This is a genomic window from Microcoleus sp. POL10_C6 (assembly GCF_036701585.1).
GTDB lineage: Bacteria > Cyanobacteriota > Cyanobacteriia > Cyanobacteriales > Microcoleaceae > Microcoleus.
This window is the reverse complement of sequence record NZ_JAUBRB010000022.1, coordinates 1-57,671: the sequence shown is the minus strand read 5'-3', so window position 1 is coordinate 57,671 and position 57,671 is coordinate 1. Positions and strand designations below refer to the sequence as shown.

52 protein-coding genes, 3 pseudogenes and 1 riboswitch are annotated in these 57,671 nt (G+C 46.1%); of the genes and pseudogenes, 30 read left to right on the top strand and 25 right to left on the bottom strand.

What is annotated here, in order from left to right; translation table 11 throughout:
- Positions 1 to 13: 13 nt before the first annotated feature.
- Positions 14 to 730: a GDYXXLXY domain-containing protein gene (locus QUA34_RS14580; RefSeq protein ID WP_445242821.1), complete on the bottom strand. Its 717-nt coding sequence runs from the start codon at positions 728 to 730 to the stop codon at positions 14 to 16.
- 102 nt (positions 731 to 832) lie between these two features.
- The gene (locus tag QUA34_RS14575) at positions 833 to 2,233 is read right to left on the bottom strand and encodes a DUF2157 domain-containing protein (protein ID WP_333387631.1); all 1,401 of its coding nucleotides are present in this window, start codon (positions 2,231 to 2,233) and stop codon (positions 833 to 835) included.
- Between the two features lie 188 nt (positions 2,234 to 2,421).
- On the opposite strand from QUA34_RS14575, the gene QUA34_RS14570 reads away from it, so the two are divergent.
- Both QUA34_RS14570 and QUA34_RS14565 read left to right on the top strand, forming a co-directional pair.
- Positions 2,422 to 3,036: a Uma2 family endonuclease gene (locus tag QUA34_RS14570; protein ID WP_333387628.1), complete on the top strand. Its 615-nt coding sequence runs from the start codon at positions 2,422 to 2,424 to the stop codon at positions 3,034 to 3,036.
- Positions 3,037 to 3,396: 360 nt separating this feature from the next.
- Complete coding sequence (locus QUA34_RS14565) at positions 3,397 to 4,320, top strand: DUF4145 domain-containing protein (protein WP_333387625.1); 924 nt, start codon at positions 3,397 to 3,399, stop codon at positions 4,318 to 4,320.
- 168 nt (positions 4,321 to 4,488) lie between these two features.
- Here QUA34_RS14565 and QUA34_RS14560 read toward each other — a convergent pair whose 3' ends face one another.
- Entirely contained in the window at positions 4,489 to 4,725 is a 237-nt protein-coding gene (locus QUA34_RS14560; RefSeq protein WP_333387622.1) for a hypothetical protein, read from the bottom strand.
- A 433-nt stretch (positions 4,726 to 5,158) separates the two neighbouring features.
- The gene (locus QUA34_RS14555; protein WP_333387619.1) at positions 5,159 to 5,362 is read right to left on the bottom strand and encodes a hypothetical protein; all 204 of its coding nucleotides are present in this window, start codon (positions 5,360 to 5,362) and stop codon (positions 5,159 to 5,161) included.
- Between the two features lie 284 nt (positions 5,363 to 5,646).
- Between QUA34_RS14555 and QUA34_RS14550 the strand changes: the two genes are divergently transcribed.
- Positions 5,647 to 5,769, top strand: a complete 123-nt coding sequence (locus tag QUA34_RS14550) for a hypothetical protein (protein ID WP_333387616.1) — start codon at positions 5,647 to 5,649, stop codon at positions 5,767 to 5,769.
- A 55-nt stretch (positions 5,770 to 5,824) separates the two neighbouring features.
- Here QUA34_RS14550 and QUA34_RS14545 read toward each other — a convergent pair whose 3' ends face one another.
- From QUA34_RS14545 to QUA34_RS30195, 3 genes and pseudogenes are all read right to left on the bottom strand, one after another.
- The gene (locus QUA34_RS14545; protein ID WP_333387613.1) at positions 5,825 to 6,535 is read right to left on the bottom strand and encodes a DUF547 domain-containing protein; all 711 of its coding nucleotides are present in this window, start codon (positions 6,533 to 6,535) and stop codon (positions 5,825 to 5,827) included.
- A gap of 47 nt (positions 6,536 to 6,582) precedes the next feature.
- Positions 6,583 to 6,693 (bottom strand): annotated as a pseudogene (locus tag QUA34_RS30200) (pentapeptide repeat-containing protein); the annotation flags it as partial.
- 15 nt (positions 6,694 to 6,708) lie between these two features.
- Positions 6,709 to 6,831, bottom strand: a complete 123-nt coding sequence (locus QUA34_RS30195; protein WP_445242820.1) for a pentapeptide repeat-containing protein — start codon at positions 6,829 to 6,831, stop codon at positions 6,709 to 6,711.
- A 255-nt stretch (positions 6,832 to 7,086) separates the two neighbouring features.
- Between QUA34_RS30195 and QUA34_RS14540 the strand changes: the two genes are divergently transcribed.
- The gene (locus tag QUA34_RS14540) at positions 7,087 to 8,565 is read left to right on the top strand and encodes a bifunctional orotidine-5'-phosphate decarboxylase/orotate phosphoribosyltransferase (protein WP_333387610.1); all 1,479 of its coding nucleotides are present in this window, start codon (positions 7,087 to 7,089) and stop codon (positions 8,563 to 8,565) included.
- A gap of 154 nt (positions 8,566 to 8,719) precedes the next feature.
- Here QUA34_RS14540 and leuB read toward each other — a convergent pair whose 3' ends face one another.
- Complete coding sequence (leuB, locus tag QUA34_RS14535; RefSeq protein ID WP_333145250.1) at positions 8,720 to 9,805, bottom strand: 3-isopropylmalate dehydrogenase; 1,086 nt, start codon at positions 9,803 to 9,805, stop codon at positions 8,720 to 8,722.
- A 213-nt stretch (positions 9,806 to 10,018) separates the two neighbouring features.
- Here leuB and QUA34_RS14530 point away from each other — a divergent pair, with 213 nt between their 5' ends.
- Positions 10,019 to 11,224: a DUF4336 domain-containing protein gene (locus QUA34_RS14530; RefSeq protein WP_333330985.1), complete on the top strand. Its 1,206-nt coding sequence runs from the start codon at positions 10,019 to 10,021 to the stop codon at positions 11,222 to 11,224.
- A 166-nt stretch (positions 11,225 to 11,390) separates the two neighbouring features.
- On the opposite strand, the gene QUA34_RS14525 is transcribed toward QUA34_RS14530, so the two are convergent.
- The gene (locus QUA34_RS14525; protein ID WP_333387607.1) at positions 11,391 to 13,184 is read right to left on the bottom strand and encodes a metallophosphoesterase; all 1,794 of its coding nucleotides are present in this window, start codon (positions 13,182 to 13,184) and stop codon (positions 11,391 to 11,393) included.
- Between the two features lie 302 nt (positions 13,185 to 13,486).
- Between QUA34_RS14525 and QUA34_RS14520 the strand changes: the two genes are divergently transcribed.
- A complete protein-coding gene (locus QUA34_RS14520; RefSeq protein ID WP_333330980.1) occupies positions 13,487 to 14,464 on the top strand; it encodes an acetamidase/formamidase family protein in 978 nt (325 codons plus the stop codon).
- Between the two features lie 155 nt (positions 14,465 to 14,619).
- Positions 14,620 to 14,904, top strand: coding sequence for a hypothetical protein (locus QUA34_RS14515; protein ID WP_333081651.1), 285 nt, complete (start codon positions 14,620 to 14,622; stop codon positions 14,902 to 14,904).
- Between the two features lie 254 nt (positions 14,905 to 15,158).
- On the opposite strand, the gene galT is transcribed toward QUA34_RS14515, so the two are convergent.
- The 3 genes from galT to QUA34_RS14500 all read right to left on the bottom strand — a co-directional run bounded on the left by galT (position 15,159) and on the right by QUA34_RS14500 (position 21,326).
- Positions 15,159 to 16,181: a galactose-1-phosphate uridylyltransferase gene (galT, locus tag QUA34_RS14510; RefSeq protein WP_333387604.1), complete on the bottom strand. Its 1,023-nt coding sequence runs from the start codon at positions 16,179 to 16,181 to the stop codon at positions 15,159 to 15,161.
- 246 nt (positions 16,182 to 16,427) lie between these two features.
- Positions 16,428 to 20,000: a WD40 domain-containing protein gene (locus QUA34_RS14505; protein WP_333387601.1), complete on the bottom strand. Its 3,573-nt coding sequence runs from the start codon at positions 19,998 to 20,000 to the stop codon at positions 16,428 to 16,430.
- A 12-nt stretch (positions 20,001 to 20,012) separates the two neighbouring features.
- Positions 20,013 to 21,326 carry an AAA-like domain-containing protein gene (locus QUA34_RS14500; protein ID WP_333387598.1) on the bottom strand — a complete coding sequence of 438 codons (1,314 nt, stop codon included), beginning with the start codon at positions 21,324 to 21,326 and terminating at the stop codon, positions 20,013 to 20,015.
- 265 nt (positions 21,327 to 21,591) lie between these two features.
- Between QUA34_RS14500 and QUA34_RS14495 the strand changes: the two genes are divergently transcribed.
- Positions 21,592 to 21,813: a hypothetical protein gene (locus tag QUA34_RS14495; protein ID WP_333387595.1), complete on the top strand. Its 222-nt coding sequence runs from the start codon at positions 21,592 to 21,594 to the stop codon at positions 21,811 to 21,813.
- A 21-nt stretch (positions 21,814 to 21,834) separates the two neighbouring features.
- Here QUA34_RS14495 and QUA34_RS14490 read toward each other — a convergent pair whose 3' ends face one another.
- On the bottom strand, positions 21,835 to 22,494 hold the full coding sequence (locus tag QUA34_RS14490; RefSeq protein WP_333387592.1) for a restriction endonuclease subunit R: 660 nt from the start codon (positions 22,492 to 22,494) through the stop codon (positions 21,835 to 21,837).
- 241 nt (positions 22,495 to 22,735) lie between these two features.
- On the opposite strand from QUA34_RS14490, the gene QUA34_RS14485 reads away from it, so the two are divergent.
- The 6 genes from QUA34_RS14485 to QUA34_RS14460 all read left to right on the top strand — a co-directional run bounded on the left by QUA34_RS14485 (position 22,736) and on the right by QUA34_RS14460 (position 28,273).
- Complete coding sequence (locus QUA34_RS14485) at positions 22,736 to 23,086, top strand: DUF433 domain-containing protein (protein ID WP_333387590.1); 351 nt, start codon at positions 22,736 to 22,738, stop codon at positions 23,084 to 23,086.
- The gene (locus QUA34_RS14480; protein ID WP_333145263.1) at positions 23,064 to 23,426 is read left to right on the top strand and encodes a DUF5615 family PIN-like protein; all 363 of its coding nucleotides are present in this window, start codon (positions 23,064 to 23,066) and stop codon (positions 23,424 to 23,426) included. Before QUA34_RS14485 ends, QUA34_RS14480 begins: the two co-directional genes overlap by 23 nt.
- Positions 23,427 to 23,547: 121 nt before the next feature.
- Positions 23,548 to 25,518, top strand: a complete 1,971-nt coding sequence (gene acs / locus QUA34_RS14475) for an acetate--CoA ligase (RefSeq protein WP_333387587.1) — start codon at positions 23,548 to 23,550, stop codon at positions 25,516 to 25,518.
- Positions 25,519 to 25,568: 50 nt separating this feature from the next.
- A complete protein-coding gene (locus tag QUA34_RS14470) occupies positions 25,569 to 26,198 on the top strand; it encodes an ACP phosphodiesterase (protein WP_333330968.1) in 630 nt (209 codons plus the stop codon).
- A gap of 96 nt (positions 26,199 to 26,294) precedes the next feature.
- Positions 26,295 to 27,191 carry a thermonuclease family protein gene (locus QUA34_RS14465; RefSeq protein ID WP_333387584.1) on the top strand — a complete coding sequence of 299 codons (897 nt, stop codon included), beginning with the start codon at positions 26,295 to 26,297 and terminating at the stop codon, positions 27,189 to 27,191.
- A gap of 293 nt (positions 27,192 to 27,484) precedes the next feature.
- Positions 27,485 to 28,273, top strand: a complete 789-nt coding sequence (locus QUA34_RS14460; protein ID WP_333330962.1) for a class II glutamine amidotransferase — start codon at positions 27,485 to 27,487, stop codon at positions 28,271 to 28,273.
- Between the two features lie 173 nt (positions 28,274 to 28,446).
- Here QUA34_RS14460 and QUA34_RS30190 read toward each other — a convergent pair.
- From QUA34_RS30190 to QUA34_RS14430, 7 genes and pseudogenes are all read right to left on the bottom strand, one after another.
- A pseudogene (locus QUA34_RS30190) lies at positions 28,447 to 28,533 on the bottom strand (WG repeat-containing protein); the annotation flags it as partial.
- Between the two features lie 252 nt (positions 28,534 to 28,785).
- Positions 28,786 to 32,403 (bottom strand): urea carboxylase, encoded by a 3,618-nt coding sequence (uca, locus tag QUA34_RS14455; protein WP_333387581.1) that lies wholly within the window; start codon positions 32,401 to 32,403, stop codon positions 28,786 to 28,788.
- Between the two features lie 151 nt (positions 32,404 to 32,554).
- Positions 32,555 to 33,196 (bottom strand): urea amidolyase associated protein UAAP2, encoded by a 642-nt coding sequence (locus QUA34_RS14450; protein ID WP_333061019.1) that lies wholly within the window; start codon positions 33,194 to 33,196, stop codon positions 32,555 to 32,557.
- Between the two features lie 79 nt (positions 33,197 to 33,275).
- On the bottom strand, positions 33,276 to 34,007 hold the full coding sequence (locus QUA34_RS14445; RefSeq protein ID WP_333387579.1) for an urea amidolyase associated protein UAAP1: 732 nt from the start codon (positions 34,005 to 34,007) through the stop codon (positions 33,276 to 33,278).
- A 293-nt stretch (positions 34,008 to 34,300) separates the two neighbouring features.
- Positions 34,301 to 35,077, bottom strand: coding sequence for an ABC transporter ATP-binding protein (locus QUA34_RS14440; RefSeq protein ID WP_333387577.1), 777 nt, complete (start codon positions 35,075 to 35,077; stop codon positions 34,301 to 34,303).
- Between the two features lie 59 nt (positions 35,078 to 35,136).
- Complete coding sequence (locus QUA34_RS14435) at positions 35,137 to 35,988, bottom strand: ABC transporter permease (protein ID WP_333330948.1); 852 nt, start codon at positions 35,986 to 35,988, stop codon at positions 35,137 to 35,139.
- Positions 35,989 to 36,096: 108 nt separating this feature from the next.
- Positions 36,097 to 37,164 (bottom strand): ABC transporter substrate-binding protein, encoded by a 1,068-nt coding sequence (locus tag QUA34_RS14430; RefSeq protein WP_333387575.1) that lies wholly within the window; start codon positions 37,162 to 37,164, stop codon positions 36,097 to 36,099.
- Positions 37,165 to 37,308: 144 nt separating this feature from the next.
- A riboswitch (guanidine-I (ykkC/yxkD leader) is annotated at positions 37,309 to 37,460 on the bottom strand.
- A 581-nt stretch (positions 37,461 to 38,041) separates the two neighbouring features.
- On the opposite strand from QUA34_RS14430, the gene atzF reads away from it, so the two are divergent.
- The 6 genes from atzF (at position 38,042) to QUA34_RS14400 (ending at position 44,748) form a co-directional block, all read left to right on the top strand.
- Complete coding sequence (gene atzF / locus QUA34_RS14425; RefSeq protein WP_333387573.1) at positions 38,042 to 39,856, top strand: allophanate hydrolase; 1,815 nt, start codon at positions 38,042 to 38,044, stop codon at positions 39,854 to 39,856.
- A gap of 40 nt (positions 39,857 to 39,896) precedes the next feature.
- Positions 39,897 to 40,643 (top strand): calcium-binding protein, encoded by a 747-nt coding sequence (locus QUA34_RS14420; RefSeq protein WP_333387571.1) that lies wholly within the window; start codon positions 39,897 to 39,899, stop codon positions 40,641 to 40,643.
- Between the two features lie 248 nt (positions 40,644 to 40,891).
- A complete protein-coding gene (gene truB / locus QUA34_RS14415) occupies positions 40,892 to 41,833 on the top strand; it encodes a tRNA pseudouridine(55) synthase TruB (RefSeq protein WP_333387568.1) in 942 nt (313 codons plus the stop codon).
- A 149-nt stretch (positions 41,834 to 41,982) separates the two neighbouring features.
- Positions 41,983 to 42,213 carry a membrane protein insertion efficiency factor YidD gene (yidD, locus tag QUA34_RS14410; RefSeq protein ID WP_333387565.1) on the top strand — a complete coding sequence of 77 codons (231 nt, stop codon included), beginning with the start codon at positions 41,983 to 41,985 and terminating at the stop codon, positions 42,211 to 42,213.
- A 216-nt stretch (positions 42,214 to 42,429) separates the two neighbouring features.
- On the top strand, positions 42,430 to 43,644 hold the full coding sequence (locus QUA34_RS14405; protein ID WP_333214213.1) for a response regulator: 1,215 nt from the start codon (positions 42,430 to 42,432) through the stop codon (positions 43,642 to 43,644).
- Positions 43,645 to 43,749: 105 nt separating this feature from the next.
- Entirely contained in the window at positions 43,750 to 44,748 is a 999-nt protein-coding gene (locus QUA34_RS14400; RefSeq protein WP_333387563.1) for a glycosyltransferase, read from the top strand.
- A gap of 136 nt (positions 44,749 to 44,884) precedes the next feature.
- On the opposite strand, the gene QUA34_RS14395 is transcribed toward QUA34_RS14400, so the two are convergent.
- The 4 genes from QUA34_RS14395 to QUA34_RS14380 form a co-directional block, all read right to left on the bottom strand.
- Entirely contained in the window at positions 44,885 to 45,457 is a 573-nt protein-coding gene (locus tag QUA34_RS14395) for a Uma2 family endonuclease (RefSeq protein ID WP_333387709.1), read from the bottom strand.
- Positions 45,458 to 45,641: 184 nt separating this feature from the next.
- Positions 45,642 to 45,971, bottom strand: a complete 330-nt coding sequence (locus tag QUA34_RS14390; RefSeq protein WP_006630924.1) for a HesB/IscA family protein — start codon at positions 45,969 to 45,971, stop codon at positions 45,642 to 45,644.
- Between the two features lie 146 nt (positions 45,972 to 46,117).
- Positions 46,118 to 46,537, bottom strand: a complete 420-nt coding sequence (locus QUA34_RS14385) for a phosphomannose isomerase type II C-terminal cupin domain (protein ID WP_333055108.1) — start codon at positions 46,535 to 46,537, stop codon at positions 46,118 to 46,120.
- A 324-nt stretch (positions 46,538 to 46,861) separates the two neighbouring features.
- Positions 46,862 to 47,122: a hypothetical protein gene (locus QUA34_RS14380; RefSeq protein ID WP_333387560.1), complete on the bottom strand. Its 261-nt coding sequence runs from the start codon at positions 47,120 to 47,122 to the stop codon at positions 46,862 to 46,864.
- Positions 47,123 to 47,554: 432 nt separating this feature from the next.
- On the opposite strand from QUA34_RS14380, the gene gltB reads away from it, so the two are divergent.
- The 10 genes from gltB (at position 47,555) to QUA34_RS14330 (ending at position 57,319) form a co-directional block, all read left to right on the top strand.
- Positions 47,555 to 52,141 (top strand): glutamate synthase large subunit, encoded by a 4,587-nt coding sequence (gltB, locus tag QUA34_RS14375; protein ID WP_333387558.1) that lies wholly within the window; start codon positions 47,555 to 47,557, stop codon positions 52,139 to 52,141.
- A 95-nt stretch (positions 52,142 to 52,236) separates the two neighbouring features.
- Complete coding sequence (locus QUA34_RS14370; protein ID WP_333154509.1) at positions 52,237 to 52,761, top strand: hypothetical protein; 525 nt, start codon at positions 52,237 to 52,239, stop codon at positions 52,759 to 52,761.
- 271 nt (positions 52,762 to 53,032) lie between these two features.
- The gene (locus QUA34_RS14365) at positions 53,033 to 54,241 is read left to right on the top strand and encodes a Swt1 family HEPN domain-containing protein (protein WP_333154508.1); all 1,209 of its coding nucleotides are present in this window, start codon (positions 53,033 to 53,035) and stop codon (positions 54,239 to 54,241) included.
- A gap of 110 nt (positions 54,242 to 54,351) precedes the next feature.
- Complete coding sequence (locus QUA34_RS14360) at positions 54,352 to 54,597, top strand: type II toxin-antitoxin system RelN family antitoxin (RefSeq protein WP_333154507.1); 246 nt, start codon at positions 54,352 to 54,354, stop codon at positions 54,595 to 54,597.
- Complete coding sequence (locus QUA34_RS14355) at positions 54,587 to 54,961, top strand: type II toxin-antitoxin system RelE/ParE family toxin (protein WP_333387556.1); 375 nt, start codon at positions 54,587 to 54,589, stop codon at positions 54,959 to 54,961. The genes QUA34_RS14360 and QUA34_RS14355 overlap by 11 nt, the downstream gene beginning before the upstream one ends.
- Positions 54,958 to 55,206, top strand: a complete 249-nt coding sequence (locus QUA34_RS14350; RefSeq protein ID WP_333146878.1) for a DUF4926 domain-containing protein — start codon at positions 54,958 to 54,960, stop codon at positions 55,204 to 55,206. The genes QUA34_RS14355 and QUA34_RS14350 overlap by 4 nt, the downstream gene beginning before the upstream one ends.
- A 134-nt stretch (positions 55,207 to 55,340) precedes the next feature.
- The gene (locus tag QUA34_RS14345; protein WP_333387554.1) at positions 55,341 to 55,910 is read left to right on the top strand and encodes a hypothetical protein; all 570 of its coding nucleotides are present in this window, start codon (positions 55,341 to 55,343) and stop codon (positions 55,908 to 55,910) included.
- Positions 55,907 to 56,296, top strand: a complete 390-nt coding sequence (locus QUA34_RS14340) for a hypothetical protein (RefSeq protein ID WP_333154503.1) — start codon at positions 55,907 to 55,909, stop codon at positions 56,294 to 56,296. Before QUA34_RS14345 ends, QUA34_RS14340 begins: the two co-directional genes overlap by 4 nt.
- Positions 56,297 to 56,343: 47 nt before the next feature.
- A complete protein-coding gene (locus QUA34_RS14335; protein WP_333387552.1) occupies positions 56,344 to 56,472 on the top strand; it encodes a hypothetical protein in 129 nt (42 codons plus the stop codon).
- A 292-nt stretch (positions 56,473 to 56,764) separates the two neighbouring features.
- Complete coding sequence (locus QUA34_RS14330) at positions 56,765 to 57,319, top strand: GNAT family N-acetyltransferase (RefSeq protein WP_333387550.1); 555 nt, start codon at positions 56,765 to 56,767, stop codon at positions 57,317 to 57,319.
- A 226-nt stretch (positions 57,320 to 57,545) separates the two neighbouring features.
- Here the strand turns inward: QUA34_RS14330 and QUA34_RS14325 are convergent.
- Positions 57,546 to 57,671 (bottom strand): annotated as a pseudogene (locus QUA34_RS14325) (photosystem II q(b) protein); the annotation flags it as partial.

Sequence of the window (57,671 nt, the reverse complement as noted above, 5' to 3'; positions counted from 1 at the left end):
TTGCCCTTTTTGGCTAAAATCGATAATTGCGATCGCGCACCCACAAACTCACAGGCACAGCATGGCCTGTTTTGTCAACCTTTACTTCTACCAAAAAAGATTGTCGCTGCTTCCTTTGAGCTTCGCTAATCTCCTGATTGACTTTTTCCCTTTCATCCTCTGGCATATAATAAGTTTCTAAGCCGTATTCCATCTGCCAACCGTTATATTTGCCCTTAATTGCGATTTGATTGGCGGGCAAATTGCCGGGATTTTCCAGACTGACGCGGACGGGTTTCCAAGCTTGGGGGCGGCCGGGCTTAGTGGGGGCTTGTGGCGCTTCTAAGATTACATAAAAACTGGTTTCTGGTTTGAGATTGTGCGTATTTTTTGGACAAACAGTTCCGGGCGGACAAGGTTTTTTTTCGGTAGGTAAATCTTTCCAGTCGGGGAGTTTTTGGAGATTTGTGAGATCGGAAATATCATATCTCAAAACTTGGTAATATCCGCGCAAAAAGTCGTAAGGGTCTACTGGTGCTGTTTGCAGGACAACTGTTTTGCCAGTAATAAAAGTGTAAACGGTGGTGGCGGGTACGGCGGCAATTAGTCCGATTTGCAGCAGCAAAGGAGCCCACAGCCGCCACGCAGGAAGGCGTTTTGCTTCCGGGGGAAGGGTGAATGATGGGGGATTAGTGCTGGTATCTGCTATTTCGGAACTTGGATGTGTTAAATCTGGATTTTCGGTGTTCATATTGGGAATTGGTTTGCAGAATAATATCGTTGAGCTTTGAATGGGCATAATCATCTTCCGAGTGCAGTGTGAGCGGGACGATCGCACTATAGTAGAATGCTGCTATTCATCGGGGATTTTTGCGAAGTGGCGCTCGAACCACAAACCCGCAGCAATTACGCCAATTCCGCACAAAACAAAGACAAAAGATTTGAGCAACAATCCTGTGTTATATTCAAATACTCGGCTGATAATTTGCAGGGTAATTAATACCATGCCTACCCAAAAACTCTTGCGGTTTCCTAATGCTAAACCTTCTCGAATTAAGCCGACAGCGAGCAGAAATGATAAAACATTGAACAGAAAAGTCGCTAATTGAGGAATGGGAGTAAAACTGAGGTGAAAAAGCGGTATAAAGGCGCTGGCGAGGATGAAAATGCCGATCGCACTTGTAGTCAAATCCACTGCTTTTTGTTTTGGTCGCCGCAGTTCCAAACGTCCCAATCGCAGCCACTCCAACACTGTGAAACCGCCCAAAACAGCCACATTTGCCAGCAAAACCCAATCGGGCTCTGTTTGGCCAGGATTCGGCGAATCTTGCCACAACCAGTGGAAAGAAAGAAAATAAAATAAACTGGCGAGAAACAGCAGTGCTAAACTGCGGGCGGTAGGTTGAAACAGCTTGCTGCGTACCTTGGGCCAGATTGCATCGTCGTATCCCCACAGCAAAGCGGGCGGTAAAGCACAAAAAATTGCTGTACCCCAGGTTTGATTTAACCCTTGGACGATAGAAACTTGTAGGGAAAAAATTATCGCGATCGCACCTATGGCAAAAATAGCACGCGATCGACACCAATAAGCCAGTGGCACAAACATTATACTGGCTGCGATCGGCATTTGCCGCACCAAAACTTCCAGCCAAGAAAACTCGACTTTGGAAGACCAATCTAACACGGCAAACCAATAGCCCCAACCGATTAAAAGTGCGGACAAAACGCCCAAGGAAGTCAACCGCAAACTGTAAGCCATTCCGAGCACGCCGATTCCCCAAGCAAGGAAAAGTCCGTAGGAAGAACCGCCAATGTGGAACATTTGCGCCATCAATGCCATATTTGCTCCTAAAATCAGAGCTCCTAACAGCAACAATCCTTCACCTAGGAGTTTGTTTCGCCCTTTTGTTGCGGGCATATTTGGATGGGAGTTGTTGCTTCGGGATGGGGGAATTCGCCACAGATAGAAACCTGCTGCATTGACTGCTACGAAAAGACTTAGCAGCAGTGCAACTCTCACTTCGCGCGACCAAACTTGCCAGTTGGCGGCTACAAAGGTGATGACTCCTATACCGAGGAGAATGCCGCCGAGACTGATGAGAATGCTGAGGAATCGGTTGCGGGAGGCGGTTTCGAGTGTGTTGAATTGGTAGCGATCGGAAAGTTGTTGGTAGAATGAAGTGTCGATGAGTCCTTCTGCTTGCCAGAGTTTGGCTTGTTCTCGCAACTCGCGCCGAAATTTATCTGAAATCATTGTTTATATTCCAGAGGATTTGAACTGTGATAGTTTTTAATATGTCACTTGTGGGTTGATTGTCGGTGGAGGCTGGGACACCTGCTGAACTTGCACAGCAGTTTTGATTGATATCCTTCCGCTGTTGAAACCGTTTCTATATAAATAAACTCCCAGAAAGGAACGAGTAAATCAAGGAATGTAATATTATGGTACAAGCTCAATCTAAAAAATTAACTTTTGACGAGTACCTTAATTACTCAAATGATACGGGTCAACGCTATGAGTTAATTGATGGGGAGTTAATAGCTTTGCCACCAGAATCTGAACCTAATAATTTCATTGCTAACTATCTATTTTTCTATTTTGCTAGCAGCGGGGTAGTGCCACTCAGGCTGATTAAAACGCATAATTGCGAGGTTCAAGTTCCCGTTTTGCGATCGGGAGATGCCGCCAACCGCTACCCCGATTTGATAATTCTGGAACCTGAACATATTCCGCTGACAGCAACCAGGCTAACTATCACTTTCGATATGCTGCCTCCTCGGTTTGTTGTGGAGGTAGTCAGTCGGGGTAGGGTGGGCAGGGATCGGGATTACGATCCTCTTCGAGGGCTTCGCCAACGCAAACGAGCTCAGTACGCAGCGCGGGGCATCGCAGAGTATTGGGTTATCGATCCAATTGAACAAGTGGTGACGGTTTTGCGGCTTGAGGAGGGGCAATATGTTGAGGTTGGGGTGTTTCGGGATGGAGAGGCGATCGTATCTCCGATGTTTCCACAGCTAAGTTTGACGGTTCAACAGATTTTGAGTGGAGAGGTTTAAGGGCGGATCGATAGCTAATTGGTCAGCATTCTTCTAACCACCTACCGATTAGTGAAAATCTCCACCCTCAACCTGATTGAAACATGGCCTCAATCCCTGATAGGGATTTAGGTTGATTGCAACCTGTAAGTTTCGCTAACAGTCACACCATTTTTAGATAGTGACGTGAGAATATCATCAACCTTACTTTGCTAAATAAATCTAGGCGGGGAAATGTGAGTATCCCCGCCTAAGCCCTGTAACCCTTGTAAAATCTATAGTATGGTATGTAAACACTTTATGTGTTATGTTAAAAGTGGCGTACAAAAGTATACGTTATCAAAACTATACTTATTAGTAGTTAAATATTGGAGTTACAAGATGAATAATAAATTTGAAGTTGAATTTGAAAAAGAATTTTATATGGATTATTATGATCGTCAACAGTTTAGGTTAATAGATGTGATACCAAAACCAATATGCCTTAATTGTCCACACTGCCAGGTTTACTCAGTAATGAATGTTGACAGTAAAGTTGAGCGTTTTGAGAAAGACATAGAAAACGGTATATCTTTTCAAGATAAAAATTTGTTATTCGATTTTATTTGTAGCTGTTTACAATGCAACAAGACTGTGTTTGTCCAGGCACAAGCCCACGGCAATGCAGTTGATCCAGACTATCAAGTTACAGATGAACCTTTTTATCCAGGATATCAAGCTACAGATGAACCTTTAAAAGATGAACCTTTACAAGAAGTATCGAGCGGCAAAATACTGTCAATCTATCCTTATAGGGAAAATATTACGGTTGCTTCTGAAGTGCCTGATGAATATGCAAGTGATTTTCGTGAAGCTGTGTTAGTAATGCCTCTAAGTTCTACAGCTAGTGTTATGCTTAGTAGACGTATCCTTCAAAATATTATTAAGAAGGAATTTAATATTGATAAATATCAGTTAGAGGAAGCAGTTAAGGAGTTTATAAAGATACCTGGTATCCCGTCTGAAATAACAGATACTATAGACTGTATCAGAAAAATTGGAAATTTTGCTGCTCATCCCAAGACAGACAACAGCGGTAAAGTCTTGGCTGTTGAGCCTGATGAGGCGAAATGGTTAATAGAGTTGTTGGAGCGTCTGTTTGATTTTAAGTTTATAGCACCTAAAAGAAATAAAGAGCGGGAAAATAAACTTAAGGCAAAACTTACACCCCCAAATCAACCACAAGCCCCAAGTAAACTACAAGCCCCAAGTAAACTACAAGCCCCAAATAAACCACAAGCCCCAAATAAACCACCTACGAAATAGTTTGTTTAGTGCCAGTGGGCTAACAATTTACCACCGCGCTCTCACAGCTCCGACCGGGGAAAAAGCTAGGCGAAGAAACGGGTATATCCCAGCCTAGCGCTAGAGACTGTTACGACAAGGTGGCAGGGTAAGGTTTACTCTGCATAACAGGTTTTTAAAATAGCACTATTACTGAGATTCTGATTGCTGGCGGGCAATCTCTAATCCTTTGTAAACACCAAAAGTTATTAACCCTGTTACTGCCACAATACCAGCTATAGGCAAAGCTACTGTTGTAGTTGTGGTAAACCCGAGAACTCCAAGAATCCCAGGAGCCGAAGAAGTAAGTGTAGCAATTGTCACAGAACCTGTTCCAGTAGCTGCCGCTGCACTGGTAATAGCACCAACAACTTTGAAATCATCCATAGCTCTTCCCTTCCGCAAAGAATCAATAAATCAAGTATACTTTATAACAATTGGATTAGCACCAACTGTAATAACCCCAAAAATAAAATTATGTCAACCTATATAAAACCCGCTACTCTCCGACAGTGACGGGTTTTCTGTGTCTCACAGCACTCACCACGCTCTCTCAGTGCCACCGATCTCACCTCTACCAGTTTTTAAAAAAGTGTGCTGTTGTAACGTGCAAGTCTAAAGCAAAAAAAAAACTAGACCGTCACCGCTCCGACACGCTCCGACAGTGCGATCCGCTAGACCGTGGCAAGCTTGCAATCGATCATAACAACCAATAAAAATGCCCCTCCAATAATGAGAGGCATTCACTTACTTAGATATTAGATTATGGTTTTTTACTTTGAAAATAAACTTGAAATCATCAAAGTTTATAGTCGTAGTTCTAACACTCTCCTCTTAAAGAAAGTGCAGCGCCAGCAATAGCTTTAGCAAGCTTAGAAGATTTTTTACTTGATAATATTTTGCTAGCTAGCCCAGCAATTCTATAAGAAGTTCTTTTACACTTTTTAAGCCTTTTACACTTTTTCTCTAGCATCTTTATTCGAGCTATTCCTAGTAGGTCTTTATCTGAAAGTTTTATTTTCATAAGTTCATATTTTTATTTTACACCTTAATTTTAACTCGTTTTCACAGGTATAAAACACATTATTCTTATTTAGAATAACTGAAAAATATCTATTCGATATGTTAACGATACGAATCATGCAACCGCTCCGACTGACTGCTGCGAGCCGTAGCAGCGAGACGATCGCCAAACTTACCAACCTTGCAACCCCTACCAACAGCGCTAGACCTTGCCTTTGGTGCGATTTAAGCAGCTTTGACCATTCAGGCCATCCAATCACCCCAAAACCCTATAGACCGCACTAGATGCTGCATTTTGAACCCTTGCCACCTTGCCAGCGGTGCGAGTGCGAGTGTCAGCCGTCCGATCGCCCCGTTGCCTCGGAGTCATCCGATCGCCCTGTTGAATCTGGCAATTTGAAGGGGTAACGACAGCCGAAAAAAATTACTCCCTCAAAAAAACACCTACCCCTAGGCGCAAATTTTATCCATCAACCCGATTCAAATTCCAGTCGTAAGGCAAAAAAACGATCGCCCATCCATCACTCACAGCAGCCTCTGGCCCCAAATAACCGCCCACATACTCAGCCACCGAACCCGCCGCTTTTACAAAATCCTCGCCGTACCACTTAAAAATCTTGCTCAAATAAAGCGTCTTTTTCTCGGCATCATATCGCACCTTATCAGAATTGTGAATAAAACGCCTCGCATCCGCTTCTAGTTGAGTCCGTACCGACTCGGGGAAATAAGCCCCCCGGCGCAGCAGCGGGCACCCGACAGAAGCGCAAACTAATGCAAAATGGATGCGCGGTTCGGCAAATTCCGGCCGCAATATTGCGTGTTCGATTTGATTGAGACTGTACTTTTTGCCGCCAATAATCGAACTTGAACGAGTGAAAAAATCCAAAAAACTCAGCCAGTTGGGAATTCCCAAAACTTTGGGACGGATGGACGCGATCGGATATACTTCCAGAACTTGAGAAATTGCGATCGCATTATACGCATTCAGCCACAACGCCAGCCGCGCATCCGCATCACTACCATCCGCCAAATCGACATCGGCCAAACTTTCCAGCCACGCCCTCAAAACATCAGCCCCCTCAGCTTTCCAGCCCCGATAATTGACGCGGCCGAAATCGTCAACGTAGCGTTGCAGCAACTCGTCCCAAATCGTAAAGTCGATCGTACCGATCATTTATTACTATCCCTAATATAAGGCGGGCATTGCTTTAGCTTCTGCATCTATTTAATACTACCGTCAACCCAAATAACACCTGCAACGGTAGCATTTTTTAGATTAGCCCCCTCAAACGGGCTCTGGATTAAATTAGCTTGAGTAAAATTAGTACCTTGTAAATTAGCTTGCCGCTAAGAAGCCTCGCTCAAATTTGCCCCGGATAAATTTGCTTGCCTAAAATTTGCTGATCTCAAATCTGCCCCTTGCAAATTCGCATTTGCTAAACTCGCGTACCGCAGGCGAAGGCCGATCAAATCGCCGCCCGGACACTGGTTAGTTTACCGCAACTAATTGATTTGCTGCAGGTTAGGTGCAATCACCGGTGTAGCCAACCCGAAAATCATTCCTCATAAAACTGCTCCCAAAGTTACAGATTTCCTGCTCTTTACATTCTACAATCTTAAAAGATTCTTACTTTCAATTTCAACGGGGATCGGTTTCTTCCGGCACAACACCCCTCTCACTTTGAGCTGCATTTTTTTTAATTTCCCTTACCTTCCTAACAAATTATGACGGATCGAACCAACTTTTTCGATAAACTGTTAGCCGCTGTTGAAACCAATCAAAGTTTGCTGTATTTAGCCCTCGACCCCGACCCGGAAACCTTGCCCCCGCAGGTTTCCATGACTGGGGAAGAGACTCAAGTTTATGTAACTGATTTGTTGTCAAAGCTAAAAAGTGCGATCGACCAAACAGCCGATTTAATCTGTGCCTGCAAAATCACCCTCGGTTTTTACCAATCTCTCGGTATTCCCGGTTGGGCATTGCTGCAAGAAATTTTAACAATTATTCCCCCTCACCTGCCAGTAATTTTAGATGCCAAACACTGCGATTTAAACACCAGCACAGTCTTTGCCAAAATAGTATTTCAAGACTGGCGAGTTGACGCTATTACCTTAAGTCCCTATGCCGGATTCGACCAAGTAGCGCCTTTTTTGTTATACGCAGGAAAAACTGTTTTTGTCCTCTGTGCCACCGCCAACCCGTCAGGGGCTGCTTTGCAAGAATATCCGACGCCAAACAACCCTTTTTACTTGCAATTAGTCCGACTCTCTCAAACTTGGGGAACTCCCGAAAAACTCGGTTTAGAAGTAGGAGTAATGCCGGATATGTTAGCCCGCATCCGCAAAGAGGCTCCTGAACGCCTAATTTTAGTCGAAGGAGACATCGCCGCAGAAAATGACCTCACAGAAGAAAACGACCTCGCACAACTGCTGGCGGCCGGTTTAAGCAAGAATGGTGAAGATTTATTGCTGCCAGTCCCCCCAAGTTTATTAGCGGGGAAAGAGCCGCGCCAAGAAATTGAGAAATTGCGGGATAGTATTAATAAACAGAGGCTGCGGGCGATCGAAGGTAGTCCCACTTGCGAATTGTGGCTGCCCGATGTTTGCTTTTTGCAACCGGAACCTCACCGCGATTTAATCTTGCAACTTTATGACATCGGCTGCGTAGTTTTTGGCGACCACGTACAAGCATCGGGGGCCGTATTTCCATATTACATCGACTTGCGGAAAATAATTTCTATTCCGCAGATTTTCCACCAAATTGTCAGCGCTTATGCAGACATTCTCAAGGATTTAAAATTCGATCGCATTGCGGGAATTCCCTACGGTTCTTTACCCACAGCAACGGGTTTAGCATTGCGGATGGAACGCCCGATGATTTTCCCGCGCAAGGAGGTGAAAACTTACGGGGCGGGCAAATTGATTGAGGGGCATTTTCAGGCAGGAGAAACGATTGTCGTAGTCGATGATATTTTGATTAGCGGCAAAAGCGTGATGGAAGGCGCGGCTAAGTTAAAATCGGCTGGATTGAATGTGGAAGATATCGTGGTATTAATCGACCACGAACAGGGAGTCAAAGATAAGATGCAGGCCAACGGTTATCGCGCACATTCTGTGTTAGCGCTTTCGGAAATAGCTGAAGTTTTGTATCGAGCAAATCGCATTGATACCGAGCAATTCAATCTTTTGACAGCGGCACATTAAATTATAAAATTTCTAGTTACCAGGCTCTGCCTGGTAATTAATACCCGGAGGCTCTGCCTCCAACTTTATGTCTCGTTTGCTTTGTTTTAATGGAGGCAGAGCCTCCTCAAATGCGTTACCAGGCAGAGCCTGGGAACGAGTAAAGGTAAATAAATCAACCTTGCAAAACTTCAATTAAAGCATCGCCCATTGCCCGACAGCCGACGAGTTTCATACCTTCCGACATGATATCACCAGTGCGATAACCTCGATCCAAAACTTCGACAACTGCTTGCTCAATTTTATTAGCAGCTTCCGGCTGATTTAAGGCGTAGCGCAGCATCATTGCCGCGCTTAAAACTTGGGCGATGGGATTTGCTTTATCTTGTCCGGCGATGTCGGGTGCGGAACCGTGCACGGGTTCAAAAACTCCCGGCCCGCTTGCTCCCAAACTCGCAGAAGGCAGCATCCCAATACTACCAGTTAGCATCGCTGCCGCATCGGAAAGAATGTCGCCGAATAAATTGCCGGTGACAATTGTATCGAACTGTTTGGGCCAGCGAATTAACTGCATGGCTGCGTTGTCAACGTAGAGGTGAGAAAGTTCAACATCAGGGTATTCTGAAGAAAGGGCAATAATACGATCGCGCCACAGTTGCGAAACATCCAAAACATTCGCTTTATCCACGGAACACAGCCTTTTCCCGCGCTTCCTGGCCGTCTCAAAAGCGACTCGCCCGATTCTGTCAATTTCCGACTCGGTGTAAGCCATCGTATTGACACCGCGTTTTTCGCCTGTTTCCGTCTCAAAAATACCTTTCGGTTTGCCGAAATAAATGCCGCCTGTGAGTTCGCGGATGACCATAATATCCACGCCTTCGACAACTTCCCGTTTCAAACTAGAAGCATCAACCAACTGCGGTAAAATAGTCGCCGGACGCAAATTTGCAAACAATCCCAATCCGGCGCGCAGTCCTAATAATCCCGTTTCCGGCCGCTGTTCGCGGGGCAAATTATCCCACTTGTAACCGCCAATTGCTGCCAACAATACGGCATCGCAGTTCCGGCATTTTTCCAGTGTTTCTTCGGGTAGCGGATTGCCTGTTGCATCAATAGCAGCACCGCCCATTAAAGCTTCTTGAAATTCAAAGCCGATGTCCAATTGTTGGCCGACAAGTTTCAGGACATCTACCGCCACAGCGATAATTTCAGGGCCGATGCCGTCTCCTGGTAAAAGAGTGATGCGGTAGTTTTGAGTCATATCTACTAAGTTGAGAAATTTTTGCGAGCTTATCATTGTATCAGGACAAGTCAGCTAAAAATTCATTCTCGATCTCTTAGTCCGCAGAGACAGACTTCGTTTGACTCGATGCAGCGGTTTCAACAGCCGATTGATAAAGACGATAACTTAATCTATAACTAACAATAGTTCGATCGCACGCACGTACAAAAAAATCGGCAAGGAGTCGCACCAGTGGCAGAGGGCGAAGGCATACCAACATCAGCACAGATTGATTCTAGGGACTATTCTTGGGCCTTCTGGCCAGTCGTCCCCCTCTATCCCTACAGCAAGCGGCGCACCATCCGCAAGGAAATAGTTAAAGATACAATCTGGACTTTTGACCAACTACAAGGCATTTTTTACGTTGTCGTTCCGATTAGGATGACAGTAATTAAACTAGAACCCGAAGGCCTTCTCGTCTACGCCCCCGTGGCACCGACTCCTGAGTGCATCCGCTTGGTAAAAGAGTTAGTAGCAGAGCACGGCGAGGTGAAGTACATCCTGCTGACAACGGTTTCCGGCATCGAGCACAAAGTTTTTGTCGGCCCCTTTGCGAGGTGTTTTCCCGAAGCGCAGGTGTTTGTCGCCCCGCAGCAGTGGAGTTTTCCCGTGAATTTGCCGCTGAGTTGGCTGGGTTTGCCCGCCAAACGCACCTCTGTACTCCCCTTTGACAGCAGCAACACGCCGTTAGCCGATCAATTTGACTGGGCAATTCTCGGCCCCCTCGACCTCGGTTTGGGCAGATTTGCTGAAGTTGCGTTATTTCACAGGCGATCGCGCACGCTGATGCTAACAGATTCCGTGGTTTCCATTCCCGAAAATCCGCCCGCGATCGTCCAACTCGACTCGTACCCGCTGCTGTTTCACGCCAAAGACAGCGCCTCGGACACGGTGGCAGACACCCACGAAAATCGGCGCAAAGGGTGGCAGAGAATCGCCTTATTTGCCATGTATTTTAGCCCCAGCGTGCTGGAAGTGCCGCCGTGGTCGGAGGTATTTGCCAGCGCGCGCCAAGCGCCAGAACGCTCTAGGAAAGCTTATTTCGGGTTGTATCCGTTCAAGTGGAAAACTGATTGGGTGCGATCGTTTGAGGCTTTGCGGGGAGGAGGGCGGTTGTTTGTGGCGCCGATTTTGCAGACTTTGATTCTCAACCGCGCGCCGAGGGAAACTCTCGATTGGGTGGATAAAGTGGCGAGTTGGGACTTTCAAAGGATTGTACCCTGTCACTTCGATAGTGCGATCGACTCTCGGCCGCGTGAATTTCGCCAAGCATTCTCGTTTCTGGAAAAACACTCGCCTGTTAATTCCTTACCCGAAGACGATTTTAAATTGCTCAGGCAGATTGATGCAGGTTTGAATAAAACTGGTTTGGTTCCACCGGCTAAAGACAAGGTTTAATCTTACATCTTGCACCATGGTTAAGAACAGGCAAGATGCCTGTTCCACAATAAAATTGAGTTTTGTGGAACGGGCATCTTGCCCGTTGCTAATAAACAGGTAATTGAGAATAGTGTAACATCTCAGTTGACTCCGATATCTGTAGGGACACGGCAATGCCGTGCCCTTACCTTTCGCACTTAAACTCATCAAACTTCACCACCTCCGACTCCGGTTTCCGCGTATCAAAATAGTAGCTGCTAACCGTACCCTCCCCCGTATCAAAAATAGTAAAAGCCGTAATATCATTACTATCAATATACGGCAGTGGCCGCCCATCTTTCCCCAACAAAGGCGCAACAGTCGGCACCACAGGTTCCAATCCGTTCGGGTCTCCAATAGCGCTGTAATCTTCCCGATATGCCGGCGGCACAAATCGGCGCTTTTCCCCCACAAAAGCACCGTAGCTGTTGCCAACATTAGAAGTCTCCAAAAAGTGCATTCCGCTGGAACTGACAAATCGATTCCACAAGTGCGAATGTCCGTAAAATACCAATTGCACCCCGGCTGTTTCTAGCAGCGACACTACATCCCGAATCAGATAATCTTGCTGTTTCGGATACTCGTAACGCACCATTTTAATCTCGCCATCGAGAGCGCGATCGACTATTTGCACTGGGTCAGTATAAGCAGGTACAATATTGTCACCCAGGGAATGCGGCGGGTAGTGAAACATCACAATTTTATATTTTGCCTGCTGGAATTCCGCACTCTTTAACTCTTGTTGCAGCCAAGTATATTGAGCGCTACCCTTGACAATCGGCTCAAAAATATGCTGTCCGTATCCCCATTTTTCGGGATTATTAAAATCTTCGTCTCGTTCCCGATACCTGCCTCTCGCACCCGGATCTAAATTCGGAGTCCGCCAGATATTCGCAACGTATAAAGTCACTAACCGCACGTCCCCAAAAGTCACAGCATAGTAATTTTTGCCTCCCGGTAAATTGAAAATTTCGTTATAGGTATCGCTATTAAAACTATTGTTTTTTAGCCATATTTCCCGCACAGAAGAGTCATTACTAGGATTCAAAGATGCAGCACGTTGAGCGTATATTTTATCAGCAGCCGCGCGGGGAAAAGGATCATTAAATTGGTCATTGAGTTTGCTGTTGGTTGCAAAGCGACCCATGATTTCGTGATTGCCAAGGGCGGGAAATAAAGGCGCGTGTTGGATCAGTTCGCCGCCGCTGTAAACGGTTTTGATGCCGTTTTTGTCGAGTTCGGAAAATGCGCGCCCTTGCATAGCGGGAAAGAAGGCGCGGCCTCGGTCGTCGTCAAACCATTCGGAAGCGCGATCGGGTATATTAATTAAATCCCCAGCCATGAAAACCGCGTCAACTCTCCCAATTGTTTCGGCTACTTTCTGGAGATTTGCTGCTGTCATCGGCATCAATTGATGGTCGGAAGTGAGGAGGATTTTGAGCGGACTTCCTGGTGCTGGTTTCGGAGAAAGAGTGAAAACTTTGCTGCTGACAGATGCGCCGTCTTTCCTTTCGCTAGTGACTCGATAAGGAATGGGAACACCGGGCATTAAATTGGGGACTTCTGCTTCGTGGCGCCAGATGTCGCGGACAATTGGATTACTGTCAATTATGCTTTGTTTCATTTCATCGGAGATGCGCGAGTCTTTGTCTTCGCGAGTGCGGCTTAGCTTAGTAGTATTTGCCGTCACAACTTGATTCAAATTTTCGCCGTAAGTAACAGTGTTGCGAGTACCGCCAAACTCGGTAAACCAGACAACTCGCACCGAGTTTACTGTTGGGAGTTGCAGAAACGGATCGGTTAAAAGCTGAGGTTCGTTGAGGTAAGATGGCATCATAAAACCTAGCAGTAGGACAATCAAAATCAAAACAGCAAAAAACCAGGGATTGCGGGGCAAATCTCTAGAATTTTTTAATTGAGCGGGCAATGGTGTCAACATTAGTCATTAGTTATTAGTTATTAGTCTGAAGAAAAAACAGCAATCGATTTTAGATTCTCGACTGGGAATTTTAAACTACCAAGGTTATCAAAAAGTTAAAAACTTTGTAAAATATCTCACATCTAACAAAGTTCAACCATTTTTTCACATCTTCTGAACTCTCCATTCTCTTTCTCTGCGCCCTCTGCGCCCTCTGCGGTTCATTAAAAAAAATCTTTCTCAAAAATGCTTGAGACTTGCGATATAACATTCTTAACACCCTTACTTCAATCTAAAATCTAAAATCTAAAATCTAAAATCCCATGACTCGCCACCTTCTCAAGGCTAACTGCAAAACCGTACACTTGGGCGGTTTCTCTCCGAATATCGAACCTGCTTTAAGGGTGGATTCGGGCGATCGCATCGACATCGAAACCTATTCAGGATATTATGTTGCTGACAAAGCGCCGCCGGAATTTCTCACCCCCGAATTTTTAGATATTTGTCATAATTTGCCTCCCAACCGCAAAGTTGGCCCTGGGCCCCACTTGCTGACAGGCCCGATTTATGTTAACAATGCCGAACCGGGAGACGTTTTAGAAATTCACATTGAGGATGTTTACCCAAGTTTGCCAGTAGGATTTAATGCAATTCGCGCCGGATGGGGAGCATTACCTGATTATTTTCCCGAACCTAAATTGCGGTTTATTCCGCTAGATTTACAGCAAAAAACTGCTGAATTTCCCCCAGGTAGCCGCCTTGCGATTCCCTTGCATCCTTTTTTTGGAATTATCGGCGTTGCAAATTCAGAAATCAACCGTTCTTCTATTCCTCCAGAGCGCTACGGCGGCAATCTGGACAATCAGGAACTCCAAGCAGGAACGCGGTTATTTTTACCTGTTTTTCTGCGGGGCGGTTTACTGTCCATCGGCGACGGACATTCGGCACAAGGAGATGGTGAAGTTGACGGTACTGCTATAGAAACTTCGATGAACGGGACTATTAAAATTATCTTACGCAAGGATTTTTTTCGGATATTTCCGTTTGCAGAAACGCCCACTCATATTGTGATTATGGGATTTGGTAGAACATTAGATGAAGCGTTTGAGATGGCGCTAAAACAGACGGTTTATTGGCTGCAAAAGTTTGCAGGTTTCCAAGAGGAAGATGCTTATGTTTTGTGTTCCATCGCGGTAAATTTTCGGATTACGCAGGCTGTCAACAATCCTCAAAAAGGAGTTCACGGAATGATGCCCAAGTGTATTTTGCCGGAGGTGAAAATTATTGGTCACGGAGTGTGATATAAAATGATAACACGCGAGGGACCAAAAAATTAGGATCGCGATCGCACAAACTACACAAATTTGTCACTGCTGTGGTCGATCAGGATCGCGTTCCTGTGGACAATTAAGCTTAAAATGGATAAGTTACCAGTTCTACCTAAATCGAACTCAACATGAAAAACCAGACTGACGATGTTGCCAAAAAAGATTTAGTCGATCGAGCTTTTGGGAGTGCAGCAATACCAGATCCCACAGCGTGGGTACACGAACATTATTTTCTGGCTAATTTCGCCGATACTCTGGCCAACATTCAAGAACATTTGTCTGATGAGAGTTGCGAAATCGGCGAAAATGGCGACTCTGGCGAGGGACTCTTATCGATCGATGCCAAAATTAGAGATATGTTGAGAGCTACTTTTAGCGACGACGGCTGGCAGTATGTCGAAAGTTTATTGTGAGGTTGGTAACATCCATAAGTATTTGTACGTTCATAAATTTAGAGCGTAAGTTATACCAGTTTAAAAAAAGAATCCAACTTTAGGCCGATGATCTAAACCCTTAGATCATGCGTTATTCCTACTTCTTTAATCTCAAATATCAAATCTCCAATAATATCAGTTTCCTCCCCCAACGCAGACTCGCAACTGGGAGTAGCTGCGTGCATTTTCACCCCAATTTGAAGTAAATTTGACCTATTGTGATCTAGAATACTTTAGATGTGGGGAAAATTACTGTCGCTAGGAATTTCGATCGATCGCAAAAACGCCGCACTTTCTTCGGGCAAAGCAGTATTGATAAACATCCCGCTGCCCAGCTCAAATCCAGCTTGCTTGGTGACTCTGGGAATAATTGCGATATACCAGTGAAAGTATTTTGTTCCCCCTTCGGCGATCGGTGCCGATCGAATATTATAGTTGTAATCAGGATTGTTCAATCCGTAATAAAGCTTAGCTAGTACAGTTTTCAAAGTATCAGCAAGAGCCGTAACTTCCGCATCAGTAATTTCATCAAAGGAAGAGGAATGCCGACGCGGAAAAATCCAAGTGTGAAACGGTGAAAGTGCAGCGTAAGGGATAAAAGCCACAAAATGTTCACTCTCACAAATCACTCTTTCTCTCGCCGCTAATTCATCTTCCAAAGTCCGGCAAAACAGACATTCTCCCGTGTCATCAAAATATCTAATAGCTTCGTCGATGCGGCTGCGAAATTGGCTGGGTACAACCGGCGTCGCTGCTATCTGCGAGTGCGGGTGTTCGAGAGAAGTTCCGGCAGTTTCTCCGTGATTTTTGAAGATAATAATTGTTTCAATGTGGGGATTTTTTCTAATTTCTACATAGCGCTGGCGGTATACTAAAAGTATATTTGCAACTTCTTCAACACTCAACAAAGCTGTCGTCAAATCGTGTCGCGGGTGTTCGACAATTACTTCGTGAACGCCGATTCCCGCCATCGTGCGGTGAATTCCCGATGATATCCTCATCCATTTTGCTGTCGGGGAGAGGGCGGGATATTTGTTATAAATTGCCCTTACTTTCCAGTCAGCGCGATCGCCCAAACGGCAAGTTTCTAAGGTTCCGTCTTCCTCATTTCCCACACAAAACGGGCAATCGGCGCGGTGCGGTGGCACTGCTGCTGTCCACTTTTTTTTGTTGGCGAATTGATCCGGTCTTGTCGCCCGTTCGGTGGCGATGATTACCCAATCTCTGGTAATTAGATTTTGTCTAAGTTCAGACATTTTCTTACCTTCAGTTTCCGGGTCAAATTGTCTCTTATTTTAGATACATGATTTGTGATTTGTCATCGCTTTTTTGTAAAATCTTAATAAATCTTGACTTTTAAATTTCCGGCTTGTAGTCTGCTAGATACCAGAATAATTCAATAATTCTGGTGTCTAAAGTGGGTAAAGCTAATAGCAGTTTGAACAAGTGAAAAAGAATCGTAAAATCGTTGCTAAATTCAAATCATCCGCGTGCATCAGCGGTTAAATTTTCTCACCAAGCCATTCCCTCCCACTCGCCAACAACTCATCCAAACTTTCCACCGGCCACAACCGCACGTTTCCATCCCGCGAACCCGTTATCAAAAACTTCCCGTCCCGACTAAAACAAATACTATAAATCGGACTTTTCACCTCCACAAAATCAGCCTCACCTTTGAATAAATTGCCTTTATATCCGCTAAAGTCAGCCAGTAAATTCCCCTGCAAGTCCCACAATTTGGCAGTGCCGTCAATTGAGGCAGTGGCGATCGCATCTCCTGTGGGGCTAAAACTGACAGTATTTACCGAGCCATGATGTCCGGTGAATGTTACCAAGCAGTTGCCCTGCAAGTCCCACAATTTCGCGGTGTTGTCATATGAGGCAGTAGCGAGCGCATTTCCAGTCGGGCTAAAACTGACACTTGTTACCGAGTTATTATGTCCGGTGAATGTTACCAAGCAGTTGCCCTGCAAGTCCCACAATTTGGCTGTGCCGTCATCTGAGGCAGTAGCGAGCGCATTTCCAGTCGGGCTAAAACTGACACTTGTTACCGAGTTATTATGTCCGGTGAATGTTACCAAGCAGTTGCCCTGCAAGTCCCACAATTTGACTGTGCCGTCATCTGAGGCAGTAGCGAGCGCATTTCCAGTCGGGCTAAAACTGACACTTGTTACCGAGTTATTATGTCCGGTGAATGTTACCAAGCAGTTACCCTGCAAGTCCCACAATTTGGCTGTTTTGTCATCTGAGGCGATGGCAATCGCATTATCAATGGGGCTAAAACATACACTATTTACCGAGTAATTATGTCCCGAAAAAGTCGCCAAACAGTTGCCTTGCAAGTCCCACAATTTTGTCGTACCGTCTCTGGAGGCAGTAGCCAGTAAATCTTTAGTGTGACTAAAACAGACACAATTTATCGAGTAATTATTTCCGGGTAAAGTCACCCAAGGCTCGCCTTGCAAGTCCGAGATTTTAGCGGTTTTGTCGCTTGAGGCGGTGCCAAATGTATCTTGACTGCGACTAAAATTAACACCATTCATCCTATAATTATCTCCAGCGAAAGTAATCCAGCAGTTGCCCTGCAAATGCCATAATTTGGCTGTATTGTCATTGGAGGCAGTAGCGATCGCATCCCCATTTGGGCTAAAACTAACGCTTGTTACCGAGTCATTATGTCCGGTGAAAGTGACCGAGCAGTTGCCCTGCAAGTTCCACAATTTGGCAGTGTCGTCAGATGAAGCGGTGGCGATCGCATCTCCGTTTGGGCTAAAACTGACACTATTTACTGAGTTATTATGTCCGGTGAATGTTACCAAGCAGTTGCCCTGCAAGTTCCACAATTTGGCAGTGTCGTCAGATGAAGCGGTGGCGATCGCATCTCCATTCGGACTAAAACTGACACTATTTACTAAACGATTATGTCCGGTAAATGTTACCAAGCAGTTGCCTTGCAAATCCCATAATTTCGCGGTATTATCTCTTGATGTAGTGGCGAGTGCATTTCCTATCGGGCTAAAACTAACACTTGTTACCGAGTCATAATGTCCGATAAAAGTCACCAAGCAATTGCCCTCGAAATCCCATAATTTCGCGGTGTTATCTCTTGAAGTAGTGGCAAGTGCATCTCCTATCGGGCTAAAACTAACACTTGTTACCCAGTCACGATGTCCGGTGAAAGTTTTTAAGCAGTTGCCCTGCAAGTCCCACAATTTGGCGGTGCGTTCATCTGAGGCAGTAGCGAGCATTTCTCCATTCGGACTAAAACTGGCACTTAATACAGAGTCATTATGTCCGGCGAAAGTCATCAAGCAGTTGCCCTGGAAATCCCACAATTTGGCGGTGCCGTCATCTGAGGTAGTGGCAATCGCGTCTCCTATTGGGCTAAAACTAACGCTTGTTACTGAGTTGTTATGTCCGACAAGTACACGCCGTTCGCGGATTTGAGCAATAATTACCTGCAAGGTTAACAAAGGACTGATAGTGGGATATTCCGAAAGCGGAGGATTATCTGGTATCCACTTCTTTAAATTTTCTCCTGCTTTGATAGCTTCCCGCAAGGCTTCTCTTTGTTTGCCTTCTGACTGAAAAAGATTTAACGCATAGTGTCCAGCTTCTTCAATGGTGATAATTTCTCTAACTTGTCTGCGGGTTGCTTTTAATAACTGATTATATCTCGTCAGTTCTTGCCGGTCATCAGCTTGACTGGCATCTAAAAAATCATTATCCTCATCGCTCAAACGTTTCCCCACTTTCCACTGCAACGCATCATCCAACGCTTGGCCGCGCAACAGTCGGGAAGTATCTTGACGATTTGAGGCTATCCAAGCGGCGAAGTTTTCCTGGTAGGGGCGGAGTTTTGCTAATTCTTGCTGTACCCAATCGAGGTTAAATATTTCTAGATAAATACGGTTGTAAACTTGCAGTTGACCGTATTTTTTAACAACTAACCCCGATAACTGTAACTCGATTTGGTCGGGACTGTTATCAGCGGCTACCCCCCCCAGCCCCCCCTTAGCAAGGGGGGGAGTAAGATTGTCTTTTTCCTCCTCTGCTAACGGAGGATTAGAGCTATCTTTCTCACCCCTTACTAAAGAAGAATTAGTGCTATCTTTCCCCCCCCTTAGCAAGGGGGGGTTAGGGGGGGTAATAATTTGCTGATAGATGCCGAGGAGTTGGCTGGTACGCTGTTGGTTGCTGAGGATGCGATCGCGAATTGTTCCGAGGTGTTCGGGATTGTCGTTCTCTTCCCAATTGTTAATAATGTAAGCTTGTACCAGTTCGGCAATGTCAGGATTTCTGGTTTCTGCTTGTTCTAGGACAATTTTACAAAGTTTTTGAGTCAAAAAAGGCTGTCCGCCCGTCCAGTCTAAAATCTCATTTAAAACCTGAATCGGACGCTGGACTTTTCCTTCTAAGCCTTTCGCTAAAGGTGCAGCTTGTTCCTGAGTAAAACCTTTTAATTCAATAGCTTGACCGATATTAAATGGCGTGCGTTTTTTATCTTGAATCAAATCTGAAGGTGTTGCGACGCCCAACAGACAAAATGTTAAGCGTTGATAAGCAAGATTTTCACCGCTTTGACCTTGATTGTGACAAGCACGAATATAAGCAAAAAAGTCATCAGTCGGAAAATTCAAACTAAGAACGCTATCAATTTCATCAATAAAAATTACAATGTTTTGAGAAATGCGTTTCAGGAGGATAGAATCGATAAACTCTGCCAAACGATCCTGCGGTGACAGCCAATCACACTCGCTCAACCAATGTTTTAGATTGACATCCAGCGATAATTTGCGATTGAGATTTAACAAAATACTGTTGTACCACTTTTCCGGCGTAGTTAACTGAGTTCCCTTTCCAGAAAAATCTATTTCAACACAAGCTATTCCCTCTTGTTTTAGGCGATTCATCACTTGTACCCGCAAGCTAGATTTACCTGTTTTGCGCGAATTGAAAACATAACAAAACTTACCTTTTTTCAGTTCTTCATACAGTTGTTCGTCAGCTTCTCGCTTGACATAAGTTTGGGTATCAACGCCCAAAGTAGCTTCACAAATATATTTGTAAGTCATTTGTTCCCTCCATTAATTGGGATTTAGGCGATCGGAAAAATATTGCCGATACAAATCGCACCGAGGCCAACAATCATTTAGATCGACCAGCACCAATCCCATACCTTGCAATTTAAAAGTTGCGTTGGTGTCAAGTCGCACGGGCTGTGTTTCATTGACAACTTGATAGTAAGCAGTTTCTAGTTGAGGATTTTTACGGAGTTCTTCCAACTGTTCTCGTAAATGATTGATAAATGGACTTGCTTCTGTAGCAGCAATTTCCAAAAGTCTATCGAGGGAACATTGCTCTTTTTGGAGAAAACCAAAAGCTTCTTGGATCAGATAAGGATGTCCGCCAAAAATTTTCCTAAATTCCTTAAATATACCTGAATTTAACCCCTGAAGTTGATAGCAATTTGCTAAATAATCAACTTGAGCGGGAGTGAAATCGAGTAAAGTTTTAGTTAAACCCACACCGCTAAGAGGAGAGTAGTTGATATCTAAGGAACCGTAAACATTGGTTGAGTGAACAATGATCAACCGCAATTTTTTCCAAAGTTCAGCAAATTGATTTCCCTCAAGGTGCAGTTGACTCCAACATCTCAATAATTCACAAAAATCAATTCGGAAAGATTCTTGCTCAAAAACCCGATCGACATTTTTAAAAGCCAGTACCAAAGGTTGAGTCGGATTTTTTAACAAATAGTCCTCAAAGTAGGTTTGAGTGTTCGTGTGTTCGTCAAACTCATCGCTATCCCAATATTCAGCTAATTTGTTTTCTAAACCCAAACCTCTACCAACTCGTTTACACAGCCATTTTAGTAATTCCTCATAACTTGAGAAAACACTACTACTTGCTTGGTTAAAATCCAAAGTAACGGCTTGATAATTATGACGTTTAGCACGCTCGATAATTTGGTTCAATAGTAAAGTTTTTCCCGTATATTTAGGTGCTTTAATCCGAATCACTGCTCCATGTTCCAAGATTTTATCACAGCATTCAGATTCGATCGGATGACGCTCTACATAGTAAAAATCCAATTCTTGTCTATCGTCAGAGGAGATTCCTGAACGTTTTATTAATTGATCGCTCACTAATTCAGGTTTATACTTGGCAAATAGCGGGATTAATTGATCGCGCTGTCGGAAGCGTTCGCCCGGTTCATTTTTAAAACCAAATAATTCGCAGATATTTGAAATATGGTATCTGACACCCGATGAATCATTAAGTTTGATAGATTTAGCGATCGCGTCCTCTGACTTCCCTTGCAAAAACAGCTCTAGTACCTTATGCTGTATGCGGTTTAGCTCTTTTGGATAAATGGCGTCAAACTCTTTTTGATTCATGACCCGCATACCTGCCTTAGCGCTTTACCTACCACTCTTACTAATTTACCACAGTTGTCAGCTTCAGCCCCGATAGCCAGTTTAATTTCACAAATTTACAAACACCAGCTAATTTGTGAAGATTTTTTCACAAACCCTTCAACTCCCTTGTCAAAAAAATTGGTAATTCCCCGGCCCTTGACAACTTTGTTGAATTTATTTGTCAAGCAAATAATAGTAAGAAAGTTAGTTTATTATCGAAATTGTAGAGATTGGAATTAACTAAATGAAAACTTTAAAACGGCTGCACCAGAACAAGACTACATCAGCTAAAAAGGTAAATCAAGTGAAAAAATCTGACAATTCCAACATCAAGTGGTCGATCGAGAAAGTTGTAGTACCGATCGCGATCGCCCTAATTCCGTTAGCAACAACGTACATCACCCCTCAAAATACCCAACAACCGCCAAATCCACCGATCGAGTACAGGACTCCACCGTCACAATAACATCGGATGCGATCGCCCTTGTTAAGCCAACTGCAACTGCACATTCTGCAACTTACAAATCGCTTTCAACACTTGCGCCAACAAGAGCGATCGCTCCCTGTCAGTCAAACTCAATTCCGGTAAAATCTGATAAGTGCAAGGATTTCCGCGCGTCAGATACACAAACTGATAGTTTCGTCCATTCGTCGTCAATCCCCACACAGACGATTGCTGCTGCAAACTTTTATAAGCATAAGTCAGCAATTGCGGCAAACCGGCCCAAGGATCGATCGCACTATTTTTCGCCTCCACTACCAAAATCCAAAACTGTGCCGCCGCGAGCTCTGCATCCGGCTGATTTACGGCTAAGACATCCAAGCGCCCTTTAATTACAGTATCCCCATCCTCAACCTCGATGGGGATGCTATCTTCCATTGTCAGCACGATCGGAATATCAAAAAATCCTGCTAATCTCATTAACGGTGAAAGCACTAAAAATTTAACCAGTTCTTCTGAAACTTTTCCGGCGGATAAGTAGCGTCGAAAGTCAGTTCTAATTTTTAATATTTCCTGCTGTTCTAATTCTGACAGCGGTTCCAGAGAGAAAAAATCGGTGAAGGCGTCTCCTTCTCGCTCTTCCAGTTTGAGAAGGTGGCGAACGTCATTTAGCGAAAGTTGGCTTGCTTCTAAATTTTGGCTCATGGCTTTAGTGCGATCGGCTTATCCAGTAAACTAGATTATAAAAGCATTCTAATAAAATAGGACTTAGGCACGAGTGTTTAAAAACCGGGTTTTTCACGAAAAGACGCATTGGAGGCAGCAGATTCGGCGAAAAACCCGGTTTCTTGCTCCCCGGCGTAAGTCGTCTTTATTAACATCATAACACCCAAACAATGTTTTATTCATGTGATATAATCTTACCAGATATCACCCCGAACCAGCAATGCAACTAGAAGACTATTTCAACTTCCTAAGACCTGACGATATTCGGCTCAAAGGTTCCCGGATCGGCATCGAAACCATTCTTTATGAATACCTGTTTCGCGCTCGAACTCCCGAAGAAATCGCTAACATTTATACATCGCTCACCCTGGAACAAGTTTATGCGACCATTTTGTACTACCTGCACAACAAAGAAGCAGTCGGTAAATACATAACCGAATGGCTGGAGTGGGGCGAAAAAATGCGAGAAGAACAAACTCGTAATCCTCCTCCAGTGACAGAAAAACTTCGCAAATTTAAAGCAGAAAGAGAGGCAAGGAGCAAAGCTGATGCCAATCCAGTATCTCTTTGATGAAAATGTCGAGCCTGTGTATGTTAACCAAATTCGCAGGCGCAATCCCGATCTGGTTGTTCTAGCAGTGGGAGAACTAACAGCACCTTCTAAAGGGACTCTCGATCCAGAAATTCTTATTTGGTGCGAAATCCACAATTTCATTCTTGTTACCAACAACCGCCGCTCTATGCCTGTTCATTTAACAGATCATCTAGAGCAAAACCGCCATATTCCCGGAATCTTTCTCCTGAATTCCAAGCTGAGTATCGGTCAAAATATTGAACTACTGCTTCTGATTTATGAAGCATCATTTGAGAATGAGTACGAAGATAGAATTTACAATTTACCAGTGCTATAATTTCTCATGCAGATCCGACATTTACAAAATTCCCCAAAGTCTTAAGGAAAATAAACATACTTTTGCCCCCACTTATGCAAACAATAGTTAAAAAGACTAACCGAAGTTAAAGTTAAAAGCAATGTCGCAAGATACCATCGAATCAATTCTGCATGAAAAACGGCTATTTCAGCCGCCCGCTGAATTCTCCCAAAAAGCTCACATCAAAAGCCTAGAAGAGTACCAAGCCCTTTACGACAAAGCCAAAGCTGACCCCCAAGCCTTCTGGGCAGAACTCGCCGCCCAAGAATTGCACTGGTTCCAAAACTGGGATACCGTGCTCGACTGGCAACCGCCTTTTGCTAAATGGTTTGTCAACGGTAAAATTAATATTTCTTACAATTGTCTCGATCGCCACTTAACCACTTGGCGCAAAAATAAAGCCGCCCTGATTTGGGAAGGCGAACCCGGAGATTCCCGCACCCTCACCTACGCGCAACTCCACCGCGAAGTCTGCCAAATGGCGAACGTCATCAAACAATTGGGAGTCCAAAAGGGCGATCGCGTTGGCATTTATATGCCGATGATTCCCGAAGCTGCGATCGCCATGCTAGCCTGTGCCAGAATCGGTGCAGTACACAGCGTTGTTTTTGGCGGTTTTAGTGCAGAAGCTTTGCGCGATCGACTTAACGACGGCCAAGCAAAACTCGTCATCACCGCTGACGGTGGCTTCCGCAAAGATACCGCCGTCGGCCTCAAAACACAAGTAGACAAAGCATTAGCAAATAATGCCACACCCAGCGTTACTAACGTTCTCGTAGTTCAGCGCACCAAACAGAAAATTGACATGGAACCAGGGCGCGATCATTGGTGGCACGATTTGCAAAAAGGTGCATCGGCAAATTGTCCCGCCGAACCGATGGACAGCGAAGATATGCTGTTCGTACTCTACACCAGTGGCAGTACCGGCAAACCGAAAGGTGTCGTCCATACAACCGGTGGTTATAACCTTTATACCCACATGACAACCAAGTGGATATTCGACCTCCAAGATACCGATGTTTACTGGTGTACTGCTGATGTCGGCTGGATTACCGGACACAGTTACATAGTCTACGGGCCACTGTCCAACGGTGCAACAACTTTAATGTATGAAGGTGCTCCTCGCCCTTCTAATCCAGGCTGTTTTTGGGATGTAATTGAAAAATACGGCGTCACCGTTTTCTACACTGCACCCACCGCAATTCGCACCTTTATGAAAATGGGCGAACACTTGCCCAACGCGCGCAATTTGTCATCTTTACGATTGTTAGGAACCGTTGGCGAACCGATCAATCCCGAAGCTTGGATGTGGTATCAGCGCGTAATTGGCCACTCGAATTGTCCGATCGTTGATACTTGGTGGCAAACAGAAACCGGGGGAATTATGATTACCGCTTTGCCCGGTGCAATTCCTACAAAACCCGGTTCTGCAACCCTACCGTTCCCCGGAATTGTGGTCGATGTTGTTGACCAAGATGGGGAAACAGTCACTAACGAAAGCGGCGGTTATTTAGTGGTGAAACATCCTTGGCCGGGAATGATGCGGACACTTTACAACGATCCCGATCGTTTCCGCCGCACTTATTGGGAATATTTACACCCGAAAGATGGCGAATTTGTGTACTTTGCAGGGGACGGCGCGCACAAGGACAAAGACGGTTATTTCTGGGTAATGGGTCGCGTTGATGATGTAATTAATGTGGCCGGACACCGACTTGGCACAATGGAAGTCGAGTCAGCTTTGGTATCGCATCCAGCGGTGGCGGAAGCTGCGGTTGTTGGCAAACCGGATGAGATTAAAGGTGAGGAAATTGTGGCTTTTGTCACGCTGGACAACTCGCAGCAACCTAGCGATGAATTGGCTAAGGAATTGAAGCAGCACGTTGTTAAGGAAATTGGGGCGATCGCCCGTCCCGGCGAAATTCGATTTACTGATGCTTTGCCGAAAACGCGAAGCGGGAAGATTATGCGCCGATTGCTGCGTTCTTTGGCGGCGGGACAAGAGGTTTCTGGGGATACTTCGACTTTGGAAGACCGGACGGTTTTGGATAAGTTGCGCGGTGGTGCGTAGGGGGATTTTTTTCAGGGCAGGTTCTTAATAGCAGTAAGGTGCGCCGGGTCGTGCACCTTACTCTTTCTGCTTATGCTATCTTAGATATTTTTACTGTAGCAATGAATTATTTGGCTCATCTATTCTTATCAAAAGGCACGCCAGAATCCCTGATTGGCAACCTCTTAGGAGATTTTGTCAAAGGTTCGGCAATCAACCTTTATCCCGATGAAATTAGAAAGGGCATCGATTTGCACCGCAAAGTAGATAGCTACACGGACTCTCACGCAATAGTGCGATCGAGTAAAAGCCTTGTTTCTTCCCAGAGACGCAGGTTTGCTGGAGTTTTGATTGACGTGTTTTACGACCACTTCTTGGCTAAAAATTGGCTGGAATATTCAGAAATTCCCCTCCGGGATTTTTCTCAGGATGTCTATAAAATCCTGCAAGACAACCGCGATATATTACCTGACTCTCTCCAGCGGGTACTGCCCACAATAATTGCCCGCGACTTGCTTTCATCTTATCAGGAAATTGCCGAAATCGGCATCACTCTTACAAGAATGTCGGCCCGAATCAAGCGGACAAATAACTTGGCAAGCGGCATAGAAGATTTGACAGCTAACTATCAGCGCTTAGAATCAGATTTTCAAGATTTTTTCCCCGACTTGATAAAATACGCGACTGTTGACAAATATTAATACAAACAACAAAAATTACAGTTGCTAGTGATAACGAACTCGTGTATAATCCAAGCGATACCTGCATGAAATCTCAAGTGCAACAGGGTTCAAAATATGGCAACCAGAATTCCGAACCTGCAAATAACTAAAGTAGTTGATGGCGACAGCATCAAAATTTCTCTCAACGGCAAAACCGAATCTCTGCGGCTGATTTGCGTCGATACAGAAGAAAGTCATTCGGGAGGTTCCAAACCTGTAACTGCAGCGGGGAAAGCAGCTTCAGAAATGGCTAAAAAATACTTCGCCACAGCAGATGGCGGACTTGCTCAAATTGACATAGAATTTGATACAGACGATTCGGTTGAAGTAGCTCTACAAAAACACCGCGACAACTACGGGCGTCTCCTCTGTTACGTACATAAAGACGGAGAAAATTACAATCTTAAACTGATTGAAGAAGGCTGGAGTCCCTACTTCGTCAAATACGGGCGATCCCGATTGTATCACCGACAAATGACAGAGGGAGAATCGGCAGCAAAAGCTTACAATCTGATGATTTGGAATCCGATTATCAATGCCAAAATTCCCTCTCGCAACTATGCTAATTTACTTCCTTGGTGGTCGATGCGAGGCTCGATTGTTGAAGAGTTTCGGTTGTCGGAAGCAACCGCAGGAGCGCTTTCTTTGAGGTTGGACTACCCGAAAATATTAGCTGCTTCTGAGAGAGCTAAATCTATTACTATTTTCTGCGATTTGCAGGCGGGAATTACTAAAAGGATCGGCGGCAGCGCTGTAATTTATGCTGGTTCGGTGTATCATAAATTAGCTTTGTGGATACCAGATGCGGAAACTGATGAAATGGCTCCTTTGAAGCGGCTAATCGAGAAGCGTTATGCGGGTCTGGGACGGGGATATGTGTATGTCAGTGGGAAGGTAGAACAGTACAAAGGGAAGCCTCAAATAGTTTTGCAGGATATCAAACAACTTTCAGACTTTCCCCCACAAAAGTGAATTTTACATAAATTTAATTAACAAAATTGCAGGACAAATGGAACGATGAAGACTGTTCTCCGGGGAACGCGATTGAATTTTGGGCGATTCCCTACCGCAACGGGCTCGCACGCGCGTTCGGGATAGCTTGGCTTCACGCATTTTTTAAAATTTAAGTAGCATTATGGTTAACCATCCAAAATAATTGTGTTTTTTTTATTAGGCTAAATCAATTCATACTATAATACTATCATCGCAAATCTGTACCTGCCAATAGCTGCGACATCCATTCAAACTCCAGAGATTTAAAAGCTATGTGCCAATTACTGGGAATGAACTGCAATGTTCCAACAGATATTTGCTTTTCTTTTGAGGGTTTTTCTGCAAGAGGTGGCAAAACGGACGTTCATCAAGACGGTTGGGGAATTGCTTTCTTTGAAGGTTTGGGATGTCGCCTTTTTATAGACTCTAAACCTGCTATTGCTTCTCCGGTTGCAGAAGTAGTGCGTCGCTATCCCATTCATTCAACTAACGTCATTGCTCACATCCGCAAAGCTACCCAAGGCGAAATTGCTTTGGAAAACTGCCACCCTTTTATTCGGGAACTTTGGGGGCGCTATTGGGTTTTCGCTCACAATGGAAATCTGGAAAATTTTAATCCAGAACGTGCCGGAGTTTACAAACCTGTTGGCAAAACTGACAGCGAAAAAGCTTTTTGTTTGATATTAGAAAAGCTGCGCTCCACTTTTCCTCAAAGCAAGCCTGCTGTAGCGGAAATTTACCCGGTACTGGAGGAAATTACTAAAAGTTTGGCAGAACACGGAATTTTTAATTATTTACTTTCTGATGGAGAACACTTGTTCACCCATTGTTCTACTAATCTGCATTATATTGTGCGACAAGCACCTTTTGCTAGCGCTCACTCGATCGACGAAGATGTAACTGTCGATTTTCGGGAATTGACCAACGAGGACGATCGCGTGGCTGTTATTGCCACTTTTCCGCTGACTGATAACGAAGTTTGGACGCAAATTAAGCCGGGAGAATTGCTGGTATTTCAGGATGGTTTGCCGCTCTCTTCTGGGCTGCGGGAGTTAAGTTAACTAGATTTAAACTGAGATGTTGCACCATTGTCAATAAGCTTTTTATGAACAGGCAAGATGCCTGTTCCACAAGAAAATCTACTCTTTGTGGAACAGGCATCTTGCCTGTTCTTGAGAATGGTGCAAGATGTGAGTTTAAACAAATTTAAAGCCTAAACAGAACCTCGAACCTGTTAAATGACCAGCTTTCCAGCTTGATTTATTAAGCCAGATTTGTCATTGCGCTTGACAGCGGCTAAGCCTTCGGAAAAACTGCCTACAGCGGAAACTTAGGGGCGATCGCCCACTAGCCTGCTTGATTGATATATCCCCACCCTTTTGAAGCCCTAACTGCTGCTAAACCTTCATTAAATGAGCCGGGTTTGCACAATTTGATGATGATTCTTGTAGGGTGTCCCGCCTTCAGTGAAAATACACCTGACTGGCTACGATATCCCATCCCACAAAACAATCAAAATCATCCCCCAATTATGCAACGGCTTACCACTGTTCCCGAACTAAAAACAGAGGGATTAATTCGGTTGAATAGCAGCTAGAATTTGTCCGGCTGTCACCGTTTGTCCCTTTTGACAAAACAACTCGGCGACAGTGCCGGCAACATCAGCAGTAATAGCAATTTCCATTTTCATCGCTTCCAAAATTAATAGGCGATCGCCCTCAGCAACCGCATCTCCAACATTAACCAGCACCTGCCAAACATTTGCCGAAACGTGAGCGACAACTGCCTCACAGCCGATCGGCAAAGTAACCTCCGCCGCTGTTTCAGAAGCCTGATCCGCAGAGGATTCTGCTGCTGATTCAGCTTCAAATTCCCCGGATGCGGCCCAGCGATCGCGCTCTGCATTAAATGCGACCTGCTGCTGCGCTTTAAATTCAGCAGCACTCCCCGCAATAGAATGCAAAAATTCATTGTATTCTCTCAGATTAAAAGTGATTTCCTCAACCTTTAATTTAAACTTCCCTTCAATAAATTCTTCCCGACAGCGGTGCAATTCCTCATGAGAAACCGGATAAAATCGGATTTGGTCAAAAAACCGCAAAAGCCAAGGTTTACCAGACTGGAAATCCGCCGTTTGTTTGAACCGATTCCACATTTGCACCGTGCGGCCGACAAATTGATAACCTCCGGGCCCTTCCATGCCGTAAACGCATAAATACGCGCCGCCAATGCCAACTGCATTTTCAGGAGTCCAAGTGCGGGCGGGATTGTATTTAGTAGTAACCAAACGGTGGCGCGGATCGAGGGGAGTTGCGACGGGCGCGCCTAAATAAACGTCTCCCAAACCCATCACTAAATAGCTAGCATTAAATACGATTTCTCTGACTTGTTCGATGCTGTCAAGGCCGTTTATGCGGCGAATAAACTCAATATTGCTGGGACACCAAGGTGCATCCGATCGCACAGACTGCATATATTTTTCAATGGCCAACAGCGTCGATTCATCTTCCCAAGATAAAGGCAAGTGCACAATTCGCGCCGGCACTTCCAAATCCTCGATCGCCGGAAGTTTCGCCTCCGCCGCAATCAGCGCCTGCATTAGCTGCTGTTGCGAAATCTGGCGCCCCTCAAAGTGAATTTGGAGCGATCGCATTCCCGGCACTAATTCGATAACACCAGGCAACGGATTTGCTTTTAGCCATTCCATCAATGCGTGCGCCCGAAAACGCAAATTTAAATCCAGCACCAACGGGCCGTATTCAACTAGAATATATTTATCCCCAGCTTGACGGTAAGTAACAGCAACCTGTCCCAGAGATTCGGGAATTTCGTGCAAAATTGGAGAAGCGGAAACTGCGGGCAATTCCTCCGAATTTCCCCCAAAAACAGGCAAACAAAAAGTAGCAATTTGCCTATTTTGTGCTAATTCCCGCTGCAAAGCTTCAGCAAAACTCAAACAGTGAAAGCGAATGCTGTCCCCCGGTTTCAGTTGCCCGATTTTCCACAATTCCGACTGCACAATAGTAGCAGGACACACAAAACCTCCCAAACTCGGGCCGTCAAGACCGAGAATTACAGGCATATCGCCCGTAAAATCGATCGTGCCGATCGCGTAAGCATTATCGTGAATGTTAGACGGGTGCAAACCCGCTTCCCCTCCGTCTTGACGCGCCCAGGTGGGCTTCGGGCCGATCAGCCGAATTCCCGTCCGCGTCGAGTTGTAATGCACCTGCCATTCTGTGGAGAAAAACATTTCGATGTCTGACTCAGTAAAGAAATCCGGCGCGCCGTGAGGCCCGTACAAAACGCCGATTTCCCAATTATTGCTGTAGGTGGGAATTAGTTCGGGAGGCAAAGATATTTCCGCTTCCAGAGTGGCAGTTTGAAGCAGTTTAAGCACATCTCCCGGACGCAGGATGCGGCCCGCGTGTCCGCCAAATTTGCCCAGTACAAAAGTTGATTTGCTGCCCAAATAATCGGGGACATTAAAGCCGTGTTTGACTGCTAAATAAGTGCGGTAGCCGCCGCCTTGAATGGCTTTTAACTTGAGAATGCTGCCAGCTTTTACGGGAATTGCCGTCCAAAACGGCACCGATTCGCCGTTTAGCGTTCCCTTCATAGTTGCACCAGTCAAACTAATAACTGTATCGGCATTAAAGCGCAGAGTTGGGCCTGTCGCTGTGAATTCCAATCCTGCTGTGGATTCGGGATTTCCTACTAAACGATTTGCCGATCGAAATGCCAGATGATCCATCGGCCCAGAAGGCGGCACGCCCACATCCCAATAGCCAATCCGCCCCGGATAATCTTGAATGCTGCTGTAGGTTCCCCCATCCAATACATCGATCGTTAAAGGTGCGTATTCAAAAGAGTTTAAAAAGCGCGTGCTCTGTTCGCCCCGGTTGAATCTGGAATCGTCTAAAATCTGGCGGAGGTAATCTAAATTAGTTTCAATTCCCGCTATTTCACTGGCATCTAAAGCAGCTTTTAGTTTTACGATCGCCTGCGATCGATTATCCCCGCAAACGATTACTTTGGCTAGCAGCGGATCGTAAAAAGGAGTAACCTCCGTGCCGGTTTCTATCCAACTGTCGCAGCGGACGTTTTCGGGAAACGCAACTTGATTCAGCAACCCGGAACTCGGCTGAAAATTCTTGCCGGCATCTTCGGCATAAATTCGCACCTCAATTGAGTGTCCCTGCGGTTGATAGCGGTACTCTTCCAGGGGGAACAAATCTCCCGAAGCCTGTTTTACCATCCACTCAACAAGGTCGATGTTGTTGACAGCTTCTGTAACGCCATGTTCAACTTGCAAGCGCGTGTTGACTTCCAAAAAATAAAACAGTTTCGCATCGACATCAAATACAAATTCAACAGTACCCGCTGACTGGTAATTTACCGCTTTTCCCAACCGCACGGCTGCACCGTACAACTGATGGCGCTGTTCGTCGCTAATAGCAGGGGCGGGGGTTTCTTCAATTACTTTTTGATTGCGCCGCTGCACCGAACAATCTCGCTCGCCCAAGGCTATGACATTTCCTTTGCCATCTCCAAAGATTTGGACTTCAATGTGCCTAGCTGTTTGAATATATTTCTCTAAAAAAACGCCGCTTTGTTTAAAATTGCTTTGACTCAAACGCTGTACTTTTTCAAATGCTTCTGCCAAATCTCGATCGCCAAAACAAGCCTGCAAACCGATGCCGCCGCCACCTGCGGTACTTTTGAGCATCACCGGATAGCCGATCGCCCCAGCCGCTTTTTGGGCATCTTCTAAACTTGCTAAAAGTTCGCTTCCGGGAGTTAGCGGCACTTGATTTGCAGCGGCTATTTCCCGCGCGGTGTGCTTCAATCCAAAGCAGCGCAACTGAGTCGGAGTCGGGCCGATAAATGCAATATTTTCGCTGGCGCAAGCTTCGGCAAACTCAGCATTTTCGCTCAAAAAGCCGTAACCCGGATGGATGGCTTGAGCTTTAGTTTGGCGCGCAACTTCGAGAATGCGATCGAACCGCAAATAACTCTCGGCTGCGGGGGCTGCACCTATACAAACGGCTTCGGTGGCGGCGAAAACGTGTTTGGCGTGGGCGTCGGCTTCAGAATATACTGCTACCGAAGCAATTCCGAGGCGATCGAGCGTGCGGATAATTCGGCAGGCAATTTCACCGCGATTTGCAATCAAAACTTTGTTAAACATTTAGGTAATTGGTAATTGCTAATTGGTTATTGCTAATTGATAATTGATAATTGCTAATGGGCAATCGATTCTTCAGTCCTCTTTAGAGGACTTTAGCTATTAGCCAGGGGTTTAAACCCCTGGCGGTTTCTGGCGGGTAGGCAGCTACAACCTATACCGCATCCCAAACAATCAATTGAATCGGCGTAGGATTGTAAGCATTGCAAGGATTGTTCATTTGCGGGCAGTTAGAAATAGCAACCAGCGCGTTCATTTCGGCTCGCAAATCAACTGTACTTCCCGGATCAGAGATGCCGTCAACAATTTCAAGGGTGCCATCTTCGCTAACCGGAACATTCATAAAAAAGTTGATATTGCTGACTAAATCTCGCTTGCCCAAACCGTAGGGAAGAATTGCGGCGAGGAAATTTTCAACGCAGGCGTGCTGGTATTTTTTATCTAGGCCAAACCGCACCGAATTGCTTTCGCAGCTACAGGCGCCGCCGGAGGTATCGTGCCGTCCGCAGGAGTCAGCAATTATGGTCATCATGGCTCGCCCTTCGTTGGAAATGAGTTGGCTGTTTGTAGTGACAAAGATGTTGCCTTGATTGACGATCGTATCGGGGGCGCTGTAGCGTTCGGAAGGGTCATCGGCATTGTAAACTAAAAAATCTACTGCTTGATTTCCGCCTAAATCTACAATGCGGAGAATCTGTCCTTTTTTGATGACGCGAGCCCAGGGATGTCTGGCGGGTAAAACTTCGTTATAAATTGCAGTTTTTGGATCGAGAAGTTGTTGGGTAGTTGCAGTCATGGTTCACTTTTTGTGATGGAAGTACAGAATTTTTCACCGCAGATTGGTGGGGACAAGATTGAATTGTGTAATCGGGGGTTTATTGCACGAACAAAGCATCGGTGTTGATGAAGCCGCGCACGGCTTCCGGGTTGGCGGTGCGGCACAAGTCGTCTGGTGCGGGGGCGGGGGTTTTCACAATCTGAATTTGGATGGGTTTTGGATCGTAAATTGAAGCCGGATGCAGGATGTGGGGGCAGTTAGATATAACGGTCAATACGTTCATTTCGGCTCGCAAATCGATAAAACTACCCGGTTTTTCGCAGCCTTCGCGAAACTCCATCGTGCCGTCTGGTTTGACGGCAATGCGAGTAAATAAGTTGAGGTTGGGCATGATATCTTTTTTGCTCAATCCCCACCGAGTTAGGGCTTTGAGGAAGTTGTCGCGAGAGTTTTTCCAGTCTCCTTCGCCGTATTTTTTGGCATTGCTAACGGCGTTGCTGCATCCTCCTAACAAATCGTGACAGCCGGAGGTGTCTTGGGTGATGGAAAATAGGATGCGTCCCATGTCTGTGTAAAGCACCATGCCTTGTTTGAGAAAGGCGTTGAATTGAATTTTGGCGGTGTCTGCTGCGTTGAAACGTTCGATCGCATTGTCGGCGTTGTAGCACAGCATGGAAACGCCGCGAGAGCCTTCTAAATCGCTGATTCGCAGGGTGTTTCCCCGCTTGATGACCCCCGACCAGTACGCGCCGCCCGGTACGGTTTCTTGCATTAATACGAGGTCAGAATCAATTTCTGAGTTTGTGTCGATCGATGATAGTTGCACCATAAGTTCCTCTTGATGTATTTGGGGGGGTCAGCGAAACAAAACAATAGTATTTTGTAGTGGCAAAAGTCACCCTCTCCCAAAGTAATATTTATCTCCACTGATATCTTGCACCATTCTCAAGAACGAGCAAGATGCCCGTTCCACAAAACTCAATTTTATTGTGGAACGGGCATCTTGCCCGTTCCTAAATAGGTAATTGACAATAGTGCAAGATGTTAAGTTTCCACTTACTTAGGTTGGCAGTTAAACTCTTGGCACGGGTGCAAAAAGTGCAAATACAAACCTATTTCTATTTAAGCAGCCATTGCAACTGCTTCCTGTCCGTGTTTCCGCATCAAATCCATGAGTTCGTCGCGGTAATCGTGGAATTTGGCGTGGCGTTTAACGCTGGGAGTGCGATCGGGCAAATTAATCGACATTTCCTTTCTCACTGTACCGGGACGAGCGCCCAAAGCATAAATCCGATTGGAAAGAAACACCGCTTCTTCGACATCGTGGGTAATCATAAAGATTGTAATCTGGGTGCGGCGCCACAAATCGAGCATGAATTCGTGCATCGATTCTTTCGTGTGGATATCCAAGGCGCCGAAAGGTTCATCCATTAATAACACTTTAGGTTCAGAAGCGAGGGCGCGGGCGATCGCCACCCGCTGTTTCATCCCGCCCGACAATTCCTTCGGCAGCGACGAAGCAAACTGCGTCAATCCTACCACATTCAAATAATAGCTCGCTTGTTCGCGCCGCTTTTTCTTGGACACGCCTTGAAGTTTGAGGCCAAACTCGGCATTTTCCTGCACGTTCATCCAAGGATAAAGAGTGTAATGCTGAAATACCATACCTCGATCCGGCCCAGGCGAAACAACTTCTTTGCCATCAATTTTCACTTCCCCTATTGTCGGCTTGTCCAATCCCGCAATCTGCCTCAACAGAGTTGATTTGCCCGAACCGGATGCGCCTACCGCGCAGATAAATTCGCCTTGCTTGATGCTCATATTGATGTCCTTGAGCACAACTAATTTACCTTTTTTCGTTTCAAAGTTTTTGTGGAGATTGTTGATTTGCAGAAACATGAGTTTATCCTCTGTATTGTAAGTAAAAAAATGACACCATTTTGCCTTTTAACATCTGCTTACTGTTTCTGGCTTGACCATTTACAAGAAACCCGCAGCAGATATTGAAAAAGCAAGTCAAAAGTCAGTCCGATCGCCCCAATGACAATCAGCCCCACAAATATTTCATCGGTTCGGAGAAATCGACCGGCGACGCTGATCCGGCGGCCTAAGCCTTCGGTTGCAGCAATCAATTCCGAGACGATTACCAATTGCCAAGCCGCAGCTAGGTTGATGCGGCTAGCATCAAGAATTCCAGGCAAAACGTGGGGAAAAATAACTTGAGTTAGGATTTCCCAGCGATTCCCGCCCAACATATAAGTAGATTCGATCAAGTCTTTGGGAACAAACTTGACTGTATCCATCACCATCAGCGAATTGAAGAAAAAGACGCCGATAAATATCAGCATTATTTTGGGTTCTTCGCCGATGCCCAAGTAGAGAATTAGCAGGGGAATGAATGCTGGTGCGGGCATATATCGCATCAAGCCGAACATGGGTTCAAGCAAGGCACGAATACTGGAAAAACTGCCCATCAGCACGCCAATTGGTATGGAAAAAACCAAGGCGAACAGAAAGCCCACTCCCACTCGCCACAAACTCGCTACCGTGTCTTTCAAAAGTTCGCGAGTGTTCCACAGTCGGCCGAATGCTTCTAACACTTTGCCGGGGGAAGGCAAAAATTTGGGGTCTACATCGGCGAAAGTTGTTACTAGCCACCATACCAGCAGCGGCAGTGCGATCGATGTTACCGTTAACCCAATATTGAGGGGTTGTGGTATCTCTTCCGCAATCCGCCAGAAAACGGTGGGATTTAGGCTTTTTTGCTTGAGGTGGGATTGGATCGATCGCGGATCGGGGTTTGGTGGCATGATTTAATTGCAGAACAGTTGAGCGATTAATTGAAGTAGATTTTGGGGATTATAAAAAGTATTTTTTTTTAGGTTTTTTTGTGTATGCACAATCGTAAATTATGCCTTTTAGCTTTTACCTTCTGCATAAGCTTTGATAAAGCGATCGTCAAATAATGTGCTGATATCTGGTTGGGTTTTGGCTAAATTTACATCTACGAGAAATTTAGTCATTTCTCCCGCCGCAAACTGCAATGATGTCATGTCATTTCCCGGTTGAAAGGCTTTCAAGTTTTCCTCGATCGTAAATATCTGAGTGCCGTTTTCATATTCTTTGTATTCCTCAACGCTAACTCCGGCGCGGTTGGCGAGAATCTCGTAAGATTTCTCTTTATTGGCTTTCATGTATTCCAATGTTGCAAACCATGAATTGACCAGGGCTTGCACTCGATCGGGGTGTTCGCCGATAAACTTTCGGGTGAATACCAAATGGTCAGAAATCGCCCCCGGAAAATCTTTGGAACTAAACAGTTCCTTGCTGTTCGATCGTTTTAATGCCTGGGTGGTAAACGGCGCAAATACTGCCACCGCATCGACTTGTCCTCCGACGAAAGCCGCCGCAGCTTTGCCGGTTTCCAGCGGTACAAATTGAATATCTTGCACTGATAAACCTGCTTTTCTCAGCCCTAACAGTAATAGAAAGTGATCGACTGTCCCTTCCTCTGCTGCCACTTTTTTTCCTTTTAAATCGGCAACGGAATTGATGCCTTCGGCGACAATCACTTTGTCATTTCCCGTCGAGTTGTCGTTGACTAAAACAATTACTTGGTCGGCACCGCCGGATATAGAGTTTACTGTATCGCCGAGGGTTTGGCTGTTAGCATTTATCTGTCCTGCTGTGAGGGTGCTGATCGATTCTAAGTAACCGTCAAACCATTTTAAGTCTACAGCAACATTGTTGGCTTCAAATATCTTTTGCTCTTTGGCAATTTGCCAAGGAAACCAGCCGGGCCACGCGCTGAATCCGAGGCTAACTGCATCAGCACTTACTGAAGAAGCTGCTTCGGTTTCAGTCGTGGTTTTGATATAAATTGCCGGGTTGACGCAGCCGACAGCGAAAAACAAGGTGATGAAAAATATGGCGCAGTATGATAAGGGCGATCGCGTTATTTTGGGGGAGCAATATCGGATATTCATAGCAGATTCTCGTTGCTGGTTAGAGGTGAATATGTCGATCGAGCTTTTGCACCTTCTTTGGCTTCCTTAGCTTCCGCAAACCCCCCTGATATACAAGGATAAAGCCCGAGAGCTAACGAACCGAGTCTTGCTGACCGATCGCGTTTCTCCCGGGCTTTTATCCCGCCGTGTAACTGGCTAGTGTTTCCCTAACATTAAAATATTGGGACAACCAGTCTGCTTCTCTCGGACCAGCACTTGAACTGTCTAAGCTGAGTTAGAAACTGATTCAAATCGGAACCCTAGAAGCGGTTAAATTTTTTCGGTTTTTGTCTGTATAAGTCCTGTTTGCAACCCAAGGAGTTATTCGAGACTGTCAGTAACAGCAATGCACTTAGCTTTTTGAAAGGTAAGCATACTGTAGTTTGCAATCTTACTAGATTGCTACGTTTCAAACGGTAACAGCAAACTTGATGCGAAAATGTGTAAAATGTTACAAAAAACTGTTTTTCTCGAATTTGTAAAATTAAAATTTTTGGAATATTAAACCGGGCGATGAGATGGGGCGATTGGAAATCGCGAAGTTTACCTGCACAAAAAGACGCAACCCGCAAGGTCATGGTTGAATATTTCTCAAGAAATAGTTCGAGTCCTAGACTGGATGCGGAGGCGATCGACAATGCGGTAAACTAACATCCTATTTGTAATAACGATCGCCTAACACAGCCTGTGAAGTCAAATCCGTTAGCATTGGAATGATTCATCTCTCTCCGATCTCCCTCTGCGTTCTCTGCGTTCTCTGCGGTTAAATCATCCTCATATAACCAGAAATGATATGAAGTCAAATCTTCAATCTAAAATCTAAAATCTAAAATCTAAAATCGACTGACGGTGCATTATGGAAAAATTTAACTACAGCAACAGTCTCGACATTCATTCGCTACTCGATCGCTACCGCACCGGCTCGATCGCGCCTGCAGATGCGATCGCGAGCGTGTACGATCGTATCGAACGCTATGCAGATCCGGCAATATGGATTTATTTAGCACCGCAGGCGGAAACCCTCGAACGCGCCAAAGCTTTGGAAAACCTAGACCCGCAGCAGTTGCCGCTTTACGGGATACCTTTTGCGATCAAAGATAATCTCGATTGGGCGGGCGTTCCGACTACGGCGGGATGTCCGCAGTTTGCTAGCACTCCAGCGCGATCGTCCGCAGTCGTAGAGCGTTTGTGCGCGGCAGGTGCGATCGCGATCGGCAAAACAAACATGGATCAATTTGCCACAGGATTAGTGGGAACCCGCACGCCTTATGGAGTTTGCCGCAATCCGTTCGATCGGCGCTACATTCCGGGCGGATCGAGTTCCGGTTCCGCAGCAGCAGTCTCCGCCGGATTGGTGAGTTTTGCTCTGGGTACCGATACCGCAGGATCTGGGAGGGTTCCCGCTGCTTTTACCAACATTGTCGGGCTAAAGCCAAGTTGCGGCTCGATCGGCACTCGCGGCCTGCTGCCGGCAGTGCGATCGCTCGATTGCGTTTCTGTGTTCGCTCTCACCTGTGCGGATGCGGCCTCCGTGCTGCAAGTAGCCAGCGGTTTTGACGCTGAGGATGCGTTTTCTCGTCACCCTGAAACGAAAGTTTTGCCGGATTTATCCCGCTTGCGGGTGGGAGTTCCCGGAGACGGCAAACTCGAATTTTTCGGGAATGCAGAAGCAGAACAGCGCTACAGAGAGGCGATCGCGCGCTTGCAATCTTTAGGCTGCATGATCGCACCTATTGACTTCAAACCCTTTGCGGATGCTGCCGAATTGCTCTACGGCGGGCCTTGGGTAGCAGAAAGGTTGGCCGCGATCGGCGATTTCCTCGACGCGCACCCAGAGGATATCGATCCGATCGTCTACGAAATTATCAGCGGCGGCAAACGCTACGATGCCGTCTCTGCCTACCGCGCGTCGTACCGGTTGGCCGAGCTCCGCAAGCTTGCAGAAATTCAGTGGCAGTCAATGGATGTGTTGGCGGTACCCACGACAGGTACGATTTATACTGTCGCAGAAGTTGCAGCCGAGCCGATCGCGCTCAACACCAATCTCGGCCGCTACACGAACTTTGCGAATTTGCTCGATTTGTGCGCGATCGCAGTTCCCAGCGGGTTTCAAAGCAGCGGATTGCCCGCAGGATTGACACTGATGGCTCCTGCGTGGCACGATTTATCGCTCTGCCATTTGGGCTCTGCTTTCCACGCTAGCTTGGGGGGAACTTTGGGCGCAACCGACCTACCGCTGCCCACCGTCCCGGAACCCGCCATTGCAGCAAAATCTTCCTCAGAAGAACGAGTCAAAATAGCCGTAGTTGGCGCTCATTTGAGCGGTGAGCCGCTGAATTACCAGCTAATCGAGGGGGGAGGCATTTTGGTTCGCGCCTGCCGTACCAGCCCGATTTACAAGCTGTACGCTTTGACGGGTACTGCTCTGGGCAAGCCGGGATTGGTGCGTCAGATAGAGGGCGGTAGCGCGATCGAGGTGGAAGTTTGGGAGTTGTCGATCTCCGCTTTCGGCGGATTTGTCGCTAAAATTCCCCCGCCGCTGGGAATTGGTACGCTCGTGTTGGAGGACGGCTCCACGGTGCAGGGCTTTTTGTGCGAACCTTATGCTGTGGCGGATGCGATCGATATTTCTGATCTGGGCGGTTGGCGAGCTTATAACTTCCGGTTTTAGGCTAAGTTAGAATGGCAAATTTCTACCCATCTTCAGAATCATGCCATCAGCAGTGCCAATTCGACCAATTCCCGTCACAACCCCAACCCCCACCGGCGGCGGTACCAGTCCCTCCGGGGCACCTGGCGGCACTCGCGGCACCAGCAGCCCCGACTCCCTCAGAGGTACTGCGGGCGCTAACTTGATATTTGGTTTGGGTGGCCCTGACAGCATTTTGGGCTTAGGCGCAGACGATTCCCTCTACGGCGGCGACGGTGATGACTCACTGCTGGGGGACGTTGGCGATGATTTGCTGTTCGGCGGTGCGGGCCGCGACAGCGTTTTGGGTGGCGCCGGCGACGATACTTTCTACGGTGGCAAAGGTTCTGACTCAATGCTGGGCGGCGATGGCAATGATTTGCTGTTTGGCAACCAAGACACCGATACTTTGTTGGGAGGCGCGGGCGATGACTCGCTTTTTGGGGGTGCCGGCGATGACTCGCTGTTTGGTGGCATCGGCAATGACTGTTTATCGGGCGATCGCGGCCAAGATACTTTAACTGGCGGCACCGGAAACGATACTTTTGCGATCGGGCGTTTGGCAGACGGGGATGTGATTACAGATTTTACTGATGGTACGGATCGAATTCGCTTGACTGCCGGCCTTACTTTTGGCGAACTCACCATTGCCGCTGGGGCAGGAACTTCGCCCAGTACAATTATTCAGCTTACAAGCACCAAGGAAACTCTGGCTACTTTATTCGGAGTTGCCCGCGCTTCTATCAGTCAGGCAGACTTTATTCTTTAATTGGAAATTGGGAATTGGGAATTGATAATTGGGCTGGCGGGTAGTTTGTAGTTTTAAGTTTTCAATGTTGAACTTTTTAACTAAAAACCGCTTTTGCGTTGCAAGTAACGTTAGCTTTCGCGATCCGAAAAAAATCAAGATCAAAACTTTTCATCTTCCATCTTCCATCTTCCCTCTTCCTGACATCCGTTATATCCGTTACATCCGTTACACAATCCGTTGCCGAACTTCCCTCTTCCTTCTTCCTAATGACTACTGACGGTTTTCTCAATCTCAACAAACCTGCGGGCATGACTTCTCACGACTGCGTGGGGCGAGTGCGCCGGCTATTAAAACTCAAGCGAGTCGGACACGGAGGAACCCTCGATCCTGCTGTGACTGGCGTTTTACCGATCGCCCTGGGCAAAGCAACCAGACTGCTGCAATATCTCCAACACAATAAAGCTTACCGAGGCACGATTCGGTTTGGCTTAACTACTGCTACTGACGATTTAGAAGGAGAAATTCTCCATTCTCGACCGGTGCCAGAGTTGAGTTTGGAACAAGTGCAATCTGCAATGCCAAATTTCCTAGGAAAAATCGAGCAATTTCCGCCGAGTTTTAGTGCGGTTCAGGTGGGAGGAAAACGCCTTTATGAGTTAGCTAGAAAAGGCGAAACTGTGGAAGTTGCTGCTAGGAAAGTCGAGGTTTTTCGGCTGGAAATCTTGGATTGGCGGCCGGGGGATTTTCCTGAATTGGATTTGTCGATCGCCTGCGGGGCGGGTACTTACATTCGGGCGATCGCACGGGATTTGGGCGCTGTGTTGAATACAGGCGGTACTTTGGCTTGTTTGACTCGCACCGAAAGTAGCGGTTTCTCGATCGACCAAAGTCTCAGTTTTGAAGAATTAGAACTGCAATTGCAGGAGAATAAATTTTGCCCGATTTTGCCATCGGCGGTTTTGGGACATTTAGGCGCGATCGTCCTTTCCCCTGAATATACCAAACGCTGGTTTCAAGGACAGCGCCTCCCGATTCCCGAAACGTCGATCGGGCCCTATGAGGAAAGTAGCAACCATCCCCCCCACAACCCAATACCCCAACCTCCCTATCCCTTGCAGGTTTACGATCGAGACGGTAATTTTTTAGGTATCGGTCAAGTAGCCAACTCAGAGACAAGTACCATATTATCTCCTCAAATTGTGATTTAAGTATCTAAAATAAAAATGAAAAAAGGTATAATTGGTACGGGAAAAGTTGGCGGAACTCTAACCGCTGGGAATGCTCTCGATGCACCTAGCTTACAGCGGTACGGGACGAGATTGGCCTATTAATCTAATCAATCGCTGAGGTAAAAATTGTGAAAATATTGCTGATCGGATTAATCCGAGGCTACAAAATGGGGATTTCTCCTTACCTGCCTAACGCCTGTAGATTTCAGCCAACTTGTTCGCAATACGCGATCGAAGCAATAGAAAGATTTGGGGCGGCCCGCGGCGGTTCGATGGCAGTTAAGCGGATTTTGCGCTGTCATCCTTTTCATCCAGGGGGTTACGATCCAGTACCTCCCCCAGATAGCGAGGGCAATTAATTATTAGTTAGAATCCTGATTTTAGTTATTAGTTAATAGGGCAAATAGCCGTTACGTCCTCATGGCTAAAACTCCTGGGGGGAATCACTCCCTAAGAGGGTTAAATTCTCACAATTAGTGGTGTTTTTTAACCCAAATTCAGTAAAATTACTGTTATCTTTGAAAACTCAGCAGCTATATAATGGTACAAACAGAGTACAGGGGATGCGAGTTGATATGTCTGCTACCGCAATCGGATACAAAATGTTGTCCCATACTCTGGCTGTACTCAGCCAGAAACAAGCAACGGGGAAACTGGTGTTAGAGCAAGGGGAACAACAGTGGCAACTTTACTTTTTTCAGGGTAGTTTGGTGTATGCCACGGGAGGAGCGCACAGAGCGAGGCGCTGGTACAGGGCGATCGGGCAACACTGTCGAAACTTTCAAGTGGATCTCAGAGACCTCGATGCTGGAGAACTGTGGGAATATCAACTGCTTCAGCGAGGGATAGCAGCCAGCGAAATGAGCCTGGAACAAGCTAGGGCGATCGTCCACACCAGCCTTTCCGAAGTGTTATTTGCTCTGATCGGTCAATCGGGTTTGCGCCGGGAGTGGCGTCCGTCCCAGAAATATTTTTCTACAATTACCTCTTCTTTGCTGCTGTCTTTAACAGAAGTAGAGAAAGTTCTGTGTTGTACAGAAGAAATTTGGCAGAAGTGGAAAGCAATGGGTTTGTGGTTGGTAGATCCAGAACAAGCACCGCTTTTAAAACCGTCGGCTCAGTTGCAGCAAAATCGATTTAGTTCTAATTCTTTGATCGCTTTGGGTAACGTATTCAACGGCGAGAATACTCTTTGGGATATTGCATTTAAGAAAAAGCAGTGCGTGACAGTGGCAACTCGCGCTTTAGTCAATTACATCAAGCAGGGTTTAGTAAATTTCCGCACAGTACCAGACTTGCCGTCGCCTATAGAACAGTGGCGCCTGGCCGCAGCTATCGCTGGGCCGGGTCGCCCTTTGATTGCTTGTATTGATGACAGTCCGACAGTTTGCGAATTTTTAGAGCAAATTTTATTGCCGGAGGGCTATCGAGTCCTAAAAATTCAAGACCCCATGCAGGGAGTGGGCCTCCTCGCCAAACAAAAGCCTGCTTTAATTTTTATGGACGTGGTGATGCCGAAGACAAGTGGCTTTGCTTTGTGCAATTTTTTGCGAAAGACACCTGCTTTTCGGGAAACTCCGATCGTGTTTTTGACCAGTCAAGACAGTATAATTGACCGCACACGAGCGAAATTGACAGGTGCTTCCGATTTTTTGAGGAAGCCAGCCAATCCCGAACAGGTTTTGGAAATAGCTGACAAGTATTTGAAGGTAAAAGGCGATCGCTACCCTTCAGCAATTCGCCCCCAAGATATACTGAACTCGCACCAACTTACCTTGGCAAATTCTTGACCCCAAATTAATGAACACAAGAACCCCTTGCTGGGTGCGTCAGTTCCTGACGCACCCTACGCTCATTGTAAAATAAAGACGCAATCGAATTTAAGATAATTAATTATGAGTAATGTTACGAGCGATCGCACTCCGCAGGTGAGCGTAGTAATTCCGGCTTACAACTGCGCGGATTACGTCGGCCAAGCCGTAGATAGCGTTCTGCACCAAACCTATACTAACTGGGAAATTATTGTCGTAGACGACGGCTCCCGAGACGATACCAAATTAGTTTTAGAGAAATATGGCGATCGAATTCGCTACATTTACCAACAAAATCAAGGAGTTTCGATTGCCAGAAATCACGGCATCGAGCTAGCGCGAGGAGAATTTATCGCCTTTCTCGATGCTGACGACTACTTTTTACCCGACAAATTAGCAGCACAAATGGCTGTATTTGCAGCGCGACCAAATCTAGGAATCGTCCACAGCGGCTGGCGTCTAGTTAATAGTATAGGCGAACCGCTAAAAGATGTAAAACCCTGGCAAAATGTACCTAACTTAGACTTAGAAATGTGGCTGCGGTGGAAACCAGTATTACCCAGCGCGATGGTATTTCGCCGTCAGTGGTTAGAGCGCGCCGGCGGATTTGATCCTCGATTTCCCCCGGCAGAAGATACAGATTTAGTGCTGCGTTTAGCCTTAATGGGATGCGAAGCAGAGTGGTTGCAACAAGTAACTGTTTGCTACCGCCAGCACGAACAAAGCGCCATGTACAAAGGTTTACCCCAGGCTAAATCCCTCGCCGCAGTGATGGACAATTTTTTTGCCCGCCCCGAGTTGCCGGATAAAATACGTTTGTTGGAAAAGCAAATCAAGTACAGTACCTTAGTTTGGATTGCTTGGTATTTGTACCGCACCGGTCATTCTGTTGAGATGGTAGAGTTTTTGCAGCGTTCTTGGAATTATACGCCTTATTTGCCTGTGGAAACAGTAATTAATTGGGCGGAAGCTTTCGCCGAGTTTTCGCAGGATGCGGGAAATGAATTCGATGCAGATTTATTCGCTCAATCTCCTGAGTGGCAGCAGTTAATGCAGTGGATGATTCTCGGTACGCCAGCTTGATTGACAGCTTTTCCATTGCACTCATATCGTTTACGGTTGCATAGGAATTATTTAACCGCAGAGAGCGCAGAGGACACAGAGGAAGAGAAGAGAGGCTTTTCGCATTTCTGGCCATGTAAAACCTGCATAAACTTTATTAGGCTTCAGTTTGAGTTTCTGCTTCAGTAAAAATTGGCGGCCACAGTTCAGCAATTGGCAATTCCCAACCAGGGAAAAGTTCGGGGACAGTCAAAATATCTTCATTTCCCAACACAATCGGTTCACCTTCCTGACGATAAACTGTTACAGTTTCTTCATCGGGATCGATCAAAAGTCCTACTTGCGCTCCGAGTTCTAGGAAATTATGAATCTTTTTTTCTAGCGGTTTGATGCGATCGCTCTGTGATTTAATTTCTACTACCAAGTCTGGGACTAATTCTCCGAAATAACGGGGACTTTGCCTGAGACGTGCGGCTCGGACAAAAGAAACATCAGGTGCTGTAAGGTTAGCATCAGGTAAAATAAAGCCGCCTGCGGAGTCAAAAACTCGACCCAAACGGCGGGGATTCACCCAAACGAAGAGAAAGGCACTCAAGCGAATGCCAATTTCACTAGATACAATATCTGACGGGCCCACAATGATAATCTTCCCGCTTTGTAGTTCAACTTGGTAGTCTTGACCGGCTTCTTTGAAGGTTTTTTGGACTTTTTCTAAGTCTTTGAGTGTCATCATACGATTTTAGATTTTAGATTTTAGATTTTAGATTTTAAATGTGAGATTTTAAATTTTATAATTATCTGCAACTGACGCACTCTAAATCATATTGGTTATTGCTTATTTTGTCAGGTGCGTCAATCTATTTTAGATTTTAGAATTGAAGAATTATCTGCAACTGACGCACCCTACAGGTTGGTTATTCCTTAGCCGAAAATGAGTTGCCGCAGCTACAGCTTTGGGCGGCATTGGGGTTGTGAAATCGGAAACCTCCGCCCATCAAGTCTTCTGAATAATCCAAGGTAAGCTCATTGAGATATTTTAAGTGCTGGGGGTCGATCGCAACTTCAATTCCCTCCGACTCGCATACAGCGTCTTCTGGGGCTGGCGCATCGTCAAATGCCATTGTATAAGACAAACCGGAGCAGCCACTCGATTCCACGCCAAGACGAAATAAAGCATTGGGATTTGGATGCTTCGACTTGAGGCGCGTTACTTCTGTTGCTGCTGTTTTGCTCAGATGAATCATTATGAGTAATTGGTAAGTGGTAATTGGTAATTTGGAAGTAATGTTGAGTTTTGAAAATGTAGAATGTGCCTAGGCGTCTACCTTACCCGGATCATGTAAAGTGCGCCGGGCCGCGCACCTTACCCCTATATTTTTAGCAACTTGAGTTACTTAGCCTTTTCTGTACGGGCATAATCGTCTTGAAAGCGTACAATATCATCTTCTCCGAGATATTCGCCATTCTGCACTTCAATTAAAACCAGGGGGATAACTCCCGGATTTTCAAGCCGGTGAGAAATACACTGAGGAACGTAGGTAGACTGATTTGTAAACAGAACTTGTTCCGTTTCGCCACAAGTAACTTTTGCAGTACCTGAAACCACAATCCAGTGTTCGCTGCGGTGGTGGTGCATTTGCAGGCTGAGGCGGTGTCCCGACTTAACTTCGATCCGTTTAATTTTATATCCTGGGCCTTCTTCTAGAGTCGTAAATGAGCCCCAAGGCCGCAATTCTGTAGCGGCTATTCCGTTGGGTGCTGCAGGTGCGTGCAGGGTAGATACTTGAGAAATTTCTTGAATCTGAACCATGATTTTCACTCCTTGAGGATTCCTTGCTGAATCCTTTGGTAAACGACGTTGTTTTTTGAGATTAACTAATATATAGTTAAAACCGAAGCCCACCTGCGGGGACTGGTTAGCCGACTGTAGAGTTTTGCAAGAGTTGTGCTCAGCCCGATCGACTTGCCTTAACAACCATAGCAAAACCAACATAGCTGTTGTCACCTGGTATTTGCTCGATCGCCCCAATCTACATCAAATCTTCATAGAAAGGGCGCTGGTTCTTGAATATTGATTAAAGGTGAATCCTAATCCAGCTCTTGAGACTGCTGTTGCAAAACTTCTAGCATCTGGTTAGAGACCCTCTGAGATGAAACCTGGTTGAATAGTTAGAATTGAATAAGTTTGGCTAAGTTCTGTGAAGCAGTGATAAGTAAACCGAACGTCGTAGAGTTTTTTTAATTCTGCAACCAGGGTGGGACAAAGCGGCCCAAAGCTATCTAACCAGGCTTTGAGTCGATCGACTTTTTGCAATTTTTCAGAAATACTCATTGCTGTTGAGAAGGCGAAATGCTGGTGGAGAATGTCACCCAGACGCTGAGGATACAGTCGCATTAACAATGCTATAAACTCATTTCTCAAAAACAGGCTTTCCGGCCTGTTCCCCAGAGAGTAAATTTTGTGGGCTGGGCCGGAAAGCTCGCCCTTGAAAAGCTTATTAACAAGGGTGCAAGATGTGAGTTGGTATCGGAATTACACATCTCTCTTCTCTTCTTCCTCTGCGCTCTCTGCGGCCTCTGCGGTTTAATAATTCTTTAATAATTCACAGAATTGAAGAGTCTTTAAGCATAAATCTTGAACCTCCGGGTTCCCTAGTTAAGTTATCGGCTTTAACTATTTTTTTACGCTTGATCGAATAAGTTGGGATTTTTTGGTAGCTCTACCCAATTGAGTAGATCCACATATAATACATGATACTAGAGCGATCGGCATCCCATCCTCTACTGTAGATCAACATCTTTTCGCCACTTTGACAGGAGCATCAAAATGAACAGCAACGGACTGCCACAAAAGCAAGGTCTGTACGATCCGCAGTTCGAGCACGACGCTTGCGGAGTCGGATTCATCGTACACATGAAGGGTAACAAATCCCACGAAATTGTCGAGCAGGCACTGACAATCCTCTTGAACCTCGACCACCGGGGCGCGTGCGGCTGCGAACCCAACACCGGAGACGGGGCGGGGATTTTGATGCAGGTGCCCCACAAGTTTCTCAAGAAAGTAACTGCGGTCCTAAACATCGAACTTCCCGAAGCCGGCGAGTACGGCGTTGGCGCGATTTACTCGTCGCCAAATCAAACTGAACGCGAAAACGGCAAACGCATTTTTGAGGAAATCGCGGCAGAAGAAGGCCAGGAAGTTCTCGGCTGGCGCGATGTTCCCACCGACAACTCGTCCCTCGGCGACACCGCCAAATCTAGCGAACCCTTCATGCAGCAAGTGTTCCTCCGGCGCGCCGCAGGTATTGACGAGGCGGCTTTCGAGCGGAAACTGTACGTCATCCGCAAACGGGCTCACAATGCCATCCGCAGGACTAACACAGACCCATACTGGTATAATTCCACACTCTCCTGCCGGACGATCGTCTACAAGGGTATGTTAATGCCGGTACAAGTCGGCGATTACTATCCCGAACTGCACGACCCCGACATGGAAAGCGCTCTAGCCCTGGTTCACTCGCGCTTCAGCACGAATACTTTTCCGAGTTGGGAACGATCGCACCCTTACCGCTACATCGCCCACAACGGCGAAATTAACACGATGCGCGGCAACATTAACTGGATGCACGCGCGGCAATCGCTGTTCGAGTCGGAACTATTCGGCGATGACTTAAAGAAAATCCCCAATTTAATCAATATCGAAGGCAGCGACTCGACGATTTTTGACAATGCTTTGGAATTGCTGAATTTGGCCGGGCGTTCTTTGCCGCACGCTGTAATGATGATGATTCCCGAACCTTGGACAGCCCACGAGTCCATGAGTGACGAGAAAAAAGCTTTCTACGAATACCATTCTTGCTTGATGGAACCTTGGGACGGCCCAGCTTCGATCGCCTTTACCGATGGTACTTTGATCGGGGCAGTGCTCGATCGCAACGGTTTGCGCCCTTCCCGCTACTGCGTTACCAAAGACGACTTGGTAATTATGGCATCGGAAGCCGGAGTTTTGCCGATCGCCCCTGAACGAATTGTATCAAAAGGTCGCTTGCAACCGGGGCGGATGTTCCTGGTAAATACCGAGGAAGGCCGCATCGTCTCTGACGAGGAAATTAAACATCAAATTGCCTCGCAACACCCGTACCGCCAGTGGATCGACCAGCACATGGTCGAAATCGCCAAACTCAAAGATGCGCCGGCAGTAGCAGAATCTCATCCCGAAACATTATTGCAGCGGCAAATGGCCTTTGGCTACACCTTTGAAGAACTGCGGTTGCTGTTAGCACCGATGGCGAAAGATGGCGTAGAAGCTGTCGGCGCGATGGGTGCGGATACGCCGCTGGCGGTGCTTTCCAATCGGCCAAAACTGCTTTATGAATACTTCCAGCAGTTGTTTGCTCAAGTTACCAATCCGCCGATCGATTCTATCCGCGAAGAAATTGTAACTTCTGCCGAAACTACGATCGGCGCTGAACGCAATTTGCTCAAACCAGAACCCGAAAGCTGTCATTTAATTGAACTGAAAACGCCAATTCTCAGCAATGAAGAATTAGCTAAGCTCCAACACGTAAATGAGGGCAATTTCAAGTCCATCACCGTGCCGATTTTGTTTGACCCCAAAAGCGGCGTGAAAGGTCTAGAACAAGCCTTAGAAGAGGTTTTTGCAGCAGCAGACAGCGCGATCGCCTCCGGGGTGAATATCATCATTTTGAGCGATCGGGGTATCAGTCCAGACAAAGCCCCAATTCCGGCGCTGCTGGCAGTTGCGGGCCTGCACCACCACTTGATCCGCAAAGGTACGCGCACGCGGGCGGGACTCGTGCTCGAATCCGGCGAACCGCGCGAAGTGCATCACTTTGCGACACTTATTGGATATGGTTGCGGCGCGATTAATCCCTATTTGGCTTTTGAGACGATCGCCGATTCGATCCGCGAAGGATTGCTGCTAAATGTCGAGTACAAAACTGCTTGCAAAAACTACATCAAAGCCGCAACTAAAGGCGTGACGAAAGTTGCCTCAAAAATTGGGATTTCCACAATTCAAAGTTATCGCGGCGCGCAGATTTTTGAGGCGATCGGATTGAACAAATCCGTAGTCGATAAATACTTTGCTTGGACAGCCTCGCGGATTGAAGGTGTAGACCTCGAAGTCATCGCCCAAGAAGCAATTCTGCGCCACAATCACGCATTCCCCGATCGCCCAGCCAGCGGACATACTCTCGATGTCGGCGGCGAATATCAGTGGCGGAAAGAAGGCGAGGCGCATTTGTTTAGCCCGCAGACAATTCACGCGCTGCAAAAGTCGGTGCGCGATGGCAGTTATACGCTTTTCAAACAGTATTCGGGGCTGGTTAATGAACAAAACCAGCAGCATTTTACCTTGCGCGGTTTGTTGCAATTCAAACAGCGGGAATCGATACCCATTGAGGAAGTTGAGCCGATCGAATCTATTCTCAAACGCTTTAAAACTGGGGCGATGAGTTATGGTTCGATTTCTAAAGAAGCCCACGAATCGCTAGCAGTAGCGATGAACCGCATTGGTGGCAAATCGAACACTGGTGAAGGTGGCGAAGATCCCGATCGCTACACTTGGACGAACGATCGCGGCGACTCGAAAAACAGCGCGATCAAACAAGTTGCTTCCGGGCGTTTCGGGGTTACCAGCTTGTACCTTTCCCAAGCGCGGGAACTGCAAATCAAGATGGCGCAAGGCGCGAAACCCGGTGAAGGCGGACAGTTACCCGGTAAAAAAGTATACCCGTGGATTGCGAAGGTGCGAAACTCGACTCCGGGTGTGGGATTGATTTCGCCTCCTCCTCACCACGACATTTATTCGATCGAAGATTTGGCCGAATTGATTCACGACTTGAAAAATTCCAACCGGGAAGCGCGGATTAGCGTCAAACTCGTGTCGGAAGTTGGAGTCGGGACGATCGCGGCCGGGGTTGCGAAAGCCCACGCCGATGTCGTGTTGATTTCCGGCTACGACGGCGGAACCGGCGCGTCGCCGCAGACTTCGATCAAACACGCGGGTTTACCTTGGGAATTGGGACTGGCGGAAACTCATCAGACTTTGGTACTCAACAATCTCCGCAGCCGGATTGTCGTGGAAACTGACGGTCAAATGAAAACCGGCCGCGATGTAGTAATTGCTGCCTTGCTTGGCGCTGAGGAATTCGGTTTTGCGACCGCGCCGCTGGTGACATTGGGCTGCATCATGATGCGCGTTTGCCACCTGAACACTTGCCCCGTGGGTGTGGCGACCCAAGACCCGCTGTTGCGGAAAAACTTTACCGGCGACCCCGAGCACACGGTAAACTTTATGACTTTCATCGCGCAGGAAGTCCGGGAAATTATGGCGCAGTTGGGCTTCCGCACGCTGAATGAAATGGTGGGGCGGACTGATGTTTTGGAACCTCAGCAAGCTGTGGAACACTGGAAGGCTAAGGGTTTGGATTTCTCGAAAATCCTTTATCAGCCGGAGGTTGGGGCGGATGTCGGGCGCTATTGTCAGATGGCGCAGGATCACGGGTTGGAAAAGTCGATGGATATGACTGTGTTGTTGGATTTGTGCAAAGGTGCGATCGAAAACGGCGAAAAAGTCCACGCCAAACTGCCGATTACCAATGTCAACCGCGTTGTCGGCACAATTCTCGGCAACGAAATCACGAAACGCAACTGGGAAGGTTTGCCGGATGACACGGTGCACCTGCACTTCCAAGGCAGCGCTGGACAAAGCTTTGGCGCATTCGTGCCCAAGGGAGTCACCCTGGAGCTCGAAGGCGAAGCTAACGACTATTTGGGCAAGGGGCTCAGCGGCGGCAAAATCATCCTATATCCGTCCCCAGATTCTACCTTCGTCGCAGAGGAAAACGTGATTGTCGGTAACGTAGTGCTTTACGGCGCGACATCCGGCGAGGTTTTCATCCGAGGGATGGCGGGCGAACGTTTTGGGGTGCGTAACTCCGGCGTTAACGCAGTAGTTGAAGGTGTGGGCGATCACGGTTGCGAGTACATGACTGGCGGCAAAGTTGTAGTTTTGGGCGAAACCGGGCGCAATTTTGCAGCGGGTATGAGTGGCGGTGTTGCTTACATTTTGGATGAGGCGGGGGATTTTGCTACTCGCTGCAATATGTCGATGGTGGATTTGGAAAAATTGGAGGATGTTGAGGAAATTAGCGATTTGCGGCAGTTAATTCAGACTCACTTTGATTTGACTGGAAGTGCGAAGGCATCGAAGGTTTTGGCAAATTGGGACTCGATGGTGCCGGTGTTTGTGAAGGTGATGCCCAGGGATTATAAGCGGGTGTTGCAGGCTATTGAAAGGGCGATCGCATCGGGTTTGAGCGGTGATGATGCGCTGACGGCTGCGTTTGAAGAAAACGCTCGCGATGTCGCCCGGATTGGCGGCAGCTAGGGTTTAGCATGAGGAATGGGTAATGGCTGTTATCAATCAGCAATTACCTATTCCTCACGAGCGATAGATTACCAATTATTAACTACAAACTACCAATGTTACAAAATATCAGTAATACTGATAATGCGCTCATTGAAGAAATTCTTAAAAGTTGGCAACCGCGATCGAGTCGATGTGGTCGCCTAGTGCAACGGTTTGATAGCGTTTTGCATTGGCATTACAGCGTTGCTCTATCGGATGCGTCTGCGATCGGTTGGGGGCCGGAGCGATCGGGCAGTCCATCAGATCGAGGACGCTTGGCGATCGAGAAGCTAGGGGATAATTTTCATGATGCCCTGAAAGTTCCCTATCTCGATCGATCGGCAATTCTGACCAATTTAATTGCTTCTGTCCCGGCGTTTCACGAGCAATGGAACTATGGTGTTCAAGGCTGGAATTGCGAGCATTGGGCGCGTTTAGTAACGACCGGGCAACCGATTTCATATCAAATCAAACATCAAGGTTTTGGAATTTTCGACCTATTTGGTACGTTGTACAATCGCGGGGAGGCGATCACCCACCTCAATGGTCACAGAGACTATGCGACTCAACGAATCCACGCGATCGCTGACAATGCTTAAAGGCTATGTAGGGTGCGTTAGACATCAAGATTTTAGGGGGTATTTTCAGGTTTTTGCCTGATGTACCTTACTGATTACTCGCGATGTCGCTCTGATTGGTGGCACTTAGGGTTCTGTGGTAGAATGCTACTAATAAAACAAGGGCCGCAAGCCTCTTGTTCGCCCGCAGAGAAAAGGAAGGGCAATCAGTAGATACTAGACCATTATCAGTAAGCTAGTTGCAGATAGATTTCAGTAACTTAACTCAAGCATATCCCACATAATATATCTTATGGATAACAACCTAAAGTTCGAGATTCTAGCGCTCAATAGACCTGAACAATCTAGCATTTTATCAGAGTGTGAGCTTCTCTATTCACTTCGCTCGAAGAGTTTATTATGGAAAACGCCGTCATTTGACGAGACAAACTTGCGAATAACTGAGAACACTAATACTCTTGAAGTCAAGGGAGTCAAAGCTAACACAGGAATTGATGAAGAATTCAGTAAGTATGCAGAACCCAGTCAGGCATTTTTAGTGACGGTAACTGGAAACTCTGATTGGTTGGAGCCAAAACGGAAGCTAATTGTAGAGTTTCTACAGCAACAAAAATTTAACCACCTATATGTCTTAATAGATCAAGTTTCCGAACAGATTGCCTGTGAAATTTATCCACTGATATATAAAGTTGAAAATCTTCTTCGAGCGTACATTGTTAAATTCATGACGACACGAATGAGTCCTAAGTGGTGGGATGACACAGCTACCAACGATCTCAAACAGAAGGTTAAAGACAGAAAAAACAACGAAAAAGAATTTGCAGAGTATATTGATAACAAGATTTATCTGATTGATTTTAGTGATGTAGGAAAACTTATATACTTTCATTCAACAGGGTTCACAAGTAAAGAAGACATAATTTCCAAAATCTCTGAGATTGAAGAAACCCCCGAAGCAATTAGAAAACTAAAGCAGGAAATCCAAACCAATTATCAAAGATTTTTTAAAGACTCTTTCAAGAATAAAAATTTTCAACAGAAGTGGGAGGAACTTGAAAAAATTAGACATAAAGTAGCACACAATAACTTATTTACAAATAGCGATCTTGAGAAAGGTAAACAGTTAGCTAAGGAACTACTTGAGATTATCGATACGGCAATCAAGAGCGTTGATGAGGTAACGTTGCGTCCAGAAGAGGTGGAAGCTATACAAGAAAGTTTCCCTACTCAAGAAAGTTTTACAGAGATCACAGAAGGTGAACTTCTCACAGAGTTAAGAGAGCAAGAGGGATATTACTCGAATCGACCTAACGCATTTGTCAGTCTCTCCAGATTCGTAACAATACATCTTTCTGGTAAGAGTTACAGCGTACCATCCACCTATAGGCTAGTTAAAGAACTAGAAGCACAACAGAAAGTAGAGGTTTATTACGTAGACAATCCTTACAATCAAGCACAAAAAACAGCAGCTATTCGGATAGCTCAACCTACTGCAACATAACATTAGTGAATCAGTGATTGCCCTTTGAAATAAGGTCGAGCGGCTACAATCATTATTACCGCAAGCATTAGATTAAATTAACCACATGAACTACAGAAAGAAGGCACACTATGAAAGCGATTGAAACCACCGGAAAAATTGACGATCGAGGGATGCTTTGTATCGATCGACCCCTTGCTCTTGCCAGCCACAGCCACGTTCGGATTATTGTTTTAGTACCCGAAGACACTGATATCGATCCCGATGATGACCCCACTGAAACTGTCATCGAAGGGATTCAGCAAGGCTTCCATGAGGCAATTACCGGACAAACTCTCCCCTTGTCTCAACTGTGGGATGGCATCGATGACAATTGATCCACAAGCGATCCAAATTGAACTCACCCCCCGATTTCAAAGAGACTTGCGAACTTTAGGCAAACGCTATCGCAACATTCGCAACGACATTCAGCCTGTAATCGAACAACTTCAAGCGGGGGAACTTCCGGGCGATCGCATTCCGGGAATGGAGTACGAAATTTTCAAAGTTAGAATTAAGAACAGCGACATTCAAAAAGGCAAAAGCGCGGGCTACCGTGCTATTTATTACCTCAAAACTAGCGATTCGATCGTTTTGGTGACTATCTATTCTAAATCAGACCTATCAGACATCGCGGCCGAAACAGTTCGAGAAATTCTAGCCCAATACGAGCAACAGTTTCCCGAATCAGAAGAATTATGAACTATCAACTTTATTCAGATGTCATCTTGCTGTGCAACCTTCCAGAAGAAGGACTTTATGCCGGCGATATCGGTACAGTTGTAGAACAGCATCACGTTGAAGGACTAGAAACAGGTTATAGCATTGAGTTTTTCGATCTGTTGGGAAACACTGTAGCGGTTGCGACACTACCTGGAAGTTATTTGCGATCGCCCACAAGTGCAGACAGACCTACAGTTAGACTGGTTAATAGTTTTGCTGCGTAAGTAGAGGAAATAGTACAATCGCGATGATGACCCCAAGTCGAGGAAGGCGATCGTCTAAAAATAGTGGCGATCTACTCAAATTGTCGCAACTGAGAGTAAAATTGAATATCTACTTTCCATAGAGCAACGTCGCTTTGAGTCAGATTCAAATCTTAAACTTACAAAGCCTTAGCCAGGGACTCCCTGCGATTACACCTGCCTTTGGAGCCGCGATCGCAGAAGCAGGTGCGATTTGTCTAACCGATGAAGCTCACCAACCAGGAGTAACACTTAAAGTTGAGGGAGAATTTTCTGCCACATTCAAGTTAGATTGGCAGCCAGTCACCGAGCAAACCCGACGATGTTGGAATGACGAAGAATATACTACCGAGCAGGCTGCTTATGGAATCGCATTCCTGTTAATTTTGCAATTAACAAATTTCACAGTCATTGAACGCTCTCGCAAAGGAACTGGATTTGACTATTGGTTAGGAAGTCAAAATTCAGCTACCACACTGCCATTTGAGCGAATGGCTCGGCTAGAGGTTTCTGGAATTCGCAAAGGCAATCAAAGTCAAATCAATACTAGAGTCAAGCTGAAAACTGAACAAACCCGCGCCTCAGACGCACAAGGCTTGCCAGCGTATATCATTGTAGTAGAGTTCAGCCGACCGATTTCTATTATTAGTGCCAAGCAAAATCCTCAAGGAACCGTACTCCAATGAGCCAGATTCAATCGCTCCACAAACAAGCAATGGATTTAGCCGAAGCAGCGGCAGTCGCCCGCTTAAGAGGTGCGTTGGAGTTGGCTGCACAATTGACGCGCCAAGCCTTTGAACAAGAAACTCAGGCCGCAGCCTTAATCGCTAGCGCCCTTGATGCTGAACCCACTCGTTCTGTGCTTCACCGCAGCGCAGCATCTTTAGCGATTGAATGTGGCGAATTACGAATGGCAGAACGTCTAATTGCAACTGCGTTATCTGGCAATCCCCCGGCAGAGATTGCTGAAGAGCTCAAAGATTTATTCATCCAGATTAACTTGAGCCAATATCTGAAACGTCAAGGAATCCACATCGACATTAAGGAACTGCGAGGACTGGTAAATCAATAGCACTCGTCGAGGGACTAGAAACAGGTTATAGCATTGAGTTCTTCGATTTGTTGGGAAACACTGTAGCAGTTGCTACGCTACCTGGAAGTTATTTGCGATCGCCCACAAATGCAGACATACCTACAGTCATGATATTGTCCGAAGGCGATCGCCCCCTAAAATATTTACAAAACTAAATCTGGTATGCGATCTATATCTAGCTCTTAGAATAGATCAACCTGAGCGTTACAATCGCAAATGTATCACAGCAAAAATACACCTCAGCAACTTGAGTAATTCCTTGGCTTTGCAAATACCGAACTACGGCGATCGCATCGGGTTTAAGCGGTGATGATGCGCTGACGGCTGCGTTTGAAGAAAACGCTCGCGATGTTGCCTGCAGTGGCTGCAGCTAGGGTTGTGCGGTAGAATTCTACTCATGTAGAAAGGGGCTTAAAGCCCCTTGTCCGAGTTCCTACACACTATGCTATGGAATATCTAACTTTTAGAGAAGCCGATCGAGAGGACATACAGGCGATCGTCAATATTCATAATTCTCATGCGCGCAGTCAAAATACGTCGATCGAGCGCGGCTTTTTGCTAACACAAATTACTCAAGATGAGATTGTCCAAAGCTTAAATAATTCATGCAGATATTTTGTGTCAGCTAAAACCGATGGGGAAATTCTGGGATTCGTGGCTATATCACAACCCAAAATATCTGATGAAATGTTGGATAAAATTATCTGGAAAGATGAAGTTTTTAAGAAAATAGTCACAAGCGATCGGCATTTTTATCTCGAAAGAGTAGCAACAAAGTTAGATTGGATGGGTAGAGGTGTTGCTCGATTTATGTATAAAGAAATTTATCAAGTTTTTCCAAATTCATTTATTTCGCTGTTTATTGTTACCCAGCCAATAGCTAATATTCGTTCCCTAATGTTTCACCAAAAACAGGGATTTGAACAAATAGGAACTTTGCAAGTTGACCGATTTCTAGATTTAGAAAATTATGAATGTATTGTGATGTTTAAAGAAACTTGAATTTATCATGAGTGAGTCTCCAAGCAGAACCCGACCTCCATCCAGCCTAACAGGAATTACAAGAAGCGAGGAACTCTTATCTCCGCGAATTGCCATCTCAAATAAGCTCGATTTAACTCCCTTGGCGGCCGCTATACTTCCCATCCTCGCAGTAAAAATATTTTTCCCCAAACAACAAAAAGCGCCCCTATTACTAGGAGCGCTTTTTGTCATCTTAGACTAAAACTTAGCCATTGATAGAAGGAGCAACCAAAGCTACGGGAGTAGTTTCACCAGCAGCCAAGTCAAGCGGGAAGTTGTGAGCATTGCGCTCGTGCATTACTTCCATACCCAAGTTAGCGCGGTTGATCAC

Bases quoted from the DNA above. Each gene is read 5' to 3' on its own strand.
- QUA34_RS14580 (WP_445242821.1), bottom strand. From the start codon at position 730: ATGAACACCGAAAATCCAGATTTAACACATCCAAGTTCCGAAATAGCA.
- QUA34_RS14575 (WP_333387631.1), bottom strand. From the start codon at position 2,233: ATGATTTCAGATAAATTTCGGCGCGAGTTGCGAGAACAAGCCAAACTC.
- QUA34_RS14570 (WP_333387628.1), top strand. From the start codon at position 2,422: ATGGTACAAGCTCAATCTAAAAAATTAACTTTTGACGAGTACCTTAAT.
- QUA34_RS14565 (WP_333387625.1), top strand. From the start codon at position 3,397: ATGAATAATAAATTTGAAGTTGAATTTGAAAAAGAATTTTATATGGAT.
- QUA34_RS14560 (WP_333387622.1), bottom strand. From the start codon at position 4,725: ATGGATGATTTCAAAGTTGTTGGTGCTATTACCAGTGCAGCGGCAGCT.
- QUA34_RS14555 (WP_333387619.1), bottom strand. From the start codon at position 5,362: ATGAAAATAAAACTTTCAGATAAAGACCTACTAGGAATAGCTCGAATA.
- QUA34_RS14550 (WP_333387616.1), top strand. From the start codon at position 5,647: ATGCTGCATTTTGAACCCTTGCCACCTTGCCAGCGGTGCGAGTGCGAG.
- QUA34_RS14545 (WP_333387613.1), bottom strand. From the start codon at position 6,535: ATGATCGGTACGATCGACTTTACGATTTGGGACGAGTTGCTGCAACGC.
- QUA34_RS14540 (WP_333387610.1), top strand. From the start codon at position 7,087: ATGACGGATCGAACCAACTTTTTCGATAAACTGTTAGCCGCTGTTGAA.
- leuB (WP_333145250.1), bottom strand. From the start codon at position 9,805: ATGACTCAAAACTACCGCATCACTCTTTTACCAGGAGACGGCATCGGC.
- QUA34_RS14525 (WP_333387607.1), bottom strand. From the start codon at position 13,184: ATGTTGACACCATTGCCCGCTCAATTAAAAAATTCTAGAGATTTGCCC.
- QUA34_RS14520 (WP_333330980.1), top strand. From the start codon at position 13,487: ATGACTCGCCACCTTCTCAAGGCTAACTGCAAAACCGTACACTTGGGC.
- QUA34_RS14515 (WP_333081651.1), top strand. From the start codon at position 14,620: ATGAAAAACCAGACTGACGATGTTGCCAAAAAAGATTTAGTCGATCGA.
- galT (WP_333387604.1), bottom strand. From the start codon at position 16,181: ATGTCTGAACTTAGACAAAATCTAATTACCAGAGATTGGGTAATCATC.
- QUA34_RS14505 (WP_333387601.1), bottom strand. From the start codon at position 20,000: ATGACTTACAAATATATTTGTGAAGCTACTTTGGGCGTTGATACCCAA.
- QUA34_RS14500 (WP_333387598.1), bottom strand. From the start codon at position 21,326: ATGAATCAAAAAGAGTTTGACGCCATTTATCCAAAAGAGCTAAACCGC.
- QUA34_RS14495 (WP_333387595.1), top strand. From the start codon at position 21,592: ATGAAAACTTTAAAACGGCTGCACCAGAACAAGACTACATCAGCTAAA.
- QUA34_RS14490 (WP_333387592.1), bottom strand. From the start codon at position 22,494: ATGAGCCAAAATTTAGAAGCAAGCCAACTTTCGCTAAATGACGTTCGC.
- QUA34_RS14485 (WP_333387590.1), top strand. From the start codon at position 22,736: ATGCAACTAGAAGACTATTTCAACTTCCTAAGACCTGACGATATTCGG.
- QUA34_RS14480 (WP_333145263.1), top strand. From the start codon at position 23,064: ATGCCAATCCAGTATCTCTTTGATGAAAATGTCGAGCCTGTGTATGTT.
- acs (WP_333387587.1), top strand. From the start codon at position 23,548: ATGTCGCAAGATACCATCGAATCAATTCTGCATGAAAAACGGCTATTT.
- QUA34_RS14465 (WP_333387584.1), top strand. From the start codon at position 26,295: ATGGCAACCAGAATTCCGAACCTGCAAATAACTAAAGTAGTTGATGGC.
- QUA34_RS14460 (WP_333330962.1), top strand. From the start codon at position 27,485: ATGTGCCAATTACTGGGAATGAACTGCAATGTTCCAACAGATATTTGC.
- uca (WP_333387581.1), bottom strand. From the start codon at position 32,403: ATGTTTAACAAAGTTTTGATTGCAAATCGCGGTGAAATTGCCTGCCGA.
- QUA34_RS14450 (WP_333061019.1), bottom strand. From the start codon at position 33,196: ATGACTGCAACTACCCAACAACTTCTCGATCCAAAAACTGCAATTTAT.
- QUA34_RS14445 (WP_333387579.1), bottom strand. From the start codon at position 34,007: ATGGTGCAACTATCATCGATCGACACAAACTCAGAAATTGATTCTGAC.
- QUA34_RS14440 (WP_333387577.1), bottom strand. From the start codon at position 35,077: ATGTTTCTGCAAATCAACAATCTCCACAAAAACTTTGAAACGAAAAAA.
- QUA34_RS14435 (WP_333330948.1), bottom strand. From the start codon at position 35,988: ATGCCACCAAACCCCGATCCGCGATCGATCCAATCCCACCTCAAGCAA.
- QUA34_RS14430 (WP_333387575.1), bottom strand. From the start codon at position 37,164: ATGAATATCCGATATTGCTCCCCCAAAATAACGCGATCGCCCTTATCA.
- atzF (WP_333387573.1), top strand. From the start codon at position 38,042: ATGGAAAAATTTAACTACAGCAACAGTCTCGACATTCATTCGCTACTC.
- QUA34_RS14420 (WP_333387571.1), top strand. From the start codon at position 39,897: ATGCCATCAGCAGTGCCAATTCGACCAATTCCCGTCACAACCCCAACC.
- truB (WP_333387568.1), top strand. From the start codon at position 40,892: ATGACTACTGACGGTTTTCTCAATCTCAACAAACCTGCGGGCATGACT.
- QUA34_RS14405 (WP_333214213.1), top strand. From the start codon at position 42,430: ATGTCTGCTACCGCAATCGGATACAAAATGTTGTCCCATACTCTGGCT.
- QUA34_RS14400 (WP_333387563.1), top strand. From the start codon at position 43,750: ATGAGTAATGTTACGAGCGATCGCACTCCGCAGGTGAGCGTAGTAATT.
- QUA34_RS14395 (WP_333387709.1), bottom strand. From the start codon at position 45,457: ATGACACTCAAAGACTTAGAAAAAGTCCAAAAAACCTTCAAAGAAGCC.
- QUA34_RS14390 (WP_006630924.1), bottom strand. From the start codon at position 45,971: ATGATTCATCTGAGCAAAACAGCAGCAACAGAAGTAACGCGCCTCAAG.
- QUA34_RS14385 (WP_333055108.1), bottom strand. From the start codon at position 46,537: ATGGTTCAGATTCAAGAAATTTCTCAAGTATCTACCCTGCACGCACCT.
- QUA34_RS14380 (WP_333387560.1), bottom strand. From the start codon at position 47,122: ATGCGACTGTATCCTCAGCGTCTGGGTGACATTCTCCACCAGCATTTC.
- gltB (WP_333387558.1), top strand. From the start codon at position 47,555: ATGAACAGCAACGGACTGCCACAAAAGCAAGGTCTGTACGATCCGCAG.
- QUA34_RS14370 (WP_333154509.1), top strand. From the start codon at position 52,237: ATGTTACAAAATATCAGTAATACTGATAATGCGCTCATTGAAGAAATT.
- QUA34_RS14365 (WP_333154508.1), top strand. From the start codon at position 53,033: ATGGATAACAACCTAAAGTTCGAGATTCTAGCGCTCAATAGACCTGAA.
- QUA34_RS14360 (WP_333154507.1), top strand. From the start codon at position 54,352: ATGAAAGCGATTGAAACCACCGGAAAAATTGACGATCGAGGGATGCTT.
- QUA34_RS14355 (WP_333387556.1), top strand. From the start codon at position 54,587: ATGACAATTGATCCACAAGCGATCCAAATTGAACTCACCCCCCGATTT.
- QUA34_RS14350 (WP_333146878.1), top strand. From the start codon at position 54,958: ATGAACTATCAACTTTATTCAGATGTCATCTTGCTGTGCAACCTTCCA.
- QUA34_RS14340 (WP_333154503.1), top strand. From the start codon at position 55,907: ATGAGCCAGATTCAATCGCTCCACAAACAAGCAATGGATTTAGCCGAA.
- QUA34_RS14330 (WP_333387550.1), top strand. From the start codon at position 56,765: ATGGAATATCTAACTTTTAGAGAAGCCGATCGAGAGGACATACAGGCG.